Source organism: Microbacterium sp. (assembly GCF_052099035.1).
In the GTDB taxonomy this organism is placed as follows: domain Bacteria; phylum Actinomycetota; class Actinomycetes; order Actinomycetales; family Microbacteriaceae; genus Microbacterium.
The window spans coordinates 1-49,636 of record NZ_JBQDSX010000021.1 but is presented as its reverse complement, the minus strand read 5'-3'; the positions used below and the strand labels follow the sequence as shown (position 1 = coordinate 49,636).

Below are 49,636 nucleotides of genomic sequence, written 5' to 3'. Positions count from 1 at the left end.
AATGAGACGACTGTCAACTCGAATGAGATTTAGCCAACTCGAGTGAGACAGGACAGTTTCGGCAACTTAAAATCTCCGTAACCAAAACGTTGCATTCGTTACCTCGCCGTTATACAGTGATCACACGGTGAATGTTTGCTGTGGCATCCACCGCATGTGATTGCAGGACACTCTTGGTGCAAGGGATAAGGGTCGGTCGGGAGCCTCTCCGACCGACCCTTCACCATTCCGTTATTGTTGTATCTCATGACGGACCGTAAGCTCGCGCTCGAAGCGTGGGAGGGCCTGTTCCGCGCGCAACACGAGTTACTCATGGCCATGTCGGCGGATTTCGAAGGCACCCCGATCACTCAGGCCGAGTACGACGTGCTCCTCACGGTCACCCGTGCCCCGAACATGACGGTGCGTCTGCGCGAGGTGACGACGAATATGCTCATCAGTCAGCCGAGCGTCTCGCGCCTCGTCGACCGGATGGTCGCGCGCGGCTTGATCACGAAGACCTCCGACCCCGAAGACGGGCGCGGTGCGGTGCTGACAGCGACGGATGCCGGGGCGCGCGGTTTCCGCGAGGTCGCCACCACGCACAGTCGCTCCATCGCCGAGCGCATGTCGGTACTCGAGGAGCAGGAGATGCGCCAGCTGTGTGTCCTGACCGACAAGCTCCGCGGACGCTGATTCCACAGCATCCACTTGACCTGACCCCGGGGATACCGTCTCTGGCATAGTCGACTGTGCAGTCGCCGCACACGCGGGCTGCGAGAGAGGGAAAAACATATGGAGATCGCCGGAGCAATCGGCATTCTGATTCTCGTCGGCATCATCGTCGTCGTCCTGATCGTGATCGGACTGGTCGTGCTGCTATTCGCACGCAGCTGGATCAAGGTCGCGCGAGCCGATGAGGCGCTGGTCATCTCGGGACGCAAGCAGAAGGTTCAGCGCACCGTTGAAAAGCGCAACGCCGACGGCAGCTTCTCAGGGCAACCCGAAATGGTCGAATCGCCCGTCACGGTCATCGTCAACGGCAAGTCCCTGGTCAACCCGATCACGCAGCGCCATGAGATCATCTCGTTGCGCTCGCGTCAGGTATCGCTCAACGCGGAAGCACAGTCACTCGACAGCGTCACGTTGAATGTCGACGGCGTCGCGATCGTGAAGATCGCCTCTGACCCGCTCTACGTGCGCCGTGCTGCCGAGCGATTCGCTTCGCAGGACAAGGCCATCGAGCAGTTCACCACAGAGCAGCTCGAGGGCGCCCTGCGCGGGATCGTCGCCACACTCTCGGTCGTCGAGCTCATGCGCGACCGCAAGAAGTTCTCCGATCAGATCGCCGCTGATGTCTCGCAGGACCTCGCCGAGCAGGGGCTGATCCTCGACTCGTTCCAGATCAAGGGCATCACCGATGCCGTCGGCTACATCCAGTCGCTCGGTGCCCCTGAGATCCAGTCCAAGCGCCAGTCCGCCGAGATCTCGCAGACCAACGCCGACCGTGCGATCAATCAGAAGGTCATCACCAACCAGGAATCGAACCTGGTGGAGCAGACGGCCCTCGACACGAACACGGCAAACGCGAACGCCGGCATCGGTCGGGCCCGCGCCGAGGCCGAGCAGGCCGAGCACCTCGCCCGTGCCCAGGCCGAGCAGGCTGTTCTTCAGCAGAACGCCGAGAACCGCCAGGCCCAGCTGGATGCTGACGTCAAGCGCGTCGCTGATGCACAGAAGTACGAAGCCGAGACTCGTGCCCAGGCCGACCTCTACACGCGTGAGCGCGCAGCAGAGGCTGCTGCGATCGAGCAGGTGAAGCAGGCCGAGGCCCGCACCCGCATCGCCGAGCAGCAGGCAGAGGCCGACCGTGCGCGTGCCGCAGGTGAAGCGGCCGCGGCCGAGTCGAAGGCCACCGGTGAGGCCAACGCCCTGCGTGCGCTCGCCGAAGCTGAGGCCGAAGCACGCCGCCTGCGCGCCAACGCCGAGGCAGATGCGATCCGCGCCGAGGGTGAAGCCCGCGCTGCCGCGACCGAAGCAGAGGCGAAGGCCATCGCCTCCAACCAGGAGGCGTTCCTCTCCCAGCGCGTCATCGAGGTGCTGCCCACGATCATGGGCGAGTTCGCCAAGGGCTACGCGACGATCGGCAACGTCTCGATCATCGGCGGAGGTGGCGAAGAAGGAGCATCCAGTGTCGTCGGCGGCGACAGCGCAATCGCACTGCGCTCGGTCTTCGACAGCGTGAGCTCGGCGACCGGACTCGACCTCGCCGGAATCATCCAGGGACAGGCAGTCGGCCGCGGAATCGGCGACAGCATCGCGAACGCGCAGGCGCCGGCGGCAGCTCCGGCATCCGCTCCGAAGAAGGCCAAGACCCCGAAGGCGCCAACGACGCCCCCGGCTCCACCCGCAGCAGCCGAGTGACACGGGATGATTCTCGTCGGTTACGGACGCCGATAACCGACGAGAACCATCTCGCATGGCACCGGTGATCGCAGGACAGTGGCGAGCGACGCGCGACACCACGCCCGACCCGCGAAGATGGAGTGGTGACCCGCACCCCGTTCGATATCGCGACGATCGGCGACGGCCTGGCCTTCGCAGAGTCCGTCGACGACGTGCGCGCGGCGCTCGACGACAGCCCTGCCGTCGTGGTCAGCGCTCCCCCGGGCACCGGCAAGACCACGCTCGTGCCGCCGGTACTCGCGAATCGTGTCACTGGCCGTGTCATCGTCACCCAGCCGCGACGGGTCGCCGCTCGTGCCGCTGCCCGACGGCTCGCACAGCTCGACGGCTTTCCGCTCGGCAGTCGCGTCGGCTTCACCGTCCGCGGCGAGCGCGAAGTCTCCCCCGAGACACGCATCGAGTTCGTCACCGCTGGCGTTCTGCTTCGCCGGCTGCTCCACGACCCCGCACTCGATGGCGTCGGAGCGGTCATCCTCGACGAGGTGCATGAACGTGCGCTCGAGACCGATCTGCTGATCGGGCTGCTCGGCGAGGTGTGCGAATTGCGCGATGATCTCGTCGTCGTCGCCATGTCCGCAACGCTCGATGCCGAGAAGGTGGCGTCGGTCATCGGAACGGATGCTGCCCCCGCCCCGATCGTGACGCAGACGGTGCCGCAGTTTCCGCTGGAGGAGCGCTGGGCCCCAAGCCCCCCGCCCCGCCTCGACGAACGCGGTGTCACCTGGGGGTTCCTTGACCATGTGGCCGGCACCGCGGCATCCGCTGGTCGAGAACTGCGCAGCGTCGATCCCGCCGGCGACGTCCTGGTTTTCGCACCCGGAGCACGCGAAGTATCCGAGATTGCCCAGCGCATCAGGGCGAGTGCCCGCGACGTCGACGTCCGCGAGCTGCACGGGCAGATGCCCGCGCGCGAGCAGGATGCCGTCATCGGTGGCCGAACCGCGACCGACCCGCCGCGCATCATCGTCACCACCTCATTGGCGGAATCATCGCTCACGGTGCCGGGCGTCCGCATCGTCGTAGACACCTGCCTCTCTCGATATCCGCAGCGCGATGCCGCTCGCGGGATGAGCGGACTGGTCACGGGCCCGACGTCCCGAGCTTCCGCCGTCCAGCGCGCCGGACGCGCCACCCGACAGGGCCCGGGCACCGTCATCCGCTGCGTGGAAGAACGCACATACGCGGCAGCGCCCGCACGACCGGCACCCGAAATCATGACCACCGACCTCACCGACGCGGCACTGCTGCTCGCCTGCTGGGGTGCGCCGGGTGGCGCCGGGCTCCGCATGCTCGATCCGCTCCCCACGGAGAGCCTGAACGATGCGCTGGTCGTGCTTCACGCGATCGGTGCGATCGATGCAGACGGACGGGCGACAACGGAGGGGCACGAGCTCGCCCGCATTCCCACCGATCCCCGACTCGCACGGGCGCTCCGCGACGGAGCGCCGCTGGTGGGAGCACGGTTCGCCGCCGAAGTGGTCGCGCTGATCGGCGGTGACATCCGCATCGCCGGCAGTGACATTGCGGCATCCCTCGTGGAATTCCGCAACCGTCGCGCACCGGATTCTCGCCGATGGACGCAGGAAGTCACCAGGCTCCTGCGCAACGCGACGTATGCGAATGCTGACCGTGCACGTGCGAGCACGGATGACGTCGGACTCGTGGTCGCGCTCGCCTTCCCCGAACGGGTGGCGAGACGTGTCGAGCGGACCGCGAGCGGGGCGACGTACCTGTTGGCATCCGGAACCCGCGCCGGCCTCACAGGGCCGCTTGCTGATGTCGAATGGCTCGCCGTCGCAGACGTGGCTCGCGCACAGAGCCGTGCCGCGGCAGGAACGGGCGCGGTCATTCGCGCCGCCGCCGCGATCTCCGAAGAACAGGTCGAGCTCGCCGCCGATCATCTGATGACCGACCGCGTCGAGGCCGAATTCTCCGGAGGTCGCGTCGTCGCCCGCCGTGAGCGACGCATCGGGGCGATCGTGCGGTCGTCCGTCCCGGTGCGTGCACAGGCCGGCGACGGCGGACGCGACGCCGTCCGCCGCGCGCTCTCCCACGACGGACTCGGCGTCTTCACCTGGTCGGATGCCGCGGACGAGTTGCGCCGCCGCCTCGCACTGCTGCATCGCGAACTCGGGATGCCTTGGCCGGACGTCTCTGATGCCGCGCTGCTCGACAATCTCGATGTCTGGCTCGCCCCTGAGCTTGACGCTCTCGCCACCGGCACAGCCGCTTCGCGCATCGATCTCACCTCGGCGCTGCGGAGACTGCTTCCCTGGCCGGCGGCATCCGAATTTGACGCCCTCGCACCCGAGCGGCTCGAGGTGCCCAGCGGGTCGCGCGTGCGCATCACGTATCCGCCGCTCGATGACTCGACGGCGCGTCCGGTGGTCGCGGTGAAGCTGCAGGAGTGCTTCGGATGGGCTGAGACGCCGCGACTGGTGGGCGGACGGGTACCGGTGCTGTTCCATCTGCTCTCACCCGCGGCGCGTCCACTGGCCGTCACCGACGACCTCGCGTCGTTCTGGTCAGGACCATACGCCCAGGTGCGCGCCGAGATGCGCGGGCGGTATCCGAAGCATCCCTGGCCGGAGGACCCGTGGCAGGCGCAGCCGACGCGGCATACGACCCGCCGCGCGGCGCGGGACTGACGGCCGCTCAGCACTCGATGACGTTGACCGCGAGGCCGCCCTCGCTGGTCTCCTTGTACTTCGTCGACATGTCGATTCCGGTCTGCCGCATGGTCTCGACGACGGCATCCAGCGATACGTAGTGCTCGCCGTCGCCGCGCAGCGCGAGTCGCGCGGCGGTCACCGCGGTGGATGCTGCGATCGCATTGCGCTCGATGCAGGGAATCTGCACGAGCCCGCCGATCGGGTCGCACGTGAGACCGAGATGATGCTCCATGGCGATCTCGGCGGCGTTCTCGATCTGCCGGTTCGTGCCGCCCATCACCGCGGTGAGGCCTCCCGCCGCCATCGCGCAGGCGGAGCCGACCTCGGCCTGGCATCCGCCCTCGGCTCCCGAGATCGATGCGTTCGCCTTGAAGAGCGAGCCCAGTGCCGTCGCGGTGAGGAGGAAACGGCGGATGCCGCGGCGGCGGTTCGCCTCGGTGATGTGCTGCTGGGACTCATCGTTTCGGCTCGCTGGCGCTCGCTCAACGCGTTTCGTCTCGCTTCGCTCGCTCAACGGCCCGCGGGAATTCTCGCTCGGCGACCCGCTCTCGGTCCCTGAGCCTGTCGAAGGGTCCGAGCTTGTTTCGGGCCCTGAGCCTGTCGAAGGGTCCGAAGGACCGTGGAAGCCGAGGAGGGCGCTGCCGACGAGCTCGCCGTACGGTGTGACGGCGTTGCCCGCGCCGAGCCCGGAATCGGCGAGGAAGCGCCACCAGTACATCGCGACGGCGGGCAGGATTCCGGCGGCGCCGTTGGTGGGAGCGGTGACGACCCGCCCACCCGCGGCATTCTCCTCGTTGACGGCGAGCGCGAACGCTCCGAGCCACTCCCCTGGGATCGCCGGGGACCCTTCGGCTTCGATCGCAGCGAGCTGCTCGCGGATCGCCGAGGCGCGACGCTTGACCTTGAGGATGCCGGGGAGCACCCCATCCGCATGGAGTCCGGCATCCACGCATTCGGCCATGGCGTCCCAGATCGCGTCGAGACCATCCGCGACGTCGGTCTCCGAACGCACTGCCATCTCGTTCTCGCGGGCGACGTCGGCGATCGTGATGCCGCGCTCATCGCAGAGCGCGATCAGGGAAGCCGCATCGGTGTAGTCGAGCGGGAATCCGGCCGCGGACACCTGTGGCTCCTCACCGTCGCGGCGAATAAATCCACCGCCGATCGAGTAGTAGGTGTCCTCAGCGAGGACCGTGTCGTCTGCCGCGTGCGCCCGCAGTGTCATGGCGTTCGGATGCCCCGGTAGGCGCGTGCGCGGCGCGAACTCGACGTCGCCCTTGGCGAACGGCACCGCATGGGCACCGGCGATGAGCAGGCTCCCGCCCTCCGGGAACGTCGTCCACGCCTGACGGACCTCGGCGGGGTCGCAGGATTCCGGCTCGAGTCCGCCGAGGCCGGCCACGACAGCATCCGGTGTGCCATGCCCGATGCCGGTGGCACCGAGCGAACCGTAGAGGGTGCACGTCACACGGGCGACCTCCGTCAGCATCCCTCCAGCCGCGAGGCGCCGCGAGAAGTCCAGCGCCGCGCGCATCGGACCGACGGTGTGCGAGCTCGACGGCCCCACCCCGATGGAGAACAGGTCAAAGGCCGAGACGTACGCTGTCACACCTCAAGGCTACGCTGATCTGATCGACAAGACCACGAATGAGAAAGTCCCCGCCGCTTTCGCGACGGGGACTCCAGTACTGTCTCAACACAGTGTGCGCCACAAGGGACTCGAACCCCTAACCTTCTGATCCGTAGTCAGATGCTCTATCCATTGAGCTAGTGGCGCATTTTCGGCCTGTTCCAACGCAACGGGCCTCAGCAAGAATACATGACGAATGACGCGAACGCGAAACCGGGCTCACGCGGTTGTCTCGCGCTTGCGCTTCGCGCGCTGCTGCGAGGACAGCGCTTGCAGATCGACCAGGCGCAGCGCCTGCATCCGGGCCTCGCGCATGGCGTCGTAGTCGGGGTCCTGATCCGGACGCATGCCCTCCACCACCAGGCGACGGTCGAGGTTTCCGCGCACGTCTGCCCATGCGGCGACCCGTGCCTCTTCGACGAGAACGCCGAGCTTCTCGGGGTCGTCGATCATCGCGTTCAGACGCTCGGCGACGCCCGCGGATTGCTTGGCGCGACGGCGGAGGTTTCGCACATCGCGATCGCGATAATCGTGCGTCCCCGCGGGGTCGGAGTGCCGACCACGTGCGCGCTTGCGCAGACGGGTGACATTCTCAGCCGCCTGCTCCGACTCCGTGGCCATCGCACGCAGGGCCTCGCGGGCAACATCGAGATACTTCTCGGCGTCGAAGACGCCGCCTCGGGCGATCGTCCCGACCAGGATCTGGTTCTTGACCGCCAGGCGCGCGGCAGCGGTGGCTATCGCGACGCCTTCGGCGATGGCATCCGCAGTTCGTCCCACCAGAACCTCCTGTCCAGATCGTACCGTTCCCAACTGACACAACTGTCGGCCACAATAGATGCTGACAGGTTCTCCCCACCTGCCGAAGACGTCACCCGCACTGCCCGAGTGCTCAAGGAGAACGAATGCAACGGCTCACCCTCGCCGGAAACACCACTGTGGTCACCGGTGCCGCCAGCGGCATGGGAGCCGCGATCGCGCGCCAGCTCTCCGCAGAAGGCACCAGCCTCGTCCTCGTCGACCGTGATGCCACCGCGCTGAAATCGCTCGCAGATGATCTCCCCGGACCCGTCGGCACCTACGTCGTCGACCTGCGCGATGACGATGCCGTCTTCGCGACCGCAGACGAGATCATGACCGCGCATCCCCGGATCAACGCGCTGATCACCTGCGCCGGCTCATCGATGCTCGGCAGTCTCGATCAGCTCACGCTCGAGGAGATGCGCTGGCTGATGGACGTGAACCTGTGGGGCACGGTGTCGATCACGAAGGCTCTGCTACCCGCTCTGCGGAAGGCACCCGCCGCGCACATCACTCACCTGGGCAGCCTCTACGCGCTCGCGGCCCCTGCGGGACGCATCCCGTACTCCATGAGCAAGTTCGCCGTGCGCGGGTTCTCCGAGGCACTGCGCCATGAGCTCGAAGGCACCTCGGTCACGGTCGGCATCATCCACCCCGCCGGGGTCCGCACCGGCATCATCCTGCATGGCCGCTACGCCGAATCGATCGACCCGGCGGTGGCCGCACGAGCTGCCTCCGCGCAGGCGGCGATGTACCACACGGAGCCCGGGAGCGCTGCGGCGCAGATCATCCGGGCCACCGAGCGGCGCCGCCGGCGCACCGTGATCGGCAGAGAAGCGCGACTCGTCGACGTGATCGTGCGCGTCGCTCCGACACGCTACTGGCGAACGATGCGCGGAACGCTGCGCCAGGCAACCGACACCACCACCCCGGCGGCGTGAGGCGCCGCGCGAGTTAGATCCGCACCACGTGCCCGGAGGGGAGAATTCCGTCAGCAGCGGATCGACCTCGGGTGTTCGACCACTGGCTCCACGACCCGGGATATACCCGCGCTCGGATCCCCACGTGTTCGAGGGCCAGCGCGGTGTGCATGGCGGCGACGCCTGTGCCGCAGTACACCGCGACATCGGAGTCGGTGTTCACACCCGCTGTGGCGAAGACGCGCTGCAGCACCGCGGTCGGGTGGAAGCGCCCGTTGCCGTCGAGTGCTGCCATCGCCGGCAGGTTCACCGCTCCAGGAATATGACCCCCGACGGGAGCATCGACCGTCTGCACTCCGCTGTACTGCTCGGGCGTGCGCACATCCAGAAGCACACCGGTCGATGCGAAGCCGTCGACCTCATCGATCTCGAGCACATCGTCCGGGGCGTCGGCGCGAAGCGTCACCCCACCGGATGCCGGAAGCACATCCCCCTGCTCGAAGGGCAGACCTTCTGCAGCCCAGGAGCGGATGCCACCATCGAGCACCCTGATATCGATGCCGGTGCGCTGCAGCAGCCACCACAATCGGGCCGCTGGAACACTGCTGTTGTCGTCGTAGGCGACGACAATGTCCTCGTCGTCGATCCCCCAGCCGCGGGCGGAGCGCTGCAGGTCGGAGATCGCAGGGAGCGGATGCCGCCCCTCCTGCGGCTGGCCGCGACGAGCAAGCTCGCGTTCGAGATCCACGTACACAGCTCCCGGAAGATGGGCCCGGAGGTACTCCGGCCGTCCCTCGGGACGATCGAGCCGCCAGCGCACGTCGAGCAGCCGCACCGGCGGGCCGGCACCATGCTCTGCGACGCTCTGCAGGTGCAGCAGCTGCGCCACGCTGACCAGATGACTCATGTATTCAGCATCCGCGTGGGTCGCCGTGCCGTCACCCACCTGCGACACGCGCGTTAACGGGGAGACACGCAACGTAACGTGCCGACCCGCTCGCGGTCGAGCGCGCGCTCAGGGCAGGCGGTTCCCCTTCGCGAGGTTCTCCGTCAGCTCCGCAGCGTTCTGACGCACCACGTATGCCGGACGGTCGCGCTCGACGCGCCACGACTCGCTCAGCGGACCGACGTTCACCGTGTCGAATCCGATCTCGTCGTAGAACGAGGTGACGAACGCCGCGGCGTCGTCGAAGTCGCTCGCGGTCGCCAGCGCCCGGCGGTTCTCCGTGCCGGCCGGTGTGCCATCGGTGGTGATCTCGTCGGATCGGATGTGATTGAAGGCCTTCGCGACCTTCGACGACGGAAGGTGGTCCTGCAGCATCTGCGAGGTCGTCGTCTCACCCTTGTCGAGGGCCTCGATGTGTCCGTCTCGCTCGAAGTAGTAGTTGTTGGTGTCGAGGACGATCTTGCCCGCCAGCGGCTCAACCGGAATCTCTTCCAGCGCCTTGAGTGGCACGGTCACCACGACCACGTCGCCGGCGGCACCCGCCTCCGCTGCGGTGGCCGCACGTGCACCGGAGCCGAGCTCGGCGACGAGATCGCTGAGCGTCTCGGGGCCTCGGGAGTTCGAGATCACGACCTCGTGTCCGTGTGCGAGGGCCGCACGCGCGACCTGGCTACCGATGTGTCCTGCGCCGATGATTCCGAAAGTTGTCATGGTGGGGACAACGTGCGGCGGGCTCGGGTATTCCATCAGTCGAGCTTGCGCAGTGCGTCCTCGGCGGCGACCCAGCCGAGCATGGCGCACTTCACCCTGGCGACGTAGCGCGAGACGCTGCCGAGGACTGCGGCGTCGCCGAGGAGCTCTTCATCGGGCTCGATCTTGCCGCGGGAGCGCATCGCCTCGCGGAAGGCATCGATCCGCTTCTGCACCTCGGGTACCGTCATCCCCTCGACGAGATCGGCGAACAGGGATGCCGAGGCCTGCGAGATCGCGCAGCCGTGGCCCTCCCAGGCGATCGCCTCGACGGTCCGGTCGTCTGCGAGATGCACCTGCAGGGTGATCTCATCGCCGCAAGTAGGGTTCAGCTGGTGCGACTGCGCCTTGACCTCGTCGCGCAGGCCGAAGCCGTGCGGGGTGCGCGAATGGTCGAGGATCAGCTCCTGATAGAGGTTCTGCAGATCGCTGGAAGTCATGCGCGCACTCCGAAGAAGTCGATGGTCGCGCTCACGCCGTCGAGAAACGCATCGACCTCGGACTCGGTCGAGTACAGATACGTGCTCGCGCGTGTGGATGCTGTCACACCGAGCCTGCGGTGCAGCGGCTGCGCGCAGTGGTGTCCGACCCGCACGGCGATGCCCTGGTCGTCGAGGAACTGGCCGACGTCATGCGAATGGATGCCGGGGATGTCGAAGCTCGCCAGTCCCACGCGCGGCAGGTCGATGCCGGCACCGAGCACTCGGACGCCTTCGATCGCGGTGAGTCCGTCGACGAGCCGCCGGCCGAGGGCGGCTTCATGGGCGGCGACCCGCGGCATCCCGATGCTCTCGAGGTACCGCACGGCCGCGGCGAGCGCGACGGCCTGCGACACCCGCTGCGTGCCGGCTTCGAAGCGCTGCGGTGGGGGAAGGTATTCGGCTTCGGTCATCGTGACCGTGGTGATCATGGATCCGCCGGTGAGAAACGGCGGCATCGCCTCGAGCAGCTCGCGGCGCCCGTACAGTGCGCCGATGCCGGTGGGCCCGAGCATCTTGTGACCGGAGAGGACGGCGAAGTCCACGTCGAGTGCTTTGACATCGAGCGGCATGTGTGGCGCCGATTGGCAGGCGTCCAGCAGCACGAGGGCACCGACGCTGTGGGCTGCGGTGATGAGGGCTTCGATCGGGTTGATCACGCCGAGGACATTCGAGACGTGAGTGACCGCGAGGATCTTGGTGCGCTCGGTGATCTGGTTCTCGCCCGGCCGGAGCGCGCCGTCGTCGTCGAGTGGGATGACGCGGAGGGTCGCTCCGGTGCGAGCGGCGAGCTCCTGCCACGGGATGAGGTTGGCGTGATGCTCCATCTCGGTGGTGACGATCTCGTCGCCCTCGCCGAGCCGGAATCGTTCGGCCGCTGCTCCCCCACGACCGACGGATGCGTTGGAGAATGCGTACGCGACGAGGTTGATGGCCTCTGTGGCGTTAGATGTCCAGACGATCTCGTCGTCATCAGCGCCGATGAATCGGGCGAGGGTGCTGCGGGCGTCTTCGAACACCTCGGTCGCCTCGGCGGCGAGCGTGTGCGCGCCGCGATGAACGGCAGAATTCAGCGTCGTCAGGAACTCGCGCTCGGCATCGAGGACGGCGAGCGGGCGCTGCGAGGTGGCCCCGGAGTCGAGATAGACGAGCGGATGCCCGTTCACGTCGGTCTGTAGGATCGGGAAGTCCGCGCGGATGCTGAGGATCTCAGCATCCGTCAGGGAGTCGGTTGCCGTCGGAGACGAAGTCATCCATCAAGCTTCTCACCTGCCAGCGCGTGCCGGGGCGGTGAGCCGTGGTCGGCCGGCGCGCTCAGGCCGGGGAGTCGTCGGGGTTCAGCGACTTCAGCATGTCTTCCTCGACCTCATTGTCCGCATCCAGCTGTTCCTCGGTCGTCTCGTCGCCGCCGAGGGGCGCGTTGTCACTCGGGCGCGCGGTGTCTTCGGCCGTGTCTCGCGGGCTGCGTTCCTCAGCGGGATCGGTTCGGTGCTCGTCCATACCCGCACCGTACGCCTGAACCCTCGCGAACGCCACACGCGCGCCCCACGTCCGTCATCCTGAAGTACCGCAGCAGTCGGTACTGCAGGAGGACGCGCACCGCACCCTGTCACCCGTAGCGTCGAAGCATGATCACAGCAGAAGGCCTCACGAAGAGGTTCGGAGACAAGACCGCCGTGCAGGATGTGTCGTTCACGATCCGTCCCGGCACGGTCACCGGCTTCCTCGGCCCGAACGGCGCCGGCAAGTCGACCACAATGCGCATGATCGTGGGCCTTGATCGGCCCACCGCCGGCCGCACGACGGTCAATGGCCAGGAGTACCGACGCCTGCGCGCACCGCTCAGCGAAGTCGGAGTACTCCTCGACGCGAAGGCCGTGCACACCGGCCGCAGCGCCCGCAACCATCTGCGGGCGATGGCGGCCACCCACGGCATCCCGACCTCCCGTGTCGACAAGGTCATCGACCTCGCGGGCATCGGCCCGGTCGCCCGCAAACGCGCTGGCAAGTTCTCGCTCGGAATGGGGCAGCGCCTCGGTATCGCCTCGGCGCTCCTCGGCGACCCGCACACGCTGATCCTCGACGAACCGGTGAACGGCCTCGATCCCGAGGGCGTCCGCTGGGTGCGCCAGTTCGTACGCCACGCGGCATCCGAGGGTCGGACGGTGCTGCTCTCCAGCCACCTCATGAGCGAGATGGCACAGACCGCCGATCACGTGATCGTGATGGGGCGCGGGCAGGTACTGGCGGATGCTCCGATCCAGGAGCTCGTGCGCTCATGGACGACGAACTCGGTGCACGTGCGCGCTCCGCGCGCCGCCGATCTCGCCGCAGCCCTCGCGGGCACGGACGTGGAGATCATCACCACGGGGCTCGAGACGCTCGAGGTCAACGGCATCCCGGCATCCCGTATCGGGGATGTCGCGGCCGCCGAGCGCATCGCGGTGCACGAGCTCACACCCACGACCGGATCGCTCGAGGATGCCTATCTCGCCCTCACCGGCGATTCCGTAGAGTACCGCAGCTCCATCGAGAACCCCGAGGAGATCTCATGACCACATTGACCGCCCCGGAGCGCACTACCCGTGCCGCGTCGCCCTACCGGCTGACCTTCCCCCGGCTACTGCGCAGCGAGTGGATCAAGCTGTCCACCCTGCGCTCGACGTGGTGGGCGATCGGCATCTCCGCCCTCCTCACGATCGGAATCGCCGTGATCGCGGCGGCGTCGCTCAGCGAGGCCCAAGGCTTCGAACCGATCCAGGCGGTGGTCTCGCCGATCCAGTTCACGATGCTGCTCGCGGGCATCCTCGGCGTCATCTCGGTCACCGGTGAGTACTCCACGGGAATGATCCGCTCGACGTTCGCCGCGCAGCCGGTCCGCGGTGCCGTGCTGGCGGCGAAGGCGACGGTGATCGCAATCGTGCTCTTCCTGTCGTCGCTGATCATCTTCTTCGCGGCAGCGATCGCCGTCACTCCGTTCTTCCTCGACAGCGGCATCCCGTTCGCGTGGGACGATCCCGCGAAGTCGACGCTCCCGATCCTCGCAGCCTCCATCTCGATGGCCGTGTTCGCGCTGATCGGCGTCGCGTTCGGGTTCCTGCTCCGCTCCGGCGCGGGGGCGATCGCCGCGACCGTCGGGCTGCTGTTCGTCCTCCCGCTGATCGCGAGCCTCTTCGCCGGAGCAGGCCCTGGGTGGGAGTGGATCGCCGACGTCGTGAACCACCTGCCGATGTCGGCCGCGCAGAGCGCGATCCTTCCGCAGGAGGACTTCGGAATCCCCGTGGTCGAGGCGTACGTCACCCTCACCGCATGGGTGGCCGCCGGCATGCTCGCCGCATGGGCGGTCCTGCGCACACGTGACGCGTAGAGTCGACCACGTGAACGCCAGCCGCAGCTCCACCGCCTTCACAGAGGCCGTCCTCACGGACGAGGAGCTGCGGCTGCCGCGCACCCCCGGGGTGATCCGCAGATTCTGGGCGCGGCATCCGTTGCTCGCCGACATCCTGATCGCCCTGCTGTGCTTCGTACTGACGACCGGACCGATGACGTTCCTCGACTTCTACGGCCCGCCAGCACGCGCGGACGCCCCCGTCCCATCACCCGCTTTGTACATCGTGCTTGCGGTGCTCATCGTCGGAGCCTCCGTGCTGACGGTATGGCGTCGACGGTGGCCGGCGCTCGTCTTCATCGCGGCGTACGCCGTATCGGTCGCGTACCTGTTCTCCCTCTCTCCCGCCGGCGGCATCCTGCTCCTCGTCGCGAGCTACTCCCTCGCCGTCTACCGCTCGACGCGCGCCGCCTGGATCGGTCTGGCATACGGGATGGCCGCGTACACACTGATCGCGACGGGGATGCTGCTGATCGGGGTCCTCACTCTGCAGGCAACCCTGAACGGTGTGGCGGGCCAGCTCACCATGGCACTGATCGGGACCCTCATCGGGGTCAACATCGGCGGCCGCAAACGCTACGTCGAGGCCATCATCGATCGCTCCCGCCAGCTGCTGGTCGAGCGCGACCAGCAGGGTCAGATCGCGGCCGCATCCGAACGCGCGCGCATCGCCCGAGAGATGCATGACATCGTCTCGCACTCGCTCACCGTGGTCGTCGCGCTGTCCGAGGGGGCCGCCGCCACCGATGACCGCGAGCGCGCGCGGGATGCCTCGACCGCAGCGGCCGCGACCGCACGAGCTGCCCTCACCGAGATGCGCGCGATGCTCGGCGTGCTGCGCGAGGGCGATGCGGATGCCCCTCTCGCACCATCCAATCCGGTATCCCCGCAGGACACGGTCGCCGCCGCGCAGCGGGCAGGATATCCGGCGACCCTCACGATCACGGGACCGGCCGCCGTGTCTCCCGCCGTCTCCCCCGCGGTCGAGTTCGCGATCGGGCGGATCGTGCAGGAGGGCATGACGAATGCGATGCGGCATCCACGCGATGCTCGCGTGATCTCGGTACGCATCGCGCACGACGCAGAGCTTGTCACGATCGAGATCGAGAACGATGGAGTCTCCGGCCCCGCCGCCACGTCCGGATTCGGCATCCGCGGTCTGCAGGAGCGCGCCGCTCACGTCGGCGGCACGCTCGCTTCCGGCCCGGCCGACGAGGGACGATGGCGGCTGCACGCCGAGTTGCCCGCGCTCACATCGAGAACCGAGGAACACGATGAGTGACAGCATCCGGGTTCTGCTCGTCGACGATCAGGAGCTGATCCGCGTCGGCTTCCGACTCGTGCTCGAAGCCGAAGCCGATATCGAGGTCGTCGGTGAAGCCGGCGACGGCACCGCCGCCATCGTCCAGACGCGCGCGCTCCGACCCGACGTGGTGCTGATGGACGTGCGGATGCCGGGAACCGACGGCATCGCGGCGACAGAAGCCATCGCCCGCGAGCTTCCGGAGAGCCGCGTGCTCGTCCTCACCACGTTCGATCTCGACGAGTACGCGTTCGGCGCGATCGCCGCGGGTGCGAGCGGGTTCCTGCTGAAGGATGCGCAGCGCCACGAACTGATCTCGGCCGTCCGTGCGGTGCACCGTGGAGATGCCGTGCTGTCACCTCGGGTGACACGACGGTTCCTCGAGCATCTCGGTCCGCAACTGCCTGCGCCGTCAAGCGGGGAGGACCCCACTGTCTCCCTCACCGAGCGCGAGCGCGACGTCTTCATCGCCATCGGCGAGGGCCTCACGAACACCGAGATCGCTCAGAAGCTCTTCCTCAGCGAGTCGACGGTGAAGACGCACGTGGGGCGCGTGCTGATGAAACTCGAGGTGCGCGATCGGATCCAGGCCGTGATCCTCGCGCACCGGCTCGGACTCGTCGCCTGATCGCTACGGCGTCGTGCGCTCGTTCTTGACGACCGCACCGGCGGTGACGAATGCCAGTGCGCCGATCACGCTTCCGAAGATCCAGACCAGCGGGTCGAGCGTGAGGGGGAACACCGGGTTCCAGATCACTGCCACCGCGACGAAGACGATGGTCCACCACCACTGAGCGGCCTGCAGCGCGAACCAGGCGACGATGAGCGCAAGGATCGCGACGACGAAGAGGATGATCGTCCGCCCGAGGCCTTCTGCGAACAGGGGCAGCGGAGAGATGATCAGCGCGATCGCAGCGATCAGACTGGGAACGAGAGCGTTGCGCTGCAGCTGCGGGGTGGGAGGAGCCATGCCTCTATCTTCCCGCACTTCCAGTTTATCAGCGAGGTGGGGGCTTGCGGCAAGGCCCCCTGCACGGCGCATACTGGTCGATCGTGCGTGGTGAGAACCGCCCTGCACACCGGATCGGAGCCCCGTGAATCACCCCACCCTCAGCGCCTTCCTCCTCTCTGAAAAACTCGCTTTCAAAGCAGACCCCGCCCTCATCGATCACGACGATGAGCAGTTCACTGCGATCGCCGACACGCTGCGCGACAGCCTGGCCGTGGCATCCGCTCGACTCGAGCGCATCCTCGCCTCGCCGAGCGGTGTCGGTGGCGCGGCTGTCGACCGCGATCTCGAGATCCATCGGCTCAATGCGCGGGTGACCGTGCTGCGTCGTTACGGCATCGACATGTGCCTCGGACGCATGGTGACGGATGCCGGTGAACACATCTACATCGGACGCATGGGCCTCGCCGGTGCAGACGGTCATCAGCTGCTCGTCGATTGGCGTGCGCCCGCTGCTGAACCGTTCTTCGGCGCCACCCTCGCAGACCCGATGGGCCTCATCAGCCGCCGTCGATACCGCTGGGCGAACGGACACGTCAGCGACTACTGGGACGAGGCATTCACCGCTGAGGCCCTCGCCGCCGGTGGCGCGCTCGATGATCAGTCGTCTTTCATCGCAAGCCTGGGCACATCGCGCTCGTCACGCATGCGCGACGTGCTGGCGACGATCCAGGCGGATCAGGATGCCATCATCCGCGCAGGGTCCGAGGGGACGCTGGTCGTCGATGGCGGACCGGGCACCGGCAAGACCGTCGTCGCCCTGCACCGCGCCGCGTACCTGCTCTACTCGGATACTCGGATCTCACGGGGCAGCGGTGGCGGCGTGCTCGTCGTCGGGCCGCACCAGCCGTATCTCGCCTACGTCGACGACGTGCTTCCGAACCTCGGTGAGGATCGCGTCCAGACCTGCACACTGCGCGATCTCGTTCCCGAGGGACGCGAGGCGCCGCCAGAACGCGATCCCGAGGTCGCGCGCCTGAAGGCATCCGCGCGCCTGATCGACGCCGTCGAAACTGCCGTCCGTCTGTATGAGCGTCCGCCCGAGCACGGCACGATCGTCGAGACGCCGTGGCTGGATCTGCGTGTGCGTGACATCGACTGGGAAGAGGCCTTCGGTATCGACACCGGTGCCCCGCACAACGAGGCTCGCGACGAGATCTGGGATGCACTGGTCGATATCGTCAGCGACCGGTTCTCCGGACAGATCCCGCGCGCACAGCTGCGCCGACTGCTCGGCCAGAGCGAGGTGCTCACGCAGGCGTTCAACCGCGCATGGCCGCTGCTCGACCCGACCGCGCTCGTCGCCGCCCTCTGGACCAACCCGGGGTTCCTCGCCCGCTGCGCCCCCTGGCTCACCGATGCCGAGGCTCAGACCCTGCAGCGCGGTGGCTCGGAGTCAGGCGCGTCCACGCCGTGGACGGCATCCGATCTCCCTCTCCTGGATGCTGCCCGGCGCGCCGTCGGCGACCCTGATGCCGAACGCATCGGGCGCGAACGTGCGCGCGCGCGAGCCGCCGAGCGCGCGTACCGCGCCGACGTCGCCGAGTCCCTGTCGGATGCGTCCGACGACGACCTCGGCCTCCTGTCGATGCTGGGCGGCGAGGACGTGCTGAACAGCCTGGATGATGACGATGCGCTCCCGGCTTTCGCGCATGATGCGCTTGCGGGTCCGTTCGCGCACATCATCGTCGACGAGGCGCAGGAGCTCACGGATGCGCAGTGGCGGATGCTGCGCAGTCGATGCCCGTCGGGGAGCTTCACCGTGGTCGGCGATCGGGCGCAGGCCCGGCACGGCTTCACCCAGACGTGGGAAGATCGACTCGCGGATGCGGGGCTGCGAGATATCTCACTCGCAGCTCTCACCGTGAACTACCGCACGCCCGAGGAGATCATGGCCGAGGCGGCTCCGGTGATCCGTGCTGCCCTCCCCGACGCAAACGTGCCGACATCGGTGCGCTCCAGTGGCATCCCGGTGCGGCACGGTGCGGTCGCCGAACTCGATGCGATCGTCAAGAGCTGGCTCGTCGAGAACGCCGAGGGCACCGGGGTCGTCATCGGCGACGAGACGTTCACCGGCACGGACCGGGTGCGCTCGTTGACTGCGGAGACCGCGAAAGGCCTCGAGTTCGACCTCGTCGTGCTCGTGCATCCCGAGGCGTTCGGCGACGGGATCGAGGGGGCCGTGGACCGCTACGTGGCGATGACCCGCTCGACGCGCGAGCTCGTGATCCTCACGTAGGCACGCAACGCTCAGTGCGACGGCGGGAAGTGCGGGATCGGCAGCGGCCGCGTGGCGCGAGAGGTGGGTACGGCTGCTTCTGCGGCATCCAGATCGGCGAGCATCTCGTCCAGATCGCGATACCGCGAGCGCGTCGGACAGGGGCTGCGCAACCAGAGCACGTCGAAATGTCCCGTGTCGTTCCGATCGACGTAGGCCACCAGCCGGGCAGCATCCGTCTCGGTGAGCGCGGCATCGCAGATGCGCCAGGAAGTGCGGGTCAGCTGGATCACTTCCCAGACCGACGCCGACCGCGGGGCTTCCGGTGCTGTCATGGTCATAATGGCTTTCCCCCGGTGACGGGAAGGATCGCCGCCGATGTGTACGACGACTCTGTGGAGGCGAGATAGACGTATGCACCGGCGAGTTCGGCCGGCTGCCCGGCACGCCCCAGGGGCGTGTCGCTGCCGAAGGAACGGATCCTCTCGTCGTCCCATCCGGTTCCGGGAATCAGGGGCGTCCAGATGGGGCCGGGGGCGACTGCGTTGACACGGATGCCGCGCGGTCCCGCCTCTTCGGCGAGCGCTCGCACGAACGCGACCTGCGCCGCCTTCGTCATGGCGTAGTCGATGAGACCCGACGACGGCTCGAACGATTGGATGGAAGCCGTCACGATGATGCTCGCTCCGGACTCGAGGCCATCGAACGCGGCCCGGGCAGAGAACAGCAGCCCTTCGAGGTTGGTCTGGAACACCCGGCGCATCTGATCGGTGCGCAGATTTGCGAAGCCGTCGACGTCGTGCTGGTAACCGGCGTTCAGCACGAGAACATCCAGCCCGCCGAGCCCATCCCGCGTCTTCTGCACCGCTTCTGTCGCGAAGTCCTCATGGCGCAGATCGCCCGCGATGCTGAGTCCGGTGCGCCCGGCTTCTCTCACGAAGTCGAGGGTCGTATCGGCATCTGCCTGTTCCTCGGGCAGGTGCGCGATGGCGACGTCCGCGCCTTCGCGGGCGAATGCGATCGCCACAGCCCGGCCGATTCCGGAGTCCCCGCCGGTGATGAGCGCTCGCCGACCGACCATCCGCTCGTGGCCCTCGTAGGTGTCCTCACCGTGATCGGGCGCAGGGCGCATCTGGTCGGTCTGACCGGGCTGATTCTGCTGCTGAGCGGGGAACTCTTCGTCGGTGTGCGCGTGGCGTGGGTCTGTATCGTGCATGCTGATCACCTCTCGCGATTGAGTGTGATTAGACTCTCAGCCGCTTCGGCGACGGTGCCAAGGGGGTTGACACGGTGAAGTTCGGATGTCAGCTGATTGGCGGAACCGTAGACATCTCCGCAGTGCCGGGAGCATCTCCGGTGTCGGCCGGCTCGGGAACCACGTAGAGGCCGGCGGGAGAGTTCGCTGTGAAGGCGAGAGCGTCGACCCATGCACGATTGACCGCGGGCTGACGTCCGCCGTAGTACTTGTAGACGATCGAGCTCCCGGGATGCACCCACACCGTGGTGCGGCCGCCACCCACACTGGCATCTTCACGCCAGCTGAACGCGAACGGCTCACCGCGCCGCAGTTTCGCACTGATCACGAGCTGCAGGTGCAGCAGCGCACGATCCTCGACTTCGACTTTGACGCCGCCCTCGTAGACGAACTTGCCCATGTTGGTGCCTTGCTCTCATGCCATTGACTGTTCGACTGCGACATAAGCCGCTATCGGACGCGAGGTCCTCTGGCTAGCCTAGCGTCATGGGCATGATTTACTACGGCGGCGATGCAGACCCGATTCCCGTAGAGGATCGCGCTCTCGCACATCTCAAGGTCGTCATCGCGACGAAGCTGCGACGCAATGAGAGCTTCACACTCTCGTGGAAACACCCGGAAGAAGATCACCCCGGCCGGTCCACGATCTGGTTGCATCCCTCGATTCCATTGCGCTTCGTATTCGAGACCCCGGAACCACCGTCGCTGAGCGCCGAGTGGATCACCGCGATGGCGAACTCCGCCAACTCCAGTGGTGGCATCACGCTGATCCCTGAGGACGTGCAACGCTCAGTCGACTAGCGTCGGGTGCCTCCAAGGTCAAGGCCCTCCTGGTCCGTGTCGTCACGGCATAACGTTGCGTTCCAGTGAGCGAGACCGAAGGGATGCGACATGACCGACCAGACCGCGCCAGGATACAAACCGACAACTACCCATGCTGCATGGGGTGCGGGCGATCCGAAGTTGCGCATCTCGCGCGACGACGATCGATTTATCCATCACATCACGACGGACACCGTGCGCATCGGCACGGCGGACGGGAACGAACTGCAGCTCGCAGACACCGATCCCGTGCATGCGACGATTTCCCATGACGAGCGGGACGAGTACGTGCTCACCCTTCATGGCGCAGGAGAGATGAACAAGAGCGCGGTCGACAGCGACGGCGGAGACCGCTCGGAAATCCTGCGCACGGGGGCGCGCTTCACGGCCGGGCCCTGGACGCTGGTGTTCGGCAGAGAAGAGTTCGCTGATCATGGACGTCCCTTCGGCGGTCGCGAGGGCGGAGAGCTCGATGACCAACCGCCGCAGCCGGCACGGCCGGACTACACGAACAGCTCTCCCGACGAACCCGAGGCCGATCTTGAGGTCAAGGACGGCTAGAGAGGAAAGACAATGACGATCACACGCGACATCATGACGCCCGGACCCCGTTGCATCGGAGAGAACGACTCTCTCAGCATCGCGGCAGCCATCATGTCCGAACTCGACGTGGGGGCATTGCCCATCTGCGGCGAAGACCGGAAGCTGAAGGGGATGCTCACCGACCGAGACATCGTGGTCCGCGCCGTCGCCGAGGGGCTCGATACAGAGAGCACGCCGTCACGGGCGCTTGCGCAGGGGAAGCCCGTCACCGTCGACGCATCGGATGACATCCACATCGCTCTCCAGAAGATGCAGGAGCATCAGATCCGCCGACTGCCCGTCATCGAGGACCATAAACTCGTCGGCATTCTCAGCCAGGCTGATATCGCACGCTCGTTGGCTGCGGAGACCACCGGCGTGACCGTCGAGAGCATCTCCCGCTAGGGCCGAGTGTGACTACTTCGCCGTCCACCGACATCGACCGCATCAGCGAGTTGGCGCGCACGCGCCATCTTCGTATCGCTGTGGTCGAGTCCCTCACCTCTGGAGCCCTCGCCCACACGGTCGGTGCCGGCGAGGGAGCCAGCGACTGGTTCGCCGGTGGCATCGTCGCGTACATGACCGACGTCAAGCAGCGCCTGCTCACGCTGGAGCCAGGGGTCGACCCGTGCTCTGCCGAGTGCGCCGAGCAACTGGCCGCGGGCGGCCTCGCACTGTTCGCGGCCGACGTCTGTGTCGCGACGACCGGCGTCGGCGGGCCCGATCCTGAAGACGGTCACGAGCCAGGAACGGTCTATCTGGGCTGGGCGACCCATGACGGTGTCGGACACGTTCCTCTCCAGATCGATGGCGGAGCGGATGCCGTACTGACGGCGACAGTCGCCGCAGCCAGCCATCTGCTGCGTGCGCGCGCCGAAGAGATCGGCCAGCCAGAGCACATCGAATTGCAACCCAACCCCTGACCGACACTGAATCCGAAGGAGAGAACCATGCCACGTGGCGCGAACTCACGACTGAAGGATCCCGAGCTCTACGAGGAGCTTCGCGACGATGGAGCATCCAAAGAGAAGGCGGCCCGCATCTCGAATGCGACCGGCGGAACGAAGAAGGGTCGCTCCGAAGTCGGCCGCCGCGGCGGCGAGGCCGGCGATTACGAGGACTGGACGGTCGACGAACTGCGCAAGCGCGCGAAAGAACTCGGCCTCACCGGCTACTCCGGCAAGCGCAAGGCCGAGCTGATCAAGGCCCTTCGAAACCACTGATCGTCGCCCGGCTCGTCACTGTCGCGGCAGCACCGTGAGCACACGCTGGATGTGCTCACGGAACTCCTCCATGTATGCACGCAGGAAGTCCTCGGTCTCCGGCCTCGTGATGGTCCCGTCTTCGCGGAAGACCTCCGCGGTGAAGTGGATGTACGCCTCCGGCGCGGTCATCTGACGGGCGTTGCAGAACGCCAGCACCGCACGAAGGCTCTGCTGCGCGACCGCGGTGCCGATAACGCCGATGGATGCTCCGATCACGGCCGTCGGCATGTGATCGAAGGAGTTCTGCCCCCACGGGCGAGAGGCCCAGTCGATCGCATTCTTGAGGGCGCCCGGGATTGAGCGGTTGTACTCGGGCGTGACGAAGAGGATCGCGTCGCTCGCGGAGATCGCGTCCTTCAGAGCACGGGCCTCTGCCGGATAGTTCCCGTCATGGTCTGGGCTGTACAAGGGCAGGTTGCCGATGGGGATCTCGACGAACTCGAGGTCGTCCGGTGCGACCCCGAGCAGCGCCTTCGACAGCACACGATTGATCGACGTGGATGAGAGGCTTCCGACGAAGTATCCGACCTTGTGCGACATGGTTGCTCCTCCTGATTGAGTGACGACGTTGAGTGACGACACCAGTGTGCGCCCCGAATGCCGCGGGCGGTAGCCCCCCTCCGTGCACGAGTGGTTCCCGAGATGGCGCTTGTCAAGGGTGCTCCCTCCCGGCTGCTTTCGCGGCAGGATCGTCTCAGCACGGAGAGGAGCTCGACATGTCGGGAAGCGAAACGGGGGACGCACAAGCACGGGTGCCATGCGGGTGGCGTTCTGGTCGTGGACGGTGATCATCGTGGGTGGGCTCGCGGTCATGATCATCCTCCCCCTGGCTGGGCGGTGACCGACGTGCGTCATTTTCTGCGCAGCAGCAGCCTGAGCCTCGTCTTCCTCGCCATCTTCGTGTTGGCGCTGGTCGGACAATCGATCGCCGGGTACGCCTACAACAACGAGGAGCTCGCCCAGCATGGTGAGCCTTCGGTGACCTTCATCGACTTCGTCACATCGTCCGACTTCCTCGTCGACGTCGCGGAGAACTGGCAGTCGGAGTTCCTGCAGTTCTTCCTGTTCATCCTGGCGACCATCTGGCTTATCCAGCGCGGATCACCCGAATCCAAGAAGGCCGGCGATGAAGGCGTCGGAACCGATGAAGAGCAGCTCATCGGCGACCATGCACGTGCGGATTCGCCGCCGTGGGCGAAGGTGCGAGGCGCACGCCTATGGATCTACTCCAACTCTCTGCTTCTGGTCATGGGCGCCGTCTTCCTGTTCTCCTGGCTGGCGCAATCGCTCGCAGGACAGGTCGTCGCCAATCAGGAGAACGCGCAGCACGGGATGCCGCTGGAGACGTGGGGCGAGTACATCGTCTCTGCCGATTTCTGGAACCGCACACTGCAGAACTGGCAGTCCGAGTTCCTTGCCGTCGGCGCGATGGTGGCTTTCTCCATCTATCTCCGCCAGCGCGGCTCGAGCGAATCGAAGCCGGTCGGCGTGCCGCATCACACCAGCAGTGTGGAATCGGAGTGAGCATGTCGACTCGCTTGAAGGGCGTTCTGCTGACGCTGATCATGGCTGTGAGCTTGGTGGGGTGCGGCATCTCGCTGCCCACTGACCCGGACGGCACGCTCGAGACGGTATCCGGAGGCGAACTGCGCGTGGGTGTCTCCTCGGACGACAGGCTTGTCGATGTCTCTTCGAGCACGCCTACCGGACCGCTCGTCGACCTCGTCGATGCATTCGCCGATTCGTTGGATGCTGATGTTCATTGGACGATCGACGGCGAGGAAACACTCGTCGGCATGATGGAGGAAGGCGAGCTCGACCTCGTGATCGGTGGCCTGACCGATCAGACGCCATGGGCCGACCGCGTGGGCGTCACGCGTGGGTACACCGGCATCGATGGAGCAGGCGATCGCAGCATCGTGATGTTCGTGCCCCTCGGTGAAAATGCCTTCCTGTCCGATTTGGAAGGCTTCCTCGACACGGAGGTCGGCTCGTGAGCCGTTACCACCAATTCGGGCGCACCGACCTGCCCCCTGAGCAGACGGAGGCCCTGAAGAAGGCAGTGAAGTGGGAGTGGGCCACGATCGCCTACACGATCGTCACCATAACTCTGGTCGCATTCGTCGTCGGAAACTCGCAGGCGATGCGGACGGCGTGGATCGAGGACATGCTCTCCCTCCTCCCGCAGATCTCGTTTCTCATCGCGCTGATCTTCGTGCGTCGCCCACCGACGCTGAAGCATCCCTACGGCCTGCGCCGAGCGATGGGTGTCGGACATGTCGTCGCTGGCGCCGCGCTCCTCGCGGTCGGTCTGAACCTCGCATACGAAGCCATCTCCGGACTGATCGCCGCGGAGCACCCCACGATCGGCACCGTCGACCTCTTCGGACAGACCATCTGGCTGGGGTGGCTGATGGTCATCGTGATGACCGTCATCGTGATCGGACCGTTGGTGTACGGCCATGCCAAGGCGAAGCTCGCCCCGGTGCTGCACAACAAGATCCTCTACGCGGACGCCGACATGGCAAAAGCCGACTGGCAGACGAATGCCGCCTCGGTCATCGGTGTTCTCGGTGTCGGCCTCGGCGTGTGGTGGCTCGACGGTGCGGCCGCGCTGTTCATCTCACTCAGCATCATCTGGGACGGCATCCGCAACACCAGGGGTGCCGTCGCCGATCTCATGGACCATCGTGCACGCACCTACGATGACAAGCATCCGCATCCGCTCGCGCGCGAGATCGTCGAGCACCTGCGCGCACAGCGATGGATCGCTGATGCCGCAGTGCGGATGCGCGATCAGGGCCAGGTGTTCCACGTCGAGGCGTTCATCGTTCTTCGAAAGCGCCGGGTGTCCGCGGCTCAGATCGACGAGATCTCCGAGAGCATCTCCGAGATGGACTGGAAGGTGCAGGATGTCGTGGTGATCCCCTGCGCCCGTCTGCCTGAGGAGGCGGACGCAGGAGCATGATCTACGAAGTTGCCGGATAGCTCGACTGCCGCAGCAGCCCGGCGAGATGGATCGCGTTGGTGACCGACGTCGTGATCGAGGCGCTGACCTTCTCAGGTGTCTCCTCGAGATCCTTGTAGTCGGTGGTGTGCATCGCCTCGCCGTTCCAGTAGACGCTTCCTTGCGCCGGCACGGTGAAGCCCACGTCGTTGAGTGCTTGGAACAATACGGCTGTGATGTGGTGCGCACCGTCTTCGTTTCCCACGACAGCCGCGACAGCCACCTTGTCGAACAGGATCGGGCGTCCTGCGACGTCGGTCTCACTCAGTTCGGCGTCGAGACGCTCGAGCACCCGTTGAGCAACGCTCGAGTGCTGTCCGAGCCACGTCGGCGTCACGAACACCAGGATGTCTGCGCCGAGAACCTTCTCGCGCAGAGACGGCCATTCATCCCCCTCTCCCATATCCTTCTGCACGCCGGGGAGGATGACGTGGTCGACCGCGCGAACGCTCTCGCACGCGACATCGTGTGCGGTGAGGAAATCCGCGAGCTGACCTCCGATCACTTCAGAACTCGACGCGGCGGGCGACGGCTTGAGGGTGCAGGTGATGATGAGCGCGCTGAGTCGTTCGTCGATATTGGGGTTCGACATGATGGGATCCTTTCGATTGATATTCCGGAGGTAAGGCGCGTTTCACGCTCACCGCTCGTGGGACGTCGCTTCTCGACGACGTGCCCACTGGGCGAGCGCGAAGAGCCCCAGACCGACGACGAGCAGGGCCCCGCCGAAGAGCCACACGATGCCGCGCTGCTGGGTCAGAAGCAAGATGCACGACGCGATGCCGAGCACAGGAACGAAGGTCCAGACGCGGAAGTGCTCGTGTTCGACACGATCCCGCCGCAGGACCAGGACGGAGACGTTGGCGCTGAGGAAGACGAACAGCAGCAGGAGCACGACGGTTTCTGCCAACGTCGCGAGATCTCCGACCAGCGTCAGCAGCATCGCCACGATCGTCGTGGCCACGATCGCGACCCACGGCGTCTTCCGACGAGGGAGCACTCGCGAGAGCCCACCTGGCAGGAGCCTCTGCTCTGCCATTCCGTAGGCGAGTCGGCTCGCCATGATCATGGTGAGAAGCGCGCCGTTGGCCACGGCGATCAGGGCGATCAGGCTGAACAGCCAGGACGGCACACCGATGCCGGTCGCCTCCACGACGGCGAGAAGCGGCCCGGAGGACTCCTGAAGCTCATCGGCAGGAAGCGCCACCGCGCTGGCGAGACCTACCAGGAGGTAGACGACACCCGCGGTGATAAGAGCGGCGAACAGCGCTTTCGGGTAGGTCTTGGATGGCTCCTTGACCTCCTCGATCACGTTCGCTGAGGTTTCGAAGCCCACGAAAGAGTAGTAGGCGATGATCGCGCCTCCGAGCACGGCGACGCCGACGCCGGTGTTCGCCGGTGTCTCTATGACTCGTGACGCATCTCCACCACCGCCGACGAAGAAGACGCTCACCACGGCTATGACGATCACGAGTCCGCTCAGCTCGATCGCCGTCATCACAAGATTCGCACCCATCGATTCGCGGATGCCGCGCGCGTTGAGCGCGCCGACGATCAGGAGGAACACCATGGCAGCGGGAATCGGCGGGACCGGCAGAAAAGTCTGAAGGTAGTCACCGGCGAATGCGATGGCGAGTCCGGCTGCACTGACGACGCCAGCGGCGAGCATGCTGAACCCGATCAGGAATGACACGATACGGCTCCGGAACGCCCGCTCGGCGAACACCGCCGCGCCGCCGGCGCGTGGATACTTCGTGACCAGCTCGGCATAGGAGCCCGCCGTCAGCAACGCGAGCAGAAGTGCCAGCAGCAGCGGTGCCCACAGCATCCCGCCCACCTCCGCCGACAGCACGCCCATGAGTGCGTAGATCCCGGCACCGAGGACGTCACCGAGGATGAAGGCGAAGAGCATCGGGCCAGTGATCGCACGGCGCAGCCGTGAGGGCGCCTCTGTCTCGTTCGTCATCGCCCAAACCTAGAACGTGCGCAAGTGACACTCACGACCCTTGACAGCAGGCCGTACTCATGCGCCGGATCCGTCTTCGTCTGACTCAGCCTGCGCCTGCCGACGGATACGGCGGGCCACGGCGGCATCCGCTCTGTCCTTGCGCACCGTCTTGGCGATCCGAGTGGCATCACGCAGCGGCAGCTGCACCTGCGTCTCAGCGGGCACTCCAGCGCGGAGCTCGCGGACGCGCTCCAGCTCTCTGTCGAATTCCACCCCGACCAGGAGGGACATGTTCGCGATCCACATCCACAGGGCGAACACGATGACGCCTGCCAATGGCCCGTAGACGCGGTCGTAGTCCGAGAAGCCCGTGATGTAGAAGCCGAACCCGATCGACGCGATCGTCAGCACCAGAATGGCCACGGCAGCGCCCAGGCTCATCCACCGAAATCGCGAAGGCCGGATGTTCGGCGCGAAGTAGTACAGCAGCGCCACGACGAACACGACGAGCAGCACGAGCAGCGGCCACCGCGCGATACGCCAGATGAACAGCACGACCTCGCCGAGCCCGAACGCGTCTCCCACTGCCTGGGCGACGCGGTCCGATCCGGCGATGAGCAGCGCGGCGATCACACCGCAGACGATGATGACCACGGCGATGGCCAGCTGGCTGAGCTTGAGTGCCCAGATTCGGCGCCCCTCCTCCACGCGATATATCCGGTTCATTCCGCGCGCGAAGACGCCGACGTAGCGCGCCACCGCCCAGATCGACAGCAGCACCCCGCTCCCGAGCAACAGGCCCGACATCCGCAGGTCGGCGAGTTCCTTGAGGAAGCCCTCGACCCCCTCGGCCGCCTCCTCCGGCGCGACAGCACGCACGATATCGAGGGATATCTGTGCGGTCTCCTCGTCCCGCCCGAGCACGCTGAGGATCGAGAATCCGACCATCGAAGCAGGCAGCAGCGCGAGAATCGCGTAAAAGGCGAGGCTTGCGCCGACGTCGGCACAGCCGTCTGCGGCGAAAGCTCGAAAGATTCGCCTGACGGCGAAGGTCCATGATCGGGTGGCCATCTTCACACCCTCGCGGGTCCTCGCCGCAATGCCATGCCCCTTGACACTGCGGCGGGTTTCGGCGCTCAGCCCTGTGTTTCGAGCACCTCGTCGACCAGAGTGATGCCGCCGGTCGAATTCACCGAGTGCATGAGCTCTTCGATCCAGCGTGCGTTCAGTACAGTGGCATCTGGATCATCGAAGACGAAGCGCAACGGAATCGACGGGTGCACCCATATCGTGGAGCGGCCGGCGGCATCCCCGTCCGCGTGCTTCCACGACAGAGTGAAAGACTCCTGTCGCCGCAGCTTCGTGGCGATGACGACCTTGAGATGCGCCAGAGCGCGGTCTTCGATGTGGATCGGGTCCTCGCACCCGCCGTACTGAATTGACCCCATACGCTGACCGTAGCGCATGGCGCATGCCGTCTCGCTGACAGCGCGGTCTCGGTCATTCTCGCGCCTGCAGCAGCAGCAGTATTCGTCGCAGGTGCATGCAGATGAGGACTCCGGGCCCGATCGACTGCCGTGAACTGACGATAACCTCGTTCACCGCTTCGAGCAGAACGCGAACGGCCCGTGCTGCGCTTTCGCGCGCCCGGTGCGCCTGTGCACTGTCGACTTCGTCCTGCTCGATGCAATCCGCGACGCGATGACACGCCTCGCTCAGCGGTTCGGCCAATGTCTCGTTCAATCCCAGACCGCCGGGGCGTTCCCAGATGGCATCGGCGAGGGCCTCCGAGATGTCGCGGATGCGCACGGCGATCAGGTCGAGCGCCTCCAGCCGATCATGCACATCGGAGGTCCCATGCCGTCCGCGCATCGCCCTGAGATTGCCCTTGCGACTCGTGTCGGCGTTGTCCAGGGTCTGCCGCACCTCGCGTGACGTATCTGCCAGGGTCGCAGCATCCCGAACCCATCCATCACGCTCAGGTGGCCACGAGTCCGACACCGCGTCGCCGATCTCGTGCAAGTGCCGCGCGAGATGACCACGGAAGGCAGCCACGCGAACCGATGCGACGGCAGTAAGAGTCGCTGGAGCGATGAGCAGGTTCACGGCCAGCCCCACAGCGACGCCGACCGCCATCTGACTGACATACCCCAACGAGTAGTCATCCGAATTCTGACCGCCGATGATCAGCACGAACAACGCCGCGATCGGTACATATTCGCGTCCCACACCGAACCAGCCCGTGCCCGACAGCAGCACTCCGACCCCTGCGACGATGGGAATGCTCCACCAGTTCGGTCCGACCGTCACGACCACCACGAGCGCAAGCGCGATGCCCGCCACCAAGCCCAACAGCGTCTGCAGAGCTGACTTCGCCGACTCCATCAGAGTCGGGTACATGCTCAGCAGCGCGCCGAGCGGCGCGTAGTACGGATATTCATCCGTCACGCCGGGCATGTGCGGCGCAACGGCCCAGGCGATCCCGACCGCAAGGGCGGCTTTCGCCGCCAGCAACAGGCGTGCCGGCCCGACCGCGTTCTTCAGCGGCTCAAACCGTTCGCCACTCATGCCCCGTGATGTCTGCACCTGCCTGCGGTCCCATCTGGAGCATCCCACCGTCGATCACCAGCGAGGTGCCGGAGATGTACGCCGCCTCCGGCGACGCCAGAAAAGCGATGAGCGCCCCGACCTCGCGGGCATCTCCTGGTCGACCCAGAGGGATACCTGGCTGATCCACCTGCCTCGGGTCGATGTCGGCCTGACCGGACGCGGCCGTCGCGATCGCCCCCGGTGCGACGCTGACCGCACTGATGCCGTACTCCCCGAGCTCGAGAGCCAGGTTCTTCATCAGCCCGCTGAGCCCATGCTTTGCGGCGTCGTAAGCACTCGATCCGACCATGGGCTGATGCGCGTGTACGCTCGTCACCGCGATCAGCCGTCCTCCTCGTCCCGCGGCGACCATCGAGCGCGCGGCGCGCTGCAGGCAGAGGAAGGCTCCGGTGAGGTCGGTGTCGAAGACACGATTCCATTCTTCGAGCGACATCTCGAGGAACGGCGTCTTCGTGCCGATACCCGAATTGTTCACGAAGACGTCAAGCCCGCCGAGGTCGTCGATCATGCCATCCACGACGTCACCGCAGGCGGGCATGTCCGTCACGTCGAGCTGAGCGACGACCGCCCTCGCGCCGTGGCTGCGCACCTCGGCGGCGGTCTCCTCTGCCCCTTCCCGATCGGTATGCCAGGTGACGCCGACGTCGAGACCTGCGGCGGCGAGGGCGACCGCAGCGGCGCGGCCGATGCCCGAGTCAGAGCCCGTGACGATCGCATGGCGCACTTCGTGATCAGTACTCATCGTCATCCACCGGAGGGATTGTCCAGTGGCATCCCGTTCTCGTCGGTCGTATCCGGGAGCCCATCCGACCTCGGCGACCGGTCACCGACCGAGGCCACGTCATCGTCCGGCGCGCCGCCATCGGTGATCACACCGGTGGGAACCGCGTTCTCGACGGAGTGCTCAGACCCGTGCTGCTCAGCGAAGTCGCGGCCAGCCGCGACAGCCTCATCCCGGCTGCTGAAGCTCTGCGAGAGTTCGTTCGCGCCCTCGACCTCGTTCACCCACTGGCCCTGCTTGTCCTTGGTGACAACATCCAAATGCGACAATTCCGTACCTCCCGGCCATCGTTTCTGTGCTTCTGAATTGCCGTAACGCTAAGCCGGTTCGTCCACATCATCGAGGCCCTTGACACCGAAGCGATGCGCGGCGAAAGTCCAATCCGCGATCGCGGGAATGTCGACGCCGTGCTCGCGGGTGTACTGACGCGCCCGCTCACGTGCCGTCACCAGCTGCGCGCGAACATCCGCATGCTCCTCGGCGAGGCCAGGCACGCGATCGATCGCGTCGATCGCGAGCTGATATCGGTCGATGTCGTTGAGCATGAGCATGTCGAACGGGGTCGTGGTGGTGCCGCGCTCCTTGTATCCGTGCACGTGCAGGTTCTGATGTCCGTTCCGCTTGTACGTGAGCCGGTGGATCAGCGAGGGATAGCCGTGGAACGCGAAAACGACGGGGCGGTCGGTCGTGAAGAGCGCGTCGAAGGCATCATCATCGAGACCCTCTGGGTGCTGTTCCGGTGTCTGCAGGGTGGCGAGGTTGACGACATTCACGACGCGGACCTTCAGATCCGGGATGCTGTCACGCAGCAGTTCCGCGGCGGCGATGACCTCCTGCGTCGGGACATCGCCGGCGGCGGCGAGCACGATGTCCGGGGTCTCATCCGCTCGCGCGTTTCCGGCCCACGGCAGCTCTCCGATTCCCCGTCGGACGTGCGCGCGGGCCTCGTCGAGGTTCAGCCACTGCGGTGCGGGTTTCTTGCCGGCGACCACCACGTTGATGCGGTCGGTGGCCTCGAGGCACTGCGCCATGGTGACCAGCAGCGTGTTCGCGTCGAACGGCAGATACACGCGCACGATGTCGACGCTCTTGTTCAGCACAAGGTCGATGAACCCAGGGTCCTGATGCGTGAAGCCGTTGTGGTCCTGCTGCCACACATGGCTCGAGAGCAGATATGTGAATGCGGGCAGCGGTTCGCGCCACGGCACCCCGGCGGATGCCTCGAGCCATTTCGCGTGCTGGTTGAACATCGAGTCGACAATGTGGATGAACGCCTCGTACGAGGTGAACACTCCGTGCCGCCCGGTGAGCGTGTACCCCTCCAGCCAGCCCTGGCACTGGTGCTCGCTGAGCACCTCCATCACTCGTCCGTGCGGCGCGAGATGCTCATCGACGGGTTCACCGAGGGCGTTCCATTGCTTGTCGGTCGTCTCGAAGACCACAGCGAGACGGTTGGACTCGAGTTCATCCGGACTGAAGATACGGAAGGTCTCCGGATTGCGGCCGATGACATCGGCGAACCAGCCGCCGAGAACTTCGGTCGCACCCGCATCGACACCGCCAGGGGCGTCGATCGAAACGGCATGGCCGTCGAGTCCTGGCAGATCCAGTGCTCGGCGGGCGGCCCCGCCATTCGCCTGCGGGACAGCGCTCATGCGTCGGGTGCCCCGCGGCCCCCATCCGGCCGTCGCTTCCTGCGGCACCCCTGCGTCGTCGAACAGCTCGGCCGGCCGGTACGAGCGCAGCCATTCCTCCAGCATCCGCCGGTGGTCCTGATCGTCGCGCACCTCGCCGAGAGGCACCTGGTGCGATCGCCATGTGCCCTCGACTGGCTTGCCATCGACCTCTTCGGGACCGGTCCATCCCTTGGGTGAGCGGAGCACGATCATCGGCCATGCGCGGCGTTCACCCTCGGCGGCGGCGGCGCGCACCGCGTCGATGCCCTCGAACGCGCGATCCAGCGCCTCGGCGAATCGTGCGTGCGCTGCGGCCTCTGGCTCTGACGCTGCGATCGTGACGAAGATCGGGTCATAGCCGTACCCGGTCATGAGCGCGGCCAGCTCTTCCTCGGGGATGCGCGCGAGGATCGTGGGATTCGCGATCTTCCAGCCGTTGAGGTGCAGGATCGGCAGCACCATGCCGTCGCGGCGAGGATCGAGGAACTTGTTTCCGTGCCAGGCCGTCGCCAGCGGACCCGTCTCTGCTTCACCGTCTCCGACGACGCATACGACGGTGAGGTCGGGATCATCGAGAACAGCACCAAAGGCGTGGGCGAGAGAGTAACCGAGTTCTCCACCCTCCTGGATGGACCCGGGCGTCTCCGGTGCGGTGTGGCTCGGCACGCCGCCGGGGTAGGAGAACTGCTGGAAGAGCTCTCGCATACCGGTGGCATCCCGGGTGACGTCGGAGTACAGCTCCGAATAGGTGCCCTCGAGCCAGGCGTTGGCGTTCATCGCCGGCCCGCCGTGCCCGGGTCCGGCGACGAAGAGCACCGGCTCATCGCGTTCGACGATGATGCGGTTCAGATGCGCGTAGATGAAGTTGAGGCCCGGAACAGTCCCGAAGTGGCCCAGCAAGCGCGGCTTGATGTCCTCCGTGCGCAGTGGGCGGGCCAGCATCGCGTCGTCCTGCAGATAGATCTGTCCGACACTCAAATAGTTCGCCGCACGCCACCAGCGATCGATCTGTTCCAGCATCTTCTCGTTCGTTGCCATGCCCCCCTCGATACGCACGTTATCCAGTGCTGTCAAGGGGGACGACACAGCCCCGCCTACTGTGGTGGGTTCACAGTTCGACGGGAGGCGCCGGCTCCGTCTCCGCTTCCTCAGGATGCCGCGCAAGGTTCACGATCGCGGCGATCAGACCGCCCCAGACCGTGACCATGGCGATGATCATGAAGGTGATCGCCATCGGAGTCATTCGCCTGCTCCCTTCATCGTCCGGATCGTGCCTGTCTCGGCATCCGGCTCGTAATGCTCCTCTTCGAGGAAGTCGTCGTACTCCGGGTCATCCTTCGCGTGCGAACGCTTGTTCCACGGGATGAGCGAGAGCAGGATGGCGAGGACGACGAGCGCGATGACCATGCCCCATCCGAAGATCGACAGGAACCACTCGGGGTAGCCCTCGTACGGGTTCTGGATCTTCGTGATCAACTCGCTGATGAACAGGTACCCCAGCACGATCGGGGCGAGCAGGCCCACCAGGATCTTCCAGATCAGACCGACGCGGAAACTCGATCGACGGTTCAGATGCTCCTGCAGGACGGGCAGCTTGTGCAGCAGCCAGGCCACGACGATGACCGCCACGAGGGCGACTGCCATGATGCCGAAGGCGTTGACGAAGGCATCTGTCGTGTCGAGCACGGCGAGCGCGGTCGTCGTCGAGAAGAACGCCATCGAGATCACCGCGAGAGGGATGGTGACGGTGAGAGTTGCGCGCACGCGTCCCCACCCGAGCTTGTCCTGGATGGCGGCGACGATGACTTCGAGGATCGAGATCATCGACGTCAGCCCCGCAAAGGTCAGAGCGCCGAAGAAGAGCACACCGATGATGGGGCCGCCAGCGGCCTGCGAGACGATCGTCGGAAAGGCGACGAACGCGAGGCCGATCCCGGCGGATGCGACATCTGACACCTGGGCGGACTGAGCCTGCGCCATGAAACCGAGCGCTGCGAAGACGCCGATGCCGGCAAGGATCTCAAAACCCGAGTTCGCGAATCCGACCACGAGGCCGGAGCCGGTGAGGTCGGTCTTGCGCTTGAGGTACGACGAGTACGTGACCATGATGCCGAAGGCCACCGACAGCGAGAAGAAGATGTGGCCGTAGGCACTCGCCCAGACCGCAGGGTCGCCGAGGGCCGCCCAGTTCGGGGTGAAGAAGGCGTTCAGCCCATCCATCGCACCGGGGAGGAACAGCGACTGGACGACGAGCACGATGAACATGACAGTCAGCAGCGGCAGCAGCACCGTGTTGGCGCGGCCGATGCCGCGCTTGACGCCGAGCCCCATGATCACGATGGTGACCAGCCACACGATCAGCAGCGGAACGCCGACCTGCGGGACGAACTCCATCGAGACACCGGTGGACACGTCGCCCATGTTCAAGAACTCGCCGAAGAAGAAGTCGTTTTCGTTGCCGGCACCCCACGACAGCTGCGCCGAGAACCACGTGTACATCGCTGCCCACGCGATGATCACGGCGTAGTAGACGGAGATCACCACGCAGATGAGCACCTGCCACCAGCCGAGGGGCTCGGCTGCGCGATGCAGACGGCGGAACGCGAGCGGCGCGGAGCCGCGGAAGCGGTGTCCGATCGCGTAATCGAAGAACAGCAGCGGAATACCGGCGGTCAGAAGTGCACACAGGTACGGGATGAGGAACGCGCCGCCCCCGCCTTCGTACGCGACGTACGGGAACCGCCAGATATTGCCGAGGCCGACGGCGGAACCGATGGCGGAGAGAATGAAGACGTTACGGGAGCCGAATGCCTCGCGCTTCGGGGCCCGCGATGGTGCGGTGGTCATGCGGCGACTTTACCGGAACCTGGCAATAGACTGTGGGGGAACTTCGGGGGGGACGACGCGCGTATGCGGCGACACACATCAGCGATCGGCATCGCACTTCTGATCGGCACGCTTGTGCTCAGTGGGTGCAGCTCACCGTCCGCGGCGGACGACCCCAGCGGCCCACGGGTGCACGCCACCGCCACGATCCCGCCGCCGCCGCCGCCCAACGACCTCGGCGACGAACGGATCGCGCAGATCGTCACGGTCGAGTGCCCGGGAGCTGTGACCGAGGATGTCGTCCGCGCACTCGTGCAGCCCCAGGCGGATGCCGTCGACTTCTTCGCCTCCACGCAGCAGTGCGGTGACATCGCCTCGGTGATCGCCGTGGGCGACGGCGCCCCCTCGTTCGTGTCGCCGATGCAGTACGTCGATGCGCCCTGCCCCGCGGGAACGCTGTTCACTATCTGGGCGCACTACGACGATGATCTGATCTTCGGCAGCCCCACGATTCCGCAGGCCCTCGATGCCGGCCAGTGCGTCCGGAACCTGTACCTGACCGGGTCGGATGCCGGTATGGGGCTGGACTACGGATACGGCCGCGAGGACGGCCTGCGCGATGCCTACGACATCCTGCTCGGTGCTCCGTTGGAGTGGGAGCAGCGCACGGTCACCCTTGCCAATGGGCTCACGCTGGCGACCAGCCGCCCGATCGGTGACGGGCGCGTCACCCTCTTCTTCCTGAGGCTTCCCGACGGAGGACTGAATGCCGGCGGCTTCCCCGCCACCGGATGGGAGAGTCTCCCGCAGCTCCTCAATGGCACCCTCAGCGAGCTGCACATGATCGATGCCGGAACGCCTGTGTCGCTGGACAGCATCAGCTCCACGGTGGTGGAGCTGTACAACGCCTATCAGCCCGAGACGGTGATGGCCCATCTGCCGGGCAGCGCCGAGGGGACCAGCGGCGATCACCCCGATCATCAGGTCACCGGCGACATCGTCATGGGCACAGCGGACTCCGGCCAGGTCGACCCGGCCCGCGTGATCTACGCGCAGGGGTACCCCAGCGAGGGGCGGGAACAGAACCTCGATGGCGACGTGCTGCAGCGCAAGCTCGATGCGTTCGCCGCCTACGCCGCGCACGACCCGGTGATCCACTGCTCAACAGCGGACTCCTGCGTCAATGTGCGACACTTCGGGGCGTGGCTGCTGCGCCAGTACCTGATCCCGCACGCGGAGATCGTGCGACCGTAGCGCCTCTCCCCACGGACCGTGGGGCCATAGCGCCTCTCCCCGCGGGTCGTTGAGCGAGCGAAGCGAGACGAAACGCGTACTGTGAGGGGATGCCCGAGACGACGACGTCCCTGACTGACCGGCTGATCGAAGCACTGCCCGATGGAGCGATCATCACCGATCCGGCATCGATGGATGCGTACCGGTGGGACCGCGCGAACGACCCCCTCGCGGGAGTCCCGCTCGCCGTCGTGCGGGCGACCTCGACCGAGGATGTGCAAGCCGTTGTGCGGCTGGCAGCAGAAACGGGAACAGCGGTGATTCCGCGGGGCGCAGGCTCAGGGCTCTCCGGTGGCAGCTCGGCGGTGGACGGTGCGATCGTGCTGTCACTGGATCGGATGCGTGAGATCCGCATCGACGCGGACACGCGGATGGCGGTAGTGCAGCCGGGAGCGTTCAACGCCGAGGTGAAGGCCGCGGCATCCGCTCAGGGGCTCTGGTATCCGCCCGACCCGTCCTCGTTCGAATTCTGCTCGATCGGCGGGAACGTCGCGACGAACGCGGGCGGGCTGTGCTGTGTGAAGTACGGCGTGACGACGGATTACGTTCTCGGTATGACGGTCGTGCTCGCTGATGGGCGCGCGGTGCGCCTGGGCGGGCCGCGCGTGAAGGATGTCGCCGGGCTCTCGCTGACGAAGCTGTTCGTGGGCAGCGAGGGGACGCTCGGTGTGATCACGGAGGTCATCCTCCGGCTCGTTCCTGCGCAGCTTCCCCCGACGACGCTGGTCGCGATCTTCCCGACGCTCGATGGTGCGACCCGGGCGGTTCTCGACATCACGAGGGCGACGCGCCCGTCGATGCTGGAGTTCATGGATCGGCCGACGATCCAAGCCGTGGAGGCCGCGACGCGGATGGGACTGGACGTGGATGCTGCGGCGATGCTCGTCATCCAGTCGGACAACCATGCGGATGCCGCGGCCGAGGAGATCGCGATCATCGAGGAGATCTGCCTCACCCGAGGTGCCACGGAGTGCTTCGCGACAGCGGATCCGGATGAGGGCGAAGCATTCGTGCAGGCGCGGCGCATGGCGATTCCCGCGGTCGAGCGGATGGGCACGATTCTGCTCGAAGACGTCGGTGTGCCGATCCCCCGTCTCGGCGACCTCGTCCTCGGGATCGAGGAGATCGCTGCTCGGCGTGAGCTGACCATCGCTGTTCTTGCTCATGCGGGTGATGGCAACACGCATCCACTGCTCGTGTTCGATCCGGCCGACGACGCACAGCGCGAGCGCGCGCACGTCGCCTATGGCGAGATCATGGATCTCGCCATCTCACTGGGCGGCACGATCACGGGTGAGCACGGCGTCGGCCGGCTGAAGCAGCCCTGGCTCGGCGACTACCTGGGCGAGGACGTGCTCGAGCTCAATGAGCGGATCAAGCACGCGCTGGATCCGCAGGGGATACTGAATCCGGGGGCAGTTTTCGCCACACCGCTCGACGCGGAGAACGGAGCGCACCGATGACGAATCTCGAGAAGAGGCCTGAAGAGGAAGTGCTCGCGTCCGGCGAGCCGTGCATCGGTGTCGAGGTGCTCGACCCGCGGGAGGTTCCGCTCGGTGGTCCGCGGGCGATGACCGTGTACCGCACGCTCCCGTCGAAGGGGCGCTCGTTCGTCGGCGCGTGGTGCTTCCTCGATCACTATGGTCCGGATGATGTCGCGGACACCGGCGGGATGGAGGTTCCGCGGCATCCGCACACCGGGCTCGCGACGGTCTCGTGGCTGTTCACCGGAAGCATCGACCACCTCGATTCCGGCGGCAATGCCGCCGAGGTGCGGCCGGGTGAGCTGAACCTGATGATCGCGGGACGCGGCATCACGCACTCCGAGATCAGCACGCCCGAGACCCGCACCCTCCACGGCGTGCAGCTCTGGTACGCGATGCCCGAATCGACGCGGTTCGGCGACAACGCGTTCATCCACTACGTGCCGGATGCTGTGACGCGCCCCGGCCTGTCGGCACGCGTCTTCGTCGGCGAGCTGCTGGGCAGTTCCGCTCCCGTCGACACTCGGACGCCCGACCTGCTCGGCGCGGAGCTCGTGCTCGAGCCCGGAGCATCCATCACGCTCACCGTGCGCACGGATTTCGAGCACGGTGTCCTGGCGGAAACCGGCACGGTCTCGGTGAATGGCACGCCCCTCGCGCATCGCGCGCTCGCCTACGTGCCGACCGGATCCGACACGCTCCAGATCACGGCGGGCCCAGAAGGCGCGCGCGTGATTCTGCTGGGTGGCGTACCCCTCGGCGAGCGCATCGTGATGTGGTGGAACTTCATCGGTCGCTCGCACGAGGAAGTCGTGGAGTTCCGCCGCCGCTACCAGTCAGAGCTGGGATTCGAGCCGGTGGATCCGGCCGATGCGGGCAAGCCGAAACTGTTCGGGGACTTCCCCGCCGGTCAGCGCGATCCACTGCCTGCACCGCCGCTACCCATGGTGCGGTTGAAGGCGCGGGAGTAGGTTGCCCGGCTTTACTCGTCGCGGTCGACGGTCGTCCTGAGCGGCACTTCCTTGATGAAGCAGAGCAGGATGAGGGCGATGACGGCGAGCGGTGCCATGCCAAGCAGGAGTGGGGTGAGCGCGTCGCTGTAGCCGTGCACCACGATGTCGCGCACGGGGCCGGGGAGATCGAGCACGCTGTGCGGGGTGAGCGAGGCGACGTCTCCGATCTGTGCGCTGGCGTCATCCGACGGCATCCGCTCTCCGATGATGTTCACCAGCCGCACGGCGAAAAGGCTCCCGATCACCGCACTGCCGAGCGATGCACCGATCTGCCGGAAGAAGTTGTTCGACGCGGTCGCTGTGCCGACCACTCGATTCGGAAAGGTGTTCTGCACGATCAGCACGAGGATCTGCATGTTGGTTCCGAGGCCCATGCCCAGCAGGCCCACATCGATGCAGAAGCGCCAGAGGGGCGTCTCGGGCGTCATCATGCCCAGTTGCACGAGCCCGAGTGCGACCAGCGCCGCGCCGGCGATCGGCATCCATTTGTAGCGGCCGTACTTGCTCACCAGCCATCCGCTGGCGAGCGAGGTGACCAGCATCATGCCCATCATCGGGACCATGAGAATGCCGGCCGTCGTCGCATCCTCGCCGAACGACATCTGCAGGTACGTCGGCAGATAACCGATCGCTCCGAACATCGCGACGCCGATGAGCAGCCCCGCCGAGGTGGTGAGGATGAAGTTGCGGTGCCGGAACAGCTCCAGGGGGATGATCGGTTCCGTCGCACGCCGCTCGGCAACGATGAAGAGGGCGGTGAACAGCACGGTCGACGCGATGAGCCCCAGGATGACCGGGGACGTCCATTCGTAGTCGTTGCCACCCCAGGAGGCGACGAGGATGAGGCTCGCTGTTGCCGCGGCGAGCGTCATCATGCCCCACACATCGACCTTCGGTCTCGAGGTCGTACCGCGCGGCAGGCGCAGTAGGAAGATCGCCGCTGCGAGCGCGAGGATGCCGAGCGGAATATTGAGCCAGAACGTCCAGCGCCAGCCGACGCCCTCGGTGAGCCAGCCGCCGAGGAGAGGGCCCGCCACCGACGACACGGCGAAGACCGCGCCGATGATGCCCATGTACTTGCCGCGCTCGCGCGCAGGAATGACGTCGGCGACGATGGTCTGCGACAGGATGATGAGCCCGCCGCCGCCGAGTCCCTGCACGACGCGTGCGGCGATGAGCATGGTCATATTGGGCGCGAGCGCACCGATGACGGAACCCGTCATGAAGATCAGGATGGCGAAGATCATCGGTCCCTTGCGGCCGATGAGGTCGCTCATCTTGCCGTAGATCGGCATCATGATCGTCGAGGCGAGGATGTAGGCGGTCATCACCCACAGCATCTGGTCGACACCGCCGAGCTCTCCCACCATCGTGGGCATCGCAGCGCTCAGCACCGTCTGACTCAGCGAGGCGAGCAGCATCGCGAGCACGAGGCCGATGAAGAGCAGGACGATGCCTCGGCGCGATTCGTGGGAGCGGGGGCGTGTGGTTGCGGTCATGGCAGCGTGTTCAGCACCTCTCGAAGCATGCGCAGACTCTCGTCGGCCTGCGGGCGGATGCTGGCGGTCGATGTGTGGTCGGCGACGATCTTGCGGATGCTCAGGCGAAGAACCGCATTACAGGTGACGACCAGGGCACGGGCGGCGTCGTCGATGTCGGGAACGTCTCCGAAGGTGCCGGCAGCGCGCATCCGCTCCGCGACGACCTCGCCGATGCGCTGCTCGACGCCGATCATGCGCGCCCACTGGCGCTGCATGAGGTGCGGATGCTTGTGCATCAGCTCTTTGCGCTGAGTGATGAGCGTCTCGTCACTCGGTGTGAAGACGCCGATCATGAGGGTGAGGATGTCGCCGATGAGATCGTCCGAGGTTCCTTCCCTCAGCTCGGCGAGTTCGTCGTCGCTGGGCAGCCCCTCGTGCACGCCGACGAACGCGTCCTCTTTGCTCGGGTAGTAGTTGAAGAACGTGCGCGGCGAGATGTCGACACGGGCACTGATCTCGGCGACTGTCGCCGCGTCGGGTCCGAGCTCGATCGCCAGGTCGACCGCGGCGCGGTGAATCGCATCCCGCGTCTGCCGCTGCTTTCGGGCCCTCAGGCCTTCGGGTTGTTGCACCTGGCAATCATTGCACGCTCTGCAATCTTGCGCGAAATGCAGGTTCGCCGATCACACTCCCGCCTGCACTCCCTTACGGACGCCTTCCGAGCACATCTCGCGCTCGGGCGGGGGAAGTAGCGCCGCGACTGTGTCGAGGCGTCAGAGCCCGAGCCGCTGCAGGTACGCGTTGACGAATCGGCGTTCGGGGTCGAAGTCGTTCCGCAGCGCTGCGAAGTCGTGCCACCGGGGGTAGCGAGCGCGCACGTCGGCGCCATCGAGCGTGTAGACCTTGCCCCAGTGCGGGCGGGCGGATGCCGGCAGCGCCGCCTCGAGGGCCGGTAGCAGCGCGCGGACCGCCGGCTCGTCACTTCGCCAGGTGAAGTGCAGTGCGACAGCCTCCGTTCCGTAGGACGAACTCAACCACAGGTCGTCGGCCCGTACCGTGCGTATCTCGTTCACGAACAGCAGCGGGGCGATCCGGTCAGCGAGCGAGCGCACGGCCTCGATCGCTGCCACCGCATCGGCGCGCGGCACCAGGTACTCCGTCTGGATCTCTGCACCAGCCGACGGAGTGAACTCCAGGCGGAAATGCGGCAGCCGCTGGAACCAGGGCCCGGCAAGTCCGCCCTGATCGCTAGCTGCAGCGGGGTCTGCGCCGAGAATCGGATGCCGCGGCCCATCTGCCGGCTCAGCCTCGAGCCTGTGCGCGAGCTCCGCGCGGTCGCTGGAGCGCGCGTCCGGCTGCCGCTGCTTCACCCAGATCTGATCGGCGGCGTCCGTGCGCTGCCAGGTGGAGAAGATGCTCACGCTCGTGCCGGCGCCGGTCACGGCATCCAAATCGTCGAGGATCGCATCCCACTTCGGATGCTCGTACACGAACTGCGCGACCTGATAGGTCGGCTCGACGTCGAGAGTGAGGTCGAGCACCGCGCCGAGGGCACCCAGGCTCACGACCGCGCCGTCGAAGCCCGGTTCCCCGCGTGAAATCCGGCGAATCTCACCGCTTGCTGTCATGATCGTGAGCGCCCTCACCGCAGAGGAGAGCGATCCGGTGCGATCGCCCGAACCATGGGTGCCCGTCGCCACCGCTCCGGCGATCGAGATGTGCGGGAGGGAGGCGAGGTTCGCGAGCGCAAGCCCCTGCTCCTCGAGCACGGGAGCGATGTCGCCGTAGCGCGCCCCACCGGATACCCGCACGGCATCTACGGTGTCGGTGACCTCGATCTCGATCGGCAGGCGATCCAGCGCGAGCAGCGTTCCGTCCGTGTCCGCGATGTCGTTGAAGCTGTGGCGAGTGCCGAGGGTGCGCACCTGGCCGCCCCGCGTGATGAGGCTGCGCATCTCGTCGATCGATGCGGGATGCTCGACAGCGACCGCTCGGTAGCGGAAGTTGCCTGCCCAGTTCTGCTCGATGCCCATTGCGTAATCGTAGCGATGGGAGCTCTAGGTAAAGAACGGGTCCGGTCACCGCACGCTTGGGCAAACCGCGGAATCTGTGTTCTGACCAGGAAATTTTCGGCGGAGACGAGGGGATTCGAACCCCTGGTCCCCTTGCGAGGACTCCACCTTAGCAGGGTGGTGCACTAGGCCTGACTATGCGACGTCTCCAGGCATCCGAACCTTACGTGCGGACGCACTCAGCAATCATAACGGGTCTCGAAGACAGGGTCGAACCGCGGCTCACACACCGAGCGTTGAGGCCCTGGCCACGAGCTCCGGTTCGAACAGCACGTGCTGGTCCGCAGGCCGTTCCGCACCGAGAAGGAGGTCGACGCCGGTCGAGCCGATCAGACCCGCTGGCTGACGCACGGAGCTGAGCGGGATCACCGCGGCCGCTGCGTAGTCGATGTCGTCATATCCGATGAGCGCGATGTCTTCGGGTACGCGCGCGTGCCCGGTCATCACCAGGCTCTGGAGCATCCCGAGTGCGAGCAGATCGTTCGCCGCGAAAACAGCGTCGGGGCGGTCGGCCGCGCTCCGCGCCAAAAGCCGCTCGCCGGCCTTTCGCCCTTCGTCGACGCTGAGCGCGTCGGTCGCCACGAACTCGATGCCCACACCACTCTCCGCCGCGGCATCCTGCGCACCACGCAATCGATCCGAAACCTGCCTGAGCGTGACTGGCCCTCCGACGAAGGCGATCCGGCGGCGCCCTTGTTCGAGCAGATGCTGTGCGGCGATGCGGCCGCCCATGATGTCATCGACGGCGACGGATGCGAACCGCGAATCTTGGGACTCACGGTCCACGAGCACCGCGGGGATGCCGTGATCGCGCATGCGTACGAGCCGCGGCAGCGCCTCCTCCACCGGCGTGACCAGCACCCCGGCGACGCGCTGCTCCTCGAACAGCGCCAGATGCGTGGACTCTCGCTCCTGCTTCTCGTCGCTGTTGGCCACGAGTACGGAGTATCCGAGTTCGGCAGCCCTCTCTTCCGCTCCGCGAACCACTTCCGCGAAGAACGGGTTGCGGATGTCGAGCACGACGAGCCCGATCGACTTGCTCCGACCGGCACGGAGCTGCCGTGCGGCATCGTTGCGCACAAAACCAAGCCGAGCGATGGTCTCATGCACCTTCGCCACCGTCTCGGGGGCGACCTTCTCCGGCCGATTGAGCACGTTCGACACCGTGCCGACGGAGACCTGCGCGTCGATCGCCACGTCTCGCACACTCACCACGTCGAACCACCTCCCGCCAACACAGACCGCCGAATGAAACGAATCAGTCACGGACGAATCCGTCGCCTTGACATGTAATCAAAGCACAGTCTAAGTTCGAACGCATACCTTGATGAAACGATTCATTCATACTCAACGAAGAGAGCGACATGCCCCCAGTGTCACCGCAGCCGGTGCTGGAACTCGTCGATGTCCAGAAGGCGTTCGGTTCCGTCATCGCCCTCCGCTCCGCCACGATCGCGGTCGACGGCGGATCGATCCACGCACTCGTCGGCGAGAACGGTGCCGGAAAGTCGACCCTCGTCAAGATCGTCGCAGGCCTCTACCAGCGCGACGGAGGAACGTTCCGCCTCCACGGTGAAGACGTCGACTTCACGTCGACCGCCCAGTCGAAAGCATCCGGAATCGCGGTCATCTACCAGGAACCGACGCTCTTTCCCGATCTGTCCGTGACCGAGAACATCTTCATGGGACGCCAGCCCACGGGGCGCTTCGGCCGAATCGACCGCAAGGCGATGCGTCACGAGGTCGAGCGCCTGTTCACCCGGCTCGGCGTGACCATCGACCCGGACCGCCCCGCCGAGGGCCTGTCGATCGCCGACCAGCAGGTCATCGAGATCGCCAAGGCCGTCTCCCTCGACGCCAGCCTGCTCATCATGGATGAGCCCACCGCCGCTCTCTCCGGCGTCGAGGTCGACCGGCTCTTCGCGATCGCCCGGAGTCTGCGCGATGAGGGCCGCGCACTCATCTTCATCTCGCACCGTTTCGACGAGGTGTTCGCACTGTGCGACACGATCACGGTCATGCGCGACGGTGCCTACATCGCCACGAACGCGATCGCCGACACCGACGTCGATGAAATCGTTCGCCAGATGGTCGGCCGCGAAGTCACCGAACTCTTCCCCAAGCAGGAGACCACGGTGGGCGAGCCTCTGCTCGAAGTCGACGGGCTCGATCAGCCCGGCGTCTTCCACGACATCTCTTTCACCGTCCACTCCGGCGAGATCGTGAGTCTTGCCGGACTCGTCGGCGCCGGCCGCAGCGAGGTCGTCCGCGCCGTCTTCGGTGTCGACCCCTATCGCGACGGCACGGTGACGATGCGCGGACGCCGCATCCGCCGCGGCAACCCCACCGAGGCCATGCGAGCCGGTCTCGCACTCGTCCCCGAAGACCGCCGCAAGCAGGGCCTCGTGATCGAATCGGGCGTCGGCGGCAACATCACGCTCGCCATCCGTCGGCAGCTCGCGCGTGCCGGTCTCATCACGACGGGCATCGAGAACCGCGCTGCAAAAGAGTGGGCCAGCCGCCTCGAGGTCAAGACCCAGGCCCTGGACACCGTCGCTGCCACGCTCTCCGGCGGAAATCAGCAGAAGGTCGTTCTCGCCAAGTGGCTCGCCACGCAGCCGCAGGTGCTCATCATCGATGAGCCGACGCGCGGAATCGATGTCGGCACCAAGTCCGAGGTGCACCGGCTGCTGTCCGAACTCGCCGGTCAGGGAATGGGCATCCTCATGATCTCCTCCGAGCTGCCCGAAGTGCTCGGCATGGCCGACCGCGTCCTCGTCATGCGCGAGGGGCGCATCACCGCCGAGATCTCCCGCTCCGACGCAACGTCCGAGAACGTCATGTTCGCCGCAACCCACGCATCGGAGGCGCACTCGTGACCACCGGCATCCCCGTCTCCTCGATGACCAAGCACCTCTCGGTGCTCGGTCGAGCACGCGAGTTCGGCATCCTGCTCGCCCTCGTCCTCGTCGTCGTGGCCGCCACCCTCGGCAACCCGAAGTTCCTCTTCAGCGCCGACGGATGGCGCGACCTGCTGCTGACGCCGTCGATCCTCGTGCTCGTCGCCGTCGGTCAGGCCATCGTGCTCATCACCCGCAACGTCGATCTCTCGGTCGGCTCCGTGATGGGCTTGACCGCCTACCTCACCGGCCGCCTCTTCGTCGATGTGCCCGGCATTCCGATCGTCCTCGTCGTCATCGCCGCCGTCGTCTTCGGCGCACTGCTCGGACTGATCAACGGCGCACTCGTCGCCTTCGCCAAGGTCCCCGCCATGGTGATCACCCTCGGCACGCTCTACGCCTACCGCGGCATCAACGTGCTGTGGGCGGGAAGCGATCGCGTGAACGCCTCCGACATGCCGCGCGGGTTCCTCGGGCTCGGCACCGCGCAGATCCTCGGCATCCCGCTGCTCGCGATCGTCGCCCTCATCGTGCTCGCCGCCGCAGCCTGGTATCTGAAGAACACCCGCACGGGTCGGGAGTACTACGCGATCGGTTCGGATCCCGCCGCCGCCGAGCTGTACGGACTGCAGGTCACGCGTCGCGTGCTGACAGCATTCGTCCTCTCCGGCGCTCTGGCCGGTCTCGCCGGAGTGTTCTACGCCGCCCGGTACGGAACCATCAGCTCGCAGGCCGGATCCGGTTGGGAGCTCGACGCGGTCGGAGCCGCCGTCATCGGTGGTGTCGCCATCACCGGCGGCATCGGATCCGTGTGGGGTGCCGCCATCGGCGCCATGCTCCTGCTGACCATCAACCGCGCCCTGCCGATCCTCGGCATCCCGGACTTCTGGCAGCGCGCCGTCGTCGGCGCCCTCATCATCGGCGCGATCGTGCTCGACCGGGTCCTCGCAGTACGACAGAAACGGCAGCTCATCGAAGCGAGGGACCGATCATGACCACCGCTCTGGCATCGACCGCCTCCACGCGCGTCATCCGCGACTATGACAAACCGCTCTGGCGACGGCTGCTGTTCACTCCGGAAGCGGCGATCGTCGCGCTTCTTCTCCTGGTCGTGATCGTGTCGTCGGCCAGCATCCGCGGGTTCAGCCAGCCGATCACTCTCAGCTACCTCATCCTCGACATCGCCCCCATCCTGCTGATCGCCCTGCCGATGACGCTCGTCATGATCACCGGCGAGATCGACCTCTCGGTCGGCAGCATGGTGGGCCTGTCCAGCGTCGTCACCGGTGCGCTCGTCCAGGGCGGGATGCCGTTCGAGCTCGCCGCTCTCGCGGCACTGCTCGTCGGCGTGATCGGCGGCGCCTTCAACGGCTTCCTCGTCACGGTGGTCGGCCTGCCCTCACTCGCGGTCACGATCGGAACGCTCGCGCTGTTCCGCGGGCTGGCAGTCGGGATGCTGGGAAGCACCGCGGTGACCTCATTCCCACCGTTCTGGACCGACATCGCCAAGGCGAAGATCGCCGGCACACCGATTCCGCTGATCACCGTGCCGTTCCTCGTGCTCGTCGCCGTGTTCGCGATCCTGCTGCACTTCACCCCGTTCGGTCGCGGCATCTACGCCATCGGCCTCTCCAAAGAGGCAGCACGGTTCTCCGGCGTGCACGTCGAACAGACCAAGTTCATCCTGTTCGTGCTCTCCGGAACCGTCGCCGCATTCGCCGGCATCTACTACACGCTCCGCTTCGGAAGTGCCCGCGGCGACAACGCGACCGGCCTCGAGCTGCAGGTGATCGCCGCCGTCGTCCTCGGTGGGGTCTCCGTCTTCGGCGGCCGCGGCAAGATCTACGGCGTCATCGCCGCGGCGTTCCTCATCGGCGCGCTCGCCAGCGCCCTGAGACTGATCAACGTCACCTCCGACGTGATCAACATCATCACCGGCACCCTGCTGGTCATCTCGGTCGTCGCCGCCAGCATCCTCACCTGGTTGCAGAAGGCGCGCCGCCGACCGAGCCGTTCGACTCTCGGCGCACACAGCTCCACAACGCCGAAGGATGCTGCGCCCGCAGCATCCACCCACGAAAGGAAAGAACAATGACGTTTGCACGCAAGCGTGTGACCGCGTTCGCCGCCCTCGCGGTGGCCGCCGCGGTCGCTCTGACCGGATGCGCCGCCAGTGACGGCGGCGGCAGCGACGGCGGTTCCGACGGCGGAGACGCCAACCTCGCGATCACCTTCCTCCCCAAGAACCTCGGCAACCCCTACTTCGACACTTCCAGCAAGGGCGGCAAGGCAGCGGTTGAGGAGTTCGGCGGAACCTTCCAGGAAGTCGGCCCCTCCGAGGCGACCCCTGACGCACAGGTCAGCTACATCAACACCGCGACCCAGCAGGGCGTCGGCGCCCTCGTCGTCTCGGCGAACGACCCGCAGGCGATCTGCGATGCGCTCAATGAGGCTCGGGATGCCGGTGTGAAGGTCGTCACCTTCGACTCCGACACCAACACGGACTGCCGCGACCTGTTCATCAACCAGGCCGACTCCGAGGGCATCGCGAAGGTGCAGGCGGACCTCATCGCCGAGCAGATCGGTGGATCGGGCGAGATCGCGATCCTGTCGGCAGCGGCCAACGCGACGAACCAGAACGCCTGGATCGACCTGATGACCGAGTACATCGCCACCGAGTACCCCGACATCTCCATCGTCGAGACGGTATACGGCGACGACGACGACCAGATCTCATTCGATAAGACGGCAGCGCTGCTGCAGTCGCACCCCGACCTCAAGGGCATCGTCTCGCCTACCACGGTCGGCATCGCGGCAGCCGCGCGCTACCTCTCGACCTCGGACTACAAGGGCACGGTCGCGCTGACCGGTCTCGGCACTCCGAACCAGATGCGCGAGTACGTCGAGGACGGCACCGTCACCGCGTTCGCCCTGTGGAACCCCGAGGACCTCGGTTACCTCTCCGCCTTCGCAGCGCAGGCACTGATCGCCGGTGACATCACCGGCGCCGAGGGAGACACGTTCGAAGCCGGCGAGCTCGGTGAGTACTCCGTCGGCGCCGACGGAGTCGTGCTGCTCGGCGACCCGTTCGTGTTCGACGCGGACAACATCGGCGACTTCGACTTCTGAGTCGCCCGCCTGGCCGGCACACGCGTGCCGGCCAGGCCACACCGGAGGATGATCATGACCCGCCACTGCTTCCAGCTGCAGATCCGGCCTGAGATGCAGGACGAGTACATCGCACGACACTCCCCCGTCTGGCCCGAGATGCTCGCCGAGATCGCAGCATCCGGCCGGCGCAACTATTCGCTCTTCCTCGCCGACGGCGGGCAGCTCATCGGCTACTACGAGACCGATGATGACGAAGCCGCCCAGGCCTACCTCGCACAATCAGGGGTCGCCAGCCGCTGGGAAGCCTCGATGGCGAAGTTCTTCGTAGGCCTGGAAGGGCGTCCAGATCAGGCCGCGTCCCCTCTCACCCAAGTCTTCAACCTGGCGGACCAGCTCTCCGCCGTCGCATCCGATCACGAAAGCAGTGAACTATGAGCATCCTGTCTCCGGCCGTTCTCGCCGAGCTCGAGAAACAGTCCATCGAGCTCCCCTCGTGGGCGTTCGGCAACTCCGGCACCCGTTTCAAGGTGTTCGGGACGCCCGGCACACCGCGCGACCCGTGGGAGAAAATTGCGGATGCTGCGCAGGTCAACAAGTACACCGCTCTCGCGCCGGTCGTCGCGCTGCACATCCCGTGGGACCTCGTCGACTCCTACGATGACCTGCGCAAGCACGCTGAAGACCTCGGCGTCGCCCTCGGCACGATCAACTCGAACACGTTCCAGGACGACGACTACAAGTTCGGCGCCCTCACCCACGAGGATGCCGCGGTGCGCCAGAAGGCGATCGATCATCACCTCGCCTGCATCGACGTGATGGATGCCACGGGCAGCCGTGACCTGAAGATCTGGCTCGCCGAGGGCTCGAACTACCCCGGTCAGGCTGATCTGCGCGGTCGCCAGGACCGCCTGCATTCGTCTCTCGAGCAGATCTACGCCCGCCTCGGCGA

51 protein-coding genes, 2 tRNA genes and 1 pseudogene are annotated in these 49,636 nt (G+C 66.2%); 26 read left to right on the top strand and 28 right to left on the bottom strand.

The window, feature by feature from the left end:
* Window positions 1-246: 246 nt before the first annotated feature.
* The 3 genes from ACTIAO_RS08860 (at window position 247) to hrpB (ending at window position 5,093) form a co-directional block, all read left to right on the top strand.
* Window positions 247-675 (top strand): MarR family winged helix-turn-helix transcriptional regulator, encoded by a 429-nt coding sequence (locus ACTIAO_RS08860; protein ID WP_441905925.1) that lies wholly within the window; start codon window positions 247-249, stop codon window positions 673-675.
* Between the two features lie 99 nt (window positions 676-774).
* On the top strand, window positions 775-2,403 hold the full coding sequence (locus ACTIAO_RS08855; RefSeq protein ID WP_441905924.1) for an SPFH domain-containing protein: 1,629 nt from the start codon (window positions 775-777) through the stop codon (window positions 2,401-2,403).
* Window positions 2,404-2,528: 125 nt separating this feature from the next.
* On the top strand, window positions 2,529-5,093 hold the full coding sequence (hrpB, locus tag ACTIAO_RS08850; RefSeq protein ID WP_441905923.1) for an ATP-dependent helicase HrpB: 2,565 nt from the start codon (window positions 2,529-2,531) through the stop codon (window positions 5,091-5,093).
* Between the two features lie 7 nt (window positions 5,094-5,100).
* Here hrpB and ACTIAO_RS08845 read toward each other — a convergent pair whose 3' ends face one another.
* The 3 genes from ACTIAO_RS08845 to ACTIAO_RS08835 all read right to left on the bottom strand — a co-directional run bounded on the left by ACTIAO_RS08845 (window position 5,101) and on the right by ACTIAO_RS08835 (window position 7,527).
* On the bottom strand, window positions 5,101-6,726 hold the full coding sequence (locus ACTIAO_RS08845) for an L-serine ammonia-lyase, iron-sulfur-dependent, subunit alpha (protein WP_441905922.1): 1,626 nt from the start codon (window positions 6,724-6,726) through the stop codon (window positions 5,101-5,103).
* A gap of 95 nt (window positions 6,727-6,821) precedes the next feature.
* Window positions 6,822-6,894: transfer RNA gene (locus tag ACTIAO_RS08840), tRNA-Arg, on the bottom strand.
* Between the two features lie 72 nt (window positions 6,895-6,966).
* Entirely contained in the window at window positions 6,967-7,527 is a 561-nt protein-coding gene (locus ACTIAO_RS08835; RefSeq protein ID WP_441905921.1) for an asparagine synthase, read from the bottom strand.
* 125 nt (window positions 7,528-7,652) lie between these two features.
* Between ACTIAO_RS08835 and ACTIAO_RS08830 the strand changes: the two genes are divergently transcribed.
* On the top strand, window positions 7,653-8,489 hold the full coding sequence (locus ACTIAO_RS08830) for an SDR family NAD(P)-dependent oxidoreductase (protein WP_441905920.1): 837 nt from the start codon (window positions 7,653-7,655) through the stop codon (window positions 8,487-8,489).
* Between the two features lie 13 nt (window positions 8,490-8,502).
* Here the strand turns inward: ACTIAO_RS08830 and ACTIAO_RS08825 are convergent, their stop codons facing one another.
* The 5 genes from ACTIAO_RS08825 to ACTIAO_RS08805 all read right to left on the bottom strand — a co-directional run bounded on the left by ACTIAO_RS08825 (window position 8,503) and on the right by ACTIAO_RS08805 (window position 12,143).
* Entirely contained in the window at window positions 8,503-9,375 is an 873-nt protein-coding gene (locus tag ACTIAO_RS08825) for a sulfurtransferase (RefSeq protein ID WP_441905919.1), read from the bottom strand.
* A gap of 108 nt (window positions 9,376-9,483) precedes the next feature.
* A complete protein-coding gene (locus ACTIAO_RS08820; RefSeq protein WP_441905918.1) occupies window positions 9,484-10,125 on the bottom strand; it encodes an NADPH-dependent F420 reductase in 642 nt (213 codons plus the stop codon).
* A 35-nt stretch (window positions 10,126-10,160) separates the two neighbouring features.
* Complete coding sequence (sufU, locus tag ACTIAO_RS08815) at window positions 10,161-10,604, bottom strand: Fe-S cluster assembly sulfur transfer protein SufU (RefSeq protein ID WP_441905917.1); 444 nt, start codon at window positions 10,602-10,604, stop codon at window positions 10,161-10,163.
* The gene (locus ACTIAO_RS08810) at window positions 10,601-11,896 is read right to left on the bottom strand and encodes a cysteine desulfurase (RefSeq protein ID WP_441905916.1); all 1,296 of its coding nucleotides are present in this window, start codon (window positions 11,894-11,896) and stop codon (window positions 10,601-10,603) included. The genes sufU and ACTIAO_RS08810 overlap by 4 nt, the downstream gene beginning before the upstream one ends.
* Before the next feature lie 61 nt (window positions 11,897-11,957).
* Window positions 11,958-12,143 (bottom strand): hypothetical protein, encoded by a 186-nt coding sequence (locus ACTIAO_RS08805; protein ID WP_441905915.1) that lies wholly within the window; start codon window positions 12,141-12,143, stop codon window positions 11,958-11,960.
* A 128-nt stretch (window positions 12,144-12,271) separates the two neighbouring features.
* Here ACTIAO_RS08805 and ACTIAO_RS08800 point away from each other — a divergent pair, with 128 nt between their 5' ends.
* From ACTIAO_RS08800 to ACTIAO_RS08785, 4 genes are read left to right on the top strand one after another with little or no spacing between them, the layout of a single operon-like run.
* Complete coding sequence (locus ACTIAO_RS08800; RefSeq protein ID WP_441905914.1) at window positions 12,272-13,198, top strand: ABC transporter ATP-binding protein; 927 nt, start codon at window positions 12,272-12,274, stop codon at window positions 13,196-13,198.
* Complete coding sequence (locus ACTIAO_RS08795) at window positions 13,195-14,010, top strand: ABC transporter permease (protein ID WP_441905913.1); 816 nt, start codon at window positions 13,195-13,197, stop codon at window positions 14,008-14,010. The genes ACTIAO_RS08800 and ACTIAO_RS08795 overlap by 4 nt, the downstream gene beginning before the upstream one ends.
* A 10-nt stretch (window positions 14,011-14,020) precedes the next feature.
* Entirely contained in the window at window positions 14,021-15,313 is a 1,293-nt protein-coding gene (locus tag ACTIAO_RS08790) for a sensor histidine kinase (RefSeq protein ID WP_441905912.1), read from the top strand.
* On the top strand, window positions 15,306-15,962 hold the full coding sequence (locus tag ACTIAO_RS08785; protein WP_441905911.1) for a response regulator: 657 nt from the start codon (window positions 15,306-15,308) through the stop codon (window positions 15,960-15,962). The genes ACTIAO_RS08790 and ACTIAO_RS08785 overlap by 8 nt, the downstream gene beginning before the upstream one ends.
* A gap of 3 nt (window positions 15,963-15,965) precedes the next feature.
* Here ACTIAO_RS08785 and ACTIAO_RS08780 read toward each other — a convergent pair whose 3' ends face one another.
* Window positions 15,966-16,304 (bottom strand): DUF6804 family protein, encoded by a 339-nt coding sequence (locus tag ACTIAO_RS08780; RefSeq protein WP_441905910.1) that lies wholly within the window; start codon window positions 16,302-16,304, stop codon window positions 15,966-15,968.
* A gap of 124 nt (window positions 16,305-16,428) precedes the next feature.
* Between ACTIAO_RS08780 and helR the strand changes: the two genes are divergently transcribed.
* Window positions 16,429-18,582 (top strand): RNA polymerase recycling motor ATPase HelR, encoded by a 2,154-nt coding sequence (gene helR / locus ACTIAO_RS08775; RefSeq protein WP_441905909.1) that lies wholly within the window; start codon window positions 16,429-16,431, stop codon window positions 18,580-18,582.
* An 11-nt stretch (window positions 18,583-18,593) separates the two neighbouring features.
* On the opposite strand, the gene ACTIAO_RS08770 is transcribed toward helR, so the two are convergent.
* From ACTIAO_RS08770 to ACTIAO_RS08760, 3 genes are all read right to left on the bottom strand, one after another.
* Entirely contained in the window at window positions 18,594-18,896 is a 303-nt protein-coding gene (locus tag ACTIAO_RS08770; RefSeq protein ID WP_441905908.1) for a hypothetical protein, read from the bottom strand.
* 2 nt (window positions 18,897-18,898) lie between these two features.
* Window positions 18,899-19,777, bottom strand: coding sequence for an SDR family oxidoreductase (locus ACTIAO_RS08765; RefSeq protein WP_441905907.1), 879 nt, complete (start codon window positions 19,775-19,777; stop codon window positions 18,899-18,901).
* A gap of 88 nt (window positions 19,778-19,865) precedes the next feature.
* Complete coding sequence (locus tag ACTIAO_RS08760; RefSeq protein ID WP_441905906.1) at window positions 19,866-20,216, bottom strand: DUF7882 family protein; 351 nt, start codon at window positions 20,214-20,216, stop codon at window positions 19,866-19,868.
* 86 nt (window positions 20,217-20,302) lie between these two features.
* On the opposite strand from ACTIAO_RS08760, the gene ACTIAO_RS08755 reads away from it, so the two are divergent.
* The 5 genes from ACTIAO_RS08755 to ACTIAO_RS08735 all read left to right on the top strand — a co-directional run bounded on the left by ACTIAO_RS08755 (window position 20,303) and on the right by ACTIAO_RS08735 (window position 22,443).
* Window positions 20,303-20,617, top strand: a complete 315-nt coding sequence (locus ACTIAO_RS08755) for a DUF7882 family protein (protein WP_441905905.1) — start codon at window positions 20,303-20,305, stop codon at window positions 20,615-20,617.
* A 90-nt stretch (window positions 20,618-20,707) separates the two neighbouring features.
* Window positions 20,708-21,199 carry a hypothetical protein gene (locus ACTIAO_RS08750; RefSeq protein ID WP_441905904.1) on the top strand — a complete coding sequence of 164 codons (492 nt, stop codon included), beginning with the start codon at window positions 20,708-20,710 and terminating at the stop codon, window positions 21,197-21,199.
* Between the two features lie 12 nt (window positions 21,200-21,211).
* Window positions 21,212-21,625, top strand: coding sequence for a CBS domain-containing protein (locus ACTIAO_RS08745; RefSeq protein ID WP_441905903.1), 414 nt, complete (start codon window positions 21,212-21,214; stop codon window positions 21,623-21,625).
* Between the two features lie 8 nt (window positions 21,626-21,633).
* Window positions 21,634-22,143 carry a CinA family protein gene (locus tag ACTIAO_RS08740; RefSeq protein ID WP_441905902.1) on the top strand — a complete coding sequence of 170 codons (510 nt, stop codon included), beginning with the start codon at window positions 21,634-21,636 and terminating at the stop codon, window positions 22,141-22,143.
* Window positions 22,144-22,170: 27 nt separating this feature from the next.
* Window positions 22,171-22,443 carry a DUF7218 family protein gene (locus ACTIAO_RS08735; protein ID WP_441905901.1) on the top strand — a complete coding sequence of 91 codons (273 nt, stop codon included), beginning with the start codon at window positions 22,171-22,173 and terminating at the stop codon, window positions 22,441-22,443.
* Window positions 22,444-22,458: 15 nt separating this feature from the next.
* On the opposite strand, the gene ACTIAO_RS08730 is transcribed toward ACTIAO_RS08735, so the two are convergent.
* Window positions 22,459-23,025 (bottom strand): NADPH-dependent FMN reductase, encoded by a 567-nt coding sequence (locus tag ACTIAO_RS08730; protein ID WP_441905900.1) that lies wholly within the window; start codon window positions 23,023-23,025, stop codon window positions 22,459-22,461.
* 306 nt (window positions 23,026-23,331) lie between these two features.
* Here ACTIAO_RS08730 and ACTIAO_RS08725 point away from each other — a divergent pair, with 306 nt between their 5' ends.
* From ACTIAO_RS08725 to ACTIAO_RS08715, 3 genes are read left to right on the top strand one after another with little or no spacing between them, the layout of a single operon-like run.
* Entirely contained in the window at window positions 23,332-24,009 is a 678-nt protein-coding gene (locus tag ACTIAO_RS08725) for a DUF6766 family protein (protein WP_441905927.1), read from the top strand.
* 2 nt (window positions 24,010-24,011) lie between these two features.
* The gene (locus ACTIAO_RS08720; protein WP_441905899.1) at window positions 24,012-24,482 is read left to right on the top strand and encodes a hypothetical protein; all 471 of its coding nucleotides are present in this window, start codon (window positions 24,012-24,014) and stop codon (window positions 24,480-24,482) included.
* Entirely contained in the window at window positions 24,479-25,453 is a 975-nt protein-coding gene (locus ACTIAO_RS08715) for a cation diffusion facilitator family transporter (RefSeq protein WP_441905898.1), read from the top strand. The genes ACTIAO_RS08720 and ACTIAO_RS08715 overlap by 4 nt, the downstream gene beginning before the upstream one ends.
* 1 nt (window position 25,454) lies before the next feature.
* Here the strand turns inward: ACTIAO_RS08715 and ACTIAO_RS08710 are convergent, their stop codons facing one another.
* The 10 genes from ACTIAO_RS08710 to ACTIAO_RS08665 form a co-directional block, all read right to left on the bottom strand.
* Entirely contained in the window at window positions 25,455-26,084 is a 630-nt protein-coding gene (locus tag ACTIAO_RS08710; RefSeq protein ID WP_441905897.1) for a flavodoxin family protein, read from the bottom strand.
* Window positions 26,085-26,132: 48 nt separating this feature from the next.
* Window positions 26,133-27,458 carry an APC family permease gene (locus ACTIAO_RS08705; protein WP_441905896.1) on the bottom strand — a complete coding sequence of 442 codons (1,326 nt, stop codon included), beginning with the start codon at window positions 27,456-27,458 and terminating at the stop codon, window positions 26,133-26,135.
* Between the two features lie 57 nt (window positions 27,459-27,515).
* Window positions 27,516-28,511 (bottom strand): YihY/virulence factor BrkB family protein, encoded by a 996-nt coding sequence (locus ACTIAO_RS08700; RefSeq protein ID WP_441905895.1) that lies wholly within the window; start codon window positions 28,509-28,511, stop codon window positions 27,516-27,518.
* A 65-nt stretch (window positions 28,512-28,576) separates the two neighbouring features.
* A complete protein-coding gene (locus ACTIAO_RS08695) occupies window positions 28,577-28,888 on the bottom strand; it encodes a DUF7882 family protein (protein WP_441905894.1) in 312 nt (103 codons plus the stop codon).
* A gap of 52 nt (window positions 28,889-28,940) precedes the next feature.
* A complete protein-coding gene (locus tag ACTIAO_RS08690) occupies window positions 28,941-30,008 on the bottom strand; it encodes an FUSC family protein (RefSeq protein ID WP_441905893.1) in 1,068 nt (355 codons plus the stop codon).
* Entirely contained in the window at window positions 29,989-30,798 is an 810-nt protein-coding gene (locus ACTIAO_RS08685) for an SDR family oxidoreductase (protein ID WP_441905892.1), read from the bottom strand. Before ACTIAO_RS08685 ends, ACTIAO_RS08690 begins: the two co-directional genes overlap by 20 nt.
* Window positions 30,795-31,100: a DUF2188 domain-containing protein gene (locus ACTIAO_RS08680; RefSeq protein ID WP_441905891.1), complete on the bottom strand. Its 306-nt coding sequence runs from the start codon at window positions 31,098-31,100 to the stop codon at window positions 30,795-30,797. Before ACTIAO_RS08680 ends, ACTIAO_RS08685 begins: the two co-directional genes overlap by 4 nt.
* Window positions 31,101-31,148: 48 nt before the next feature.
* Window positions 31,149-33,545, bottom strand: coding sequence for a phosphoketolase family protein (locus ACTIAO_RS08675; RefSeq protein ID WP_441905890.1), 2,397 nt, complete (start codon window positions 33,543-33,545; stop codon window positions 31,149-31,151).
* A 70-nt stretch (window positions 33,546-33,615) separates the two neighbouring features.
* Window positions 33,616-33,741: a methionine/alanine import family NSS transporter small subunit gene (locus ACTIAO_RS08670; protein WP_441905889.1), complete on the bottom strand. Its 126-nt coding sequence runs from the start codon at window positions 33,739-33,741 to the stop codon at window positions 33,616-33,618.
* A gap of 5 nt (window positions 33,742-33,746) precedes the next feature.
* Window positions 33,747-35,354, bottom strand: a complete 1,608-nt coding sequence (locus ACTIAO_RS08665) for a sodium-dependent transporter (protein WP_441905888.1) — start codon at window positions 35,352-35,354, stop codon at window positions 33,747-33,749.
* A 63-nt stretch (window positions 35,355-35,417) separates the two neighbouring features.
* Between ACTIAO_RS08665 and ACTIAO_RS08660 the strand changes: the two genes are divergently transcribed.
* The 3 genes from ACTIAO_RS08660 to ACTIAO_RS08650 all read left to right on the top strand — a co-directional run bounded on the left by ACTIAO_RS08660 (window position 35,418) and on the right by ACTIAO_RS08650 (window position 39,081).
* Window positions 35,418-36,587 carry a PIG-L deacetylase family protein gene (locus ACTIAO_RS08660; protein WP_441905887.1) on the top strand — a complete coding sequence of 390 codons (1,170 nt, stop codon included), beginning with the start codon at window positions 35,418-35,420 and terminating at the stop codon, window positions 36,585-36,587.
* 89 nt (window positions 36,588-36,676) lie between these two features.
* Window positions 36,677-38,089 (top strand): FAD-binding oxidoreductase, encoded by a 1,413-nt coding sequence (locus tag ACTIAO_RS08655; RefSeq protein ID WP_441905886.1) that lies wholly within the window; start codon window positions 36,677-36,679, stop codon window positions 38,087-38,089.
* On the top strand, window positions 38,086-39,081 hold the full coding sequence (locus ACTIAO_RS08650; RefSeq protein ID WP_441905885.1) for a pirin family protein: 996 nt from the start codon (window positions 38,086-38,088) through the stop codon (window positions 39,079-39,081). Before ACTIAO_RS08655 ends, ACTIAO_RS08650 begins: the two co-directional genes overlap by 4 nt.
* An 11-nt stretch (window positions 39,082-39,092) precedes the next feature.
* Here ACTIAO_RS08650 and ACTIAO_RS08645 read toward each other — a convergent pair whose 3' ends face one another.
* From ACTIAO_RS08645 to ACTIAO_RS08625, 5 genes are all read right to left on the bottom strand, one after another.
* Window positions 39,093-40,622 (bottom strand): MDR family MFS transporter, encoded by a 1,530-nt coding sequence (locus ACTIAO_RS08645; protein WP_441905884.1) that lies wholly within the window; start codon window positions 40,620-40,622, stop codon window positions 39,093-39,095.
* A complete protein-coding gene (locus tag ACTIAO_RS08640; protein ID WP_441905883.1) occupies window positions 40,619-41,236 on the bottom strand; it encodes a TetR/AcrR family transcriptional regulator in 618 nt (205 codons plus the stop codon). The genes ACTIAO_RS08645 and ACTIAO_RS08640 overlap by 4 nt, the downstream gene beginning before the upstream one ends.
* Before the next feature lie 141 nt (window positions 41,237-41,377).
* Entirely contained in the window at window positions 41,378-42,637 is a 1,260-nt protein-coding gene (locus ACTIAO_RS08635) for a D-arabinono-1,4-lactone oxidase (protein ID WP_441905882.1), read from the bottom strand.
* 100 nt (window positions 42,638-42,737) lie between these two features.
* Window positions 42,738-42,826, bottom strand: a tRNA-Ser gene (locus tag ACTIAO_RS08630).
* Between the two features lie 72 nt (window positions 42,827-42,898).
* Window positions 42,899-43,942 (bottom strand): LacI family DNA-binding transcriptional regulator, encoded by a 1,044-nt coding sequence (locus tag ACTIAO_RS08625; protein WP_441905881.1) that lies wholly within the window; start codon window positions 43,940-43,942, stop codon window positions 42,899-42,901.
* A gap of 98 nt (window positions 43,943-44,040) precedes the next feature.
* Between ACTIAO_RS08625 and ACTIAO_RS08620 the strand changes: the two genes are divergently transcribed.
* The 6 genes and pseudogenes from ACTIAO_RS08620 to ACTIAO_RS08595 all read left to right on the top strand — a co-directional run.
* Window positions 44,041-45,555, top strand: a complete 1,515-nt coding sequence (locus tag ACTIAO_RS08620) for a sugar ABC transporter ATP-binding protein (RefSeq protein WP_441905880.1) — start codon at window positions 44,041-44,043, stop codon at window positions 45,553-45,555.
* A gap of 23 nt (window positions 45,556-45,578) precedes the next feature.
* A complete protein-coding gene (locus ACTIAO_RS08615; protein ID WP_441905926.1) occupies window positions 45,579-46,571 on the top strand; it encodes an ABC transporter permease in 993 nt (330 codons plus the stop codon).
* Complete coding sequence (locus ACTIAO_RS08610) at window positions 46,568-47,671, top strand: ABC transporter permease (protein ID WP_441905879.1); 1,104 nt, start codon at window positions 46,568-46,570, stop codon at window positions 47,669-47,671. Before ACTIAO_RS08615 ends, ACTIAO_RS08610 begins: the two co-directional genes overlap by 4 nt.
* Window positions 47,668-48,705 carry a rhamnose ABC transporter substrate-binding protein gene (gene rhaS, locus ACTIAO_RS08605; protein WP_441905878.1) on the top strand — a complete coding sequence of 346 codons (1,038 nt, stop codon included), beginning with the start codon at window positions 47,668-47,670 and terminating at the stop codon, window positions 48,703-48,705. The genes ACTIAO_RS08610 and rhaS overlap by 4 nt, the downstream gene beginning before the upstream one ends.
* A 54-nt stretch (window positions 48,706-48,759) precedes the next feature.
* Window positions 48,760-49,122, top strand: coding sequence for an L-rhamnose mutarotase (locus ACTIAO_RS08600; protein ID WP_441905877.1), 363 nt, complete (start codon window positions 48,760-48,762; stop codon window positions 49,120-49,122).
* Window positions 49,119-49,636 (top strand): annotated as a pseudogene (locus ACTIAO_RS08595) (L-rhamnose isomerase); the annotation flags it as partial. The gene ACTIAO_RS08600 and the pseudogene ACTIAO_RS08595, both read left to right, overlap by 4 nt.

Bases quoted from the DNA above. Each gene is read 5' to 3' on its own strand.
- ACTIAO_RS08665 (WP_441905888.1), bottom strand. From the start codon at position 35,354: ATGACCACCGCACCATCGCGGGCCCCGAAGCGCGAGGCATTCGGCTCC.
- ACTIAO_RS08660 (WP_441905887.1), top strand. From the start codon at position 35,418: ATGCGGCGACACACATCAGCGATCGGCATCGCACTTCTGATCGGCACG.
- ACTIAO_RS08695 (WP_441905894.1), bottom strand. From the start codon at position 28,888: ATGGGGTCAATTCAGTACGGCGGGTGCGAGGACCCGATCCACATCGAA.
- ACTIAO_RS08675 (WP_441905890.1), bottom strand. From the start codon at position 33,545: ATGGCAACGAACGAGAAGATGCTGGAACAGATCGATCGCTGGTGGCGT.
- sufU (WP_441905917.1), bottom strand. From the start codon at position 10,604: ATGACTTCCAGCGATCTGCAGAACCTCTATCAGGAGCTGATCCTCGAC.
- ACTIAO_RS08785 (WP_441905911.1), top strand. From the start codon at position 15,306: ATGAGTGACAGCATCCGGGTTCTGCTCGTCGACGATCAGGAGCTGATC.
- ACTIAO_RS08655 (WP_441905886.1), top strand. From the start codon at position 36,677: ATGCCCGAGACGACGACGTCCCTGACTGACCGGCTGATCGAAGCACTG.
- ACTIAO_RS08635 (WP_441905882.1), bottom strand. From the start codon at position 42,637: ATGGGCATCGAGCAGAACTGGGCAGGCAACTTCCGCTACCGAGCGGTC.
- ACTIAO_RS08645 (WP_441905884.1), bottom strand. From the start codon at position 40,622: ATGACCGCAACCACACGCCCCCGCTCCCACGAATCGCGCCGAGGCATC.
- ACTIAO_RS08750 (WP_441905904.1), top strand. From the start codon at position 20,708: ATGACCGACCAGACCGCGCCAGGATACAAACCGACAACTACCCATGCT.
- ACTIAO_RS08820 (WP_441905918.1), bottom strand. From the start codon at position 10,125: ATGACAACTTTCGGAATCATCGGCGCAGGACACATCGGTAGCCAGGTC.
- ACTIAO_RS08720 (WP_441905899.1), top strand. From the start codon at position 24,012: ATGTCGACTCGCTTGAAGGGCGTTCTGCTGACGCTGATCATGGCTGTG.
- ACTIAO_RS08780 (WP_441905910.1), bottom strand. From the start codon at position 16,304: ATGGCTCCTCCCACCCCGCAGCTGCAGCGCAACGCTCTCGTTCCCAGT.
- ACTIAO_RS08805 (WP_441905915.1), bottom strand. From the start codon at position 12,143: ATGGACGAGCACCGAACCGATCCCGCTGAGGAACGCAGCCCGCGAGAC.
- ACTIAO_RS08620 (WP_441905880.1), top strand. From the start codon at position 44,041: ATGCCCCCAGTGTCACCGCAGCCGGTGCTGGAACTCGTCGATGTCCAG.
- ACTIAO_RS08860 (WP_441905925.1), top strand. From the start codon at position 247: ATGACGGACCGTAAGCTCGCGCTCGAAGCGTGGGAGGGCCTGTTCCGC.
- ACTIAO_RS08760 (WP_441905906.1), bottom strand. From the start codon at position 20,216: ATGGGCAAGTTCGTCTACGAGGGCGGCGTCAAAGTCGAAGTCGAGGAT.
- ACTIAO_RS08600 (WP_441905877.1), top strand. From the start codon at position 48,760: ATGACCCGCCACTGCTTCCAGCTGCAGATCCGGCCTGAGATGCAGGAC.
- ACTIAO_RS08810 (WP_441905916.1), bottom strand. From the start codon at position 11,896: ATGACTTCGTCTCCGACGGCAACCGACTCCCTGACGGATGCTGAGATC.
- rhaS (WP_441905878.1), top strand. From the start codon at position 47,668: ATGACGTTTGCACGCAAGCGTGTGACCGCGTTCGCCGCCCTCGCGGTG.
- ACTIAO_RS08650 (WP_441905885.1), top strand. From the start codon at position 38,086: ATGACGAATCTCGAGAAGAGGCCTGAAGAGGAAGTGCTCGCGTCCGGC.
- ACTIAO_RS08685 (WP_441905892.1), bottom strand. From the start codon at position 30,798: ATGACGATGAGTACTGATCACGAAGTGCGCCATGCGATCGTCACGGGC.
- ACTIAO_RS08610 (WP_441905879.1), top strand. From the start codon at position 46,568: ATGACCACCGCTCTGGCATCGACCGCCTCCACGCGCGTCATCCGCGAC.
- ACTIAO_RS08700 (WP_441905895.1), bottom strand. From the start codon at position 28,511: ATGGCCACCCGATCATGGACCTTCGCCGTCAGGCGAATCTTTCGAGCT.
- ACTIAO_RS08855 (WP_441905924.1), top strand. From the start codon at position 775: ATGGAGATCGCCGGAGCAATCGGCATTCTGATTCTCGTCGGCATCATC.
- ACTIAO_RS08770 (WP_441905908.1), bottom strand. From the start codon at position 18,896: ATGACAGCACCGGAAGCCCCGCGGTCGGCGTCGGTCTGGGAAGTGATC.
- ACTIAO_RS08690 (WP_441905893.1), bottom strand. From the start codon at position 30,008: ATGAGTGGCGAACGGTTTGAGCCGCTGAAGAACGCGGTCGGGCCGGCA.
- ACTIAO_RS08745 (WP_441905903.1), top strand. From the start codon at position 21,212: ATGACGATCACACGCGACATCATGACGCCCGGACCCCGTTGCATCGGA.
- ACTIAO_RS08765 (WP_441905907.1), bottom strand. From the start codon at position 19,777: ATGCACGATACAGACCCACGCCACGCGCACACCGACGAAGAGTTCCCC.
- ACTIAO_RS08730 (WP_441905900.1), bottom strand. From the start codon at position 23,025: ATGTCGCACAAGGTCGGATACTTCGTCGGAAGCCTCTCATCCACGTCG.
- ACTIAO_RS08800 (WP_441905914.1), top strand. From the start codon at position 12,272: ATGATCACAGCAGAAGGCCTCACGAAGAGGTTCGGAGACAAGACCGCC.
- ACTIAO_RS08735 (WP_441905901.1), top strand. From the start codon at position 22,171: ATGCCACGTGGCGCGAACTCACGACTGAAGGATCCCGAGCTCTACGAG.
- ACTIAO_RS08830 (WP_441905920.1), top strand. From the start codon at position 7,653: ATGCAACGGCTCACCCTCGCCGGAAACACCACTGTGGTCACCGGTGCC.
- ACTIAO_RS08705 (WP_441905896.1), bottom strand. From the start codon at position 27,458: ATGACGAACGAGACAGAGGCGCCCTCACGGCTGCGCCGTGCGATCACT.
- ACTIAO_RS08825 (WP_441905919.1), bottom strand. From the start codon at position 9,375: ATGAGTCATCTGGTCAGCGTGGCGCAGCTGCTGCACCTGCAGAGCGTC.
- ACTIAO_RS08710 (WP_441905897.1), bottom strand. From the start codon at position 26,084: ATGTCGAACCCCAATATCGACGAACGACTCAGCGCGCTCATCATCACC.
- ACTIAO_RS08670 (WP_441905889.1), bottom strand. From the start codon at position 33,741: ATGGCGATCACCTTCATGATCATCGCCATGGTCACGGTCTGGGGCGGT.
- ACTIAO_RS08755 (WP_441905905.1), top strand. From the start codon at position 20,303: ATGGGCATGATTTACTACGGCGGCGATGCAGACCCGATTCCCGTAGAG.
- ACTIAO_RS08795 (WP_441905913.1), top strand. From the start codon at position 13,195: ATGACCACATTGACCGCCCCGGAGCGCACTACCCGTGCCGCGTCGCCC.
- ACTIAO_RS08615 (WP_441905926.1), top strand. From the start codon at position 45,579: ATGACCAAGCACCTCTCGGTGCTCGGTCGAGCACGCGAGTTCGGCATC.